Source organism: Flavobacterium calami, from assembly GCF_038290035.1.
Lineage (GTDB): Bacteria > Bacteroidota > Bacteroidia > Flavobacteriales > Flavobacteriaceae > Flavobacterium > Flavobacterium calami.
Genome location: NZ_JBBYHS010000019.1, coordinates 1 through 57,671, shown reverse-complemented (window position 1 = coordinate 57,671; position 57,671 = coordinate 1). Strand labels below are relative to the sequence as shown.

Annotated in this window: 52 protein-coding genes and 2 pseudogenes (1 of these 54 running past the window's edge); 37 read left to right on the top strand and 17 right to left on the bottom strand. The window is 34.0% G+C overall.

What is annotated here, in order from left to right:
* Positions 1–163 carry the 3' portion of a DUF6048 family protein gene (locus tag AAEO57_RS17010; protein ID WP_423972153.1) on the top strand. 638 nt of this gene lie to the left of the window's left edge, so only the last 163 of its 801 coding nucleotides appear in the window; the start codon falls outside the window, past its left edge; its stop codon occupies positions 161–163.
* A 75-nt stretch (positions 164–238) separates the two neighbouring features.
* Here the strand turns inward: AAEO57_RS17010 and AAEO57_RS17005 are convergent, their stop codons facing one another.
* Positions 239–478: a hypothetical protein gene (locus AAEO57_RS17005; RefSeq protein ID WP_341694231.1), complete on the bottom strand. Its 240-nt coding sequence runs from the start codon at positions 476–478 to the stop codon at positions 239–241.
* A 149-nt stretch (positions 479–627) separates the two neighbouring features.
* Positions 628–1,785 carry a THUMP domain-containing class I SAM-dependent RNA methyltransferase gene (locus tag AAEO57_RS17000; protein WP_341694230.1) on the bottom strand — a complete coding sequence of 386 codons (1,158 nt, stop codon included), beginning with the start codon at positions 1,783–1,785 and terminating at the stop codon, positions 628–630.
* A 158-nt stretch (positions 1,786–1,943) separates the two neighbouring features.
* On the opposite strand from AAEO57_RS17000, the gene AAEO57_RS16995 reads away from it, so the two are divergent.
* The 3 genes from AAEO57_RS16995 to AAEO57_RS16985 all read left to right on the top strand — a co-directional run bounded on the left by AAEO57_RS16995 (position 1,944) and on the right by AAEO57_RS16985 (position 3,973).
* Positions 1,944–2,708 carry a class I SAM-dependent methyltransferase gene (locus AAEO57_RS16995; protein WP_341694229.1) on the top strand — a complete coding sequence of 255 codons (765 nt, stop codon included), beginning with the start codon at positions 1,944–1,946 and terminating at the stop codon, positions 2,706–2,708.
* A gap of 95 nt (positions 2,709–2,803) precedes the next feature.
* Positions 2,804–3,472: a ZIP family metal transporter gene (locus AAEO57_RS16990; protein WP_341694228.1), complete on the top strand. Its 669-nt coding sequence runs from the start codon at positions 2,804–2,806 to the stop codon at positions 3,470–3,472.
* Between the two features lie 87 nt (positions 3,473–3,559).
* Positions 3,560–3,973 carry a hypothetical protein gene (locus tag AAEO57_RS16985; protein ID WP_341694227.1) on the top strand — a complete coding sequence of 138 codons (414 nt, stop codon included), beginning with the start codon at positions 3,560–3,562 and terminating at the stop codon, positions 3,971–3,973.
* A gap of 190 nt (positions 3,974–4,163) precedes the next feature.
* On the opposite strand, the gene AAEO57_RS16980 is transcribed toward AAEO57_RS16985, so the two are convergent.
* Both AAEO57_RS16980 and AAEO57_RS16975 read right to left on the bottom strand, forming a co-directional pair.
* On the bottom strand, positions 4,164–6,551 hold the full coding sequence (locus AAEO57_RS16980) for a TonB-dependent receptor domain-containing protein (protein WP_341694226.1): 2,388 nt from the start codon (positions 6,549–6,551) through the stop codon (positions 4,164–4,166).
* Positions 6,552–6,706: 155 nt separating this feature from the next.
* Positions 6,707–7,855, bottom strand: a complete 1,149-nt coding sequence (locus tag AAEO57_RS16975; RefSeq protein ID WP_341694225.1) for a helix-turn-helix domain-containing protein — start codon at positions 7,853–7,855, stop codon at positions 6,707–6,709.
* A 178-nt stretch (positions 7,856–8,033) separates the two neighbouring features.
* Between AAEO57_RS16975 and murQ the strand changes: the two genes are divergently transcribed.
* The 10 genes from murQ (at position 8,034) to AAEO57_RS16925 (ending at position 18,115) form a co-directional block, all read left to right on the top strand.
* Positions 8,034–8,846, top strand: a complete 813-nt coding sequence (murQ, locus tag AAEO57_RS16970; protein ID WP_341694224.1) for an N-acetylmuramic acid 6-phosphate etherase — start codon at positions 8,034–8,036, stop codon at positions 8,844–8,846.
* Between the two features lie 239 nt (positions 8,847–9,085).
* Positions 9,086–9,307, top strand: coding sequence for a DUF6095 family protein (locus AAEO57_RS16965; protein ID WP_341694223.1), 222 nt, complete (start codon positions 9,086–9,088; stop codon positions 9,305–9,307).
* A gap of 55 nt (positions 9,308–9,362) precedes the next feature.
* Positions 9,363–9,935: a pentapeptide repeat-containing protein gene (locus tag AAEO57_RS16960; protein ID WP_341694222.1), complete on the top strand. Its 573-nt coding sequence runs from the start codon at positions 9,363–9,365 to the stop codon at positions 9,933–9,935.
* A gap of 2 nt (positions 9,936–9,937) precedes the next feature.
* Complete coding sequence (locus AAEO57_RS16955; RefSeq protein WP_341694221.1) at positions 9,938–10,513, top strand: DUF1572 family protein; 576 nt, start codon at positions 9,938–9,940, stop codon at positions 10,511–10,513.
* A 208-nt stretch (positions 10,514–10,721) separates the two neighbouring features.
* Positions 10,722–11,093: a DNA topoisomerase IV gene (locus tag AAEO57_RS16950; protein WP_341694220.1), complete on the top strand. Its 372-nt coding sequence runs from the start codon at positions 10,722–10,724 to the stop codon at positions 11,091–11,093.
* Positions 11,094–11,126: 33 nt separating this feature from the next.
* Positions 11,127–11,900: a TerC family protein gene (locus AAEO57_RS16945; RefSeq protein WP_341694219.1), complete on the top strand. Its 774-nt coding sequence runs from the start codon at positions 11,127–11,129 to the stop codon at positions 11,898–11,900.
* Positions 11,901–12,047: 147 nt separating this feature from the next.
* A complete protein-coding gene (locus AAEO57_RS16940) occupies positions 12,048–13,961 on the top strand; it encodes a DUF294 nucleotidyltransferase-like domain-containing protein (protein WP_341694218.1) in 1,914 nt (637 codons plus the stop codon).
* A 2-nt stretch (positions 13,962–13,963) separates the two neighbouring features.
* The gene (locus tag AAEO57_RS16935) at positions 13,964–14,593 is read left to right on the top strand and encodes a 3'-5' exonuclease (RefSeq protein WP_341694217.1); all 630 of its coding nucleotides are present in this window, start codon (positions 13,964–13,966) and stop codon (positions 14,591–14,593) included.
* Between the two features lie 161 nt (positions 14,594–14,754).
* Positions 14,755–16,230, top strand: a complete 1,476-nt coding sequence (locus AAEO57_RS16930) for a PhoX family protein (protein WP_341694216.1) — start codon at positions 14,755–14,757, stop codon at positions 16,228–16,230.
* A gap of 73 nt (positions 16,231–16,303) precedes the next feature.
* The gene (locus AAEO57_RS16925) at positions 16,304–18,115 is read left to right on the top strand and encodes a cytochrome-c peroxidase (protein ID WP_341694215.1); all 1,812 of its coding nucleotides are present in this window, start codon (positions 16,304–16,306) and stop codon (positions 18,113–18,115) included.
* Between the two features lie 47 nt (positions 18,116–18,162).
* Here AAEO57_RS16925 and AAEO57_RS16920 read toward each other — a convergent pair whose 3' ends face one another.
* The 5 genes from AAEO57_RS16920 to ychF form a co-directional block, all read right to left on the bottom strand.
* Positions 18,163–19,077 carry a YihY/virulence factor BrkB family protein gene (locus AAEO57_RS16920; RefSeq protein WP_341694214.1) on the bottom strand — a complete coding sequence of 305 codons (915 nt, stop codon included), beginning with the start codon at positions 19,075–19,077 and terminating at the stop codon, positions 18,163–18,165.
* 94 nt (positions 19,078–19,171) lie between these two features.
* Entirely contained in the window at positions 19,172–19,474 is a 303-nt protein-coding gene (locus AAEO57_RS16915) for a hypothetical protein (RefSeq protein WP_341694213.1), read from the bottom strand.
* Entirely contained in the window at positions 19,461–19,682 is a 222-nt protein-coding gene (locus AAEO57_RS16910) for a hypothetical protein (RefSeq protein ID WP_341694212.1), read from the bottom strand. The genes AAEO57_RS16915 and AAEO57_RS16910 overlap by 14 nt, the downstream gene beginning before the upstream one ends.
* Before the next feature lie 7 nt (positions 19,683–19,689).
* Positions 19,690–20,367: a TIGR02117 family protein gene (locus tag AAEO57_RS16905; protein ID WP_341694211.1), complete on the bottom strand. Its 678-nt coding sequence runs from the start codon at positions 20,365–20,367 to the stop codon at positions 19,690–19,692.
* A gap of 337 nt (positions 20,368–20,704) precedes the next feature.
* Complete coding sequence (gene ychF / locus AAEO57_RS16900) at positions 20,705–21,799, bottom strand: redox-regulated ATPase YchF (RefSeq protein ID WP_341694210.1); 1,095 nt, start codon at positions 21,797–21,799, stop codon at positions 20,705–20,707.
* Positions 21,800–22,092: 293 nt separating this feature from the next.
* Between ychF and AAEO57_RS16895 the strand changes: the two genes are divergently transcribed.
* On the top strand, positions 22,093–24,795 hold the full coding sequence (locus AAEO57_RS16895; RefSeq protein WP_341694209.1) for a TonB-dependent receptor: 2,703 nt from the start codon (positions 22,093–22,095) through the stop codon (positions 24,793–24,795).
* 75 nt (positions 24,796–24,870) lie between these two features.
* On the opposite strand, the gene AAEO57_RS16890 is transcribed toward AAEO57_RS16895, so the two are convergent.
* Positions 24,871–26,034, bottom strand: a complete 1,164-nt coding sequence (locus AAEO57_RS16890) for a peptidase associated/transthyretin-like domain-containing protein (RefSeq protein ID WP_341694208.1) — start codon at positions 26,032–26,034, stop codon at positions 24,871–24,873.
* Between the two features lie 171 nt (positions 26,035–26,205).
* Complete coding sequence (locus AAEO57_RS16885) at positions 26,206–26,556, bottom strand: 4Fe-4S dicluster domain-containing protein (protein WP_320566847.1); 351 nt, start codon at positions 26,554–26,556, stop codon at positions 26,206–26,208.
* Between the two features lie 127 nt (positions 26,557–26,683).
* On the opposite strand from AAEO57_RS16885, the gene AAEO57_RS16880 reads away from it, so the two are divergent.
* The 7 genes from AAEO57_RS16880 (at position 26,684) to AAEO57_RS16850 (ending at position 34,776) form a co-directional block, all read left to right on the top strand.
* A complete protein-coding gene (locus AAEO57_RS16880; protein WP_341694207.1) occupies positions 26,684–27,754 on the top strand; it encodes an acyl-CoA reductase in 1,071 nt (356 codons plus the stop codon).
* Between the two features lie 95 nt (positions 27,755–27,849).
* The gene (gene serC, locus AAEO57_RS16875; RefSeq protein ID WP_341694206.1) at positions 27,850–28,920 is read left to right on the top strand and encodes a 3-phosphoserine/phosphohydroxythreonine transaminase; all 1,071 of its coding nucleotides are present in this window, start codon (positions 27,850–27,852) and stop codon (positions 28,918–28,920) included.
* Positions 28,921–29,041: 121 nt separating this feature from the next.
* On the top strand, positions 29,042–29,992 hold the full coding sequence (locus tag AAEO57_RS16870) for a D-2-hydroxyacid dehydrogenase (RefSeq protein WP_223681553.1): 951 nt from the start codon (positions 29,042–29,044) through the stop codon (positions 29,990–29,992).
* Between the two features lie 105 nt (positions 29,993–30,097).
* The gene (locus AAEO57_RS16865; protein ID WP_341694205.1) at positions 30,098–30,655 is read left to right on the top strand and encodes a hypothetical protein; all 558 of its coding nucleotides are present in this window, start codon (positions 30,098–30,100) and stop codon (positions 30,653–30,655) included.
* 183 nt (positions 30,656–30,838) lie between these two features.
* Positions 30,839–31,276, top strand: a complete 438-nt coding sequence (locus tag AAEO57_RS16860) for a DUF6146 family protein (protein ID WP_341694204.1) — start codon at positions 30,839–30,841, stop codon at positions 31,274–31,276.
* Between the two features lie 34 nt (positions 31,277–31,310).
* Entirely contained in the window at positions 31,311–31,613 is a 303-nt protein-coding gene (locus AAEO57_RS16855) for a DUF6787 family protein (protein WP_341694203.1), read from the top strand.
* Between the two features lie 346 nt (positions 31,614–31,959).
* Entirely contained in the window at positions 31,960–34,776 is a 2,817-nt protein-coding gene (locus AAEO57_RS16850; protein WP_341694202.1) for a T9SS type A sorting domain-containing protein, read from the top strand.
* 62 nt (positions 34,777–34,838) lie between these two features.
* Here the strand turns inward: AAEO57_RS16850 and AAEO57_RS16845 are convergent, their stop codons facing one another.
* On the bottom strand, positions 34,839–35,129 hold the full coding sequence (locus AAEO57_RS16845; protein WP_341694201.1) for a hypothetical protein: 291 nt from the start codon (positions 35,127–35,129) through the stop codon (positions 34,839–34,841).
* Positions 35,130–35,316: 187 nt separating this feature from the next.
* On the opposite strand from AAEO57_RS16845, the gene AAEO57_RS16840 reads away from it, so the two are divergent.
* The 7 genes and pseudogenes from AAEO57_RS16840 (at position 35,317) to AAEO57_RS16810 (ending at position 45,323) form a co-directional block, all read left to right on the top strand.
* Positions 35,317–35,982 (top strand): ABC transporter ATP-binding protein, encoded by a 666-nt coding sequence (locus AAEO57_RS16840; protein WP_341694200.1) that lies wholly within the window; start codon positions 35,317–35,319, stop codon positions 35,980–35,982.
* Positions 35,983–36,090: 108 nt separating this feature from the next.
* Positions 36,091–36,855, top strand: coding sequence for a TIGR02757 family protein (locus AAEO57_RS16835; RefSeq protein ID WP_341694199.1), 765 nt, complete (start codon positions 36,091–36,093; stop codon positions 36,853–36,855).
* Between the two features lie 748 nt (positions 36,856–37,603).
* Positions 37,604–39,862 carry a sulfatase-like hydrolase/transferase gene (locus tag AAEO57_RS16830; RefSeq protein ID WP_341694198.1) on the top strand — a complete coding sequence of 753 codons (2,259 nt, stop codon included), beginning with the start codon at positions 37,604–37,606 and terminating at the stop codon, positions 39,860–39,862.
* Positions 39,862–41,154, top strand: coding sequence for a YaiO family outer membrane beta-barrel protein (locus AAEO57_RS16825; protein ID WP_341694197.1), 1,293 nt, complete (start codon positions 39,862–39,864; stop codon positions 41,152–41,154). Before AAEO57_RS16830 ends, AAEO57_RS16825 begins: the two co-directional genes overlap by 1 nt.
* A 187-nt stretch (positions 41,155–41,341) precedes the next feature.
* Positions 41,342–43,501 carry a DUF4838 domain-containing protein gene (locus tag AAEO57_RS16820; RefSeq protein WP_341694196.1) on the top strand — a complete coding sequence of 720 codons (2,160 nt, stop codon included), beginning with the start codon at positions 41,342–41,344 and terminating at the stop codon, positions 43,499–43,501.
* 31 nt (positions 43,502–43,532) lie between these two features.
* Positions 43,533–43,697, top strand: a pseudogene (locus tag AAEO57_RS16815) (response regulator); the annotation flags it as partial.
* A gap of 279 nt (positions 43,698–43,976) precedes the next feature.
* Positions 43,977–45,323, top strand: a complete 1,347-nt coding sequence (locus AAEO57_RS16810; RefSeq protein ID WP_341694195.1) for a DEAD/DEAH box helicase — start codon at positions 43,977–43,979, stop codon at positions 45,321–45,323.
* A gap of 94 nt (positions 45,324–45,417) precedes the next feature.
* On the opposite strand, the gene AAEO57_RS16805 is transcribed toward AAEO57_RS16810, so the two are convergent.
* Positions 45,418–46,530 (bottom strand): lactonase family protein, encoded by a 1,113-nt coding sequence (locus tag AAEO57_RS16805; protein WP_341694194.1) that lies wholly within the window; start codon positions 46,528–46,530, stop codon positions 45,418–45,420.
* 249 nt (positions 46,531–46,779) lie between these two features.
* Here AAEO57_RS16805 and AAEO57_RS16800 point away from each other — a divergent pair, with 249 nt between their 5' ends.
* From AAEO57_RS16800 to AAEO57_RS16785, 4 genes are all read left to right on the top strand, one after another.
* Positions 46,780–48,708: a BatA domain-containing protein gene (locus AAEO57_RS16800; RefSeq protein ID WP_341694193.1), complete on the top strand. Its 1,929-nt coding sequence runs from the start codon at positions 46,780–46,782 to the stop codon at positions 48,706–48,708.
* A 69-nt stretch (positions 48,709–48,777) separates the two neighbouring features.
* On the top strand, positions 48,778–50,028 hold the full coding sequence (locus AAEO57_RS16795; protein WP_341694192.1) for a dihydroorotase: 1,251 nt from the start codon (positions 48,778–48,780) through the stop codon (positions 50,026–50,028).
* Between the two features lie 4 nt (positions 50,029–50,032).
* Complete coding sequence (locus AAEO57_RS16790) at positions 50,033–50,359, top strand: hypothetical protein (RefSeq protein ID WP_341694191.1); 327 nt, start codon at positions 50,033–50,035, stop codon at positions 50,357–50,359.
* 106 nt (positions 50,360–50,465) lie between these two features.
* Positions 50,466–51,110: an alpha/beta hydrolase gene (locus AAEO57_RS16785; RefSeq protein WP_341694190.1), complete on the top strand. Its 645-nt coding sequence runs from the start codon at positions 50,466–50,468 to the stop codon at positions 51,108–51,110.
* Between the two features lie 69 nt (positions 51,111–51,179).
* On the opposite strand, the gene AAEO57_RS16780 is transcribed toward AAEO57_RS16785, so the two are convergent.
* From AAEO57_RS16780 to AAEO57_RS16770, 3 genes are read right to left on the bottom strand one after another with little or no spacing between them, the layout of a single operon-like run.
* Positions 51,180–51,614 carry a hypothetical protein gene (locus tag AAEO57_RS16780; RefSeq protein WP_341694189.1) on the bottom strand — a complete coding sequence of 145 codons (435 nt, stop codon included), beginning with the start codon at positions 51,612–51,614 and terminating at the stop codon, positions 51,180–51,182.
* A 45-nt stretch (positions 51,615–51,659) separates the two neighbouring features.
* Positions 51,660–52,163, bottom strand: coding sequence for a hypothetical protein (locus AAEO57_RS16775; RefSeq protein WP_341694188.1), 504 nt, complete (start codon positions 52,161–52,163; stop codon positions 51,660–51,662).
* A 13-nt stretch (positions 52,164–52,176) separates the two neighbouring features.
* Positions 52,177–52,941: an MBL fold metallo-hydrolase gene (locus AAEO57_RS16770; protein WP_341694187.1), complete on the bottom strand. Its 765-nt coding sequence runs from the start codon at positions 52,939–52,941 to the stop codon at positions 52,177–52,179.
* Positions 52,942–53,032: 91 nt separating this feature from the next.
* On the opposite strand from AAEO57_RS16770, the gene AAEO57_RS16765 reads away from it, so the two are divergent.
* From AAEO57_RS16765 to pncB, 4 genes are all read left to right on the top strand, one after another.
* Positions 53,033–54,490 (top strand): TonB-dependent receptor, encoded by a 1,458-nt coding sequence (locus AAEO57_RS16765; protein WP_341694186.1) that lies wholly within the window; start codon positions 53,033–53,035, stop codon positions 54,488–54,490.
* A gap of 142 nt (positions 54,491–54,632) precedes the next feature.
* Positions 54,633–55,160, top strand: coding sequence for an NADPH-dependent FMN reductase (locus tag AAEO57_RS16760; protein WP_341694185.1), 528 nt, complete (start codon positions 54,633–54,635; stop codon positions 55,158–55,160).
* Complete coding sequence (locus tag AAEO57_RS16755; RefSeq protein WP_341694184.1) at positions 55,160–56,137, top strand: transglutaminase domain-containing protein; 978 nt, start codon at positions 55,160–55,162, stop codon at positions 56,135–56,137. The genes AAEO57_RS16760 and AAEO57_RS16755 overlap by 1 nt, the downstream gene beginning before the upstream one ends.
* A 90-nt stretch (positions 56,138–56,227) precedes the next feature.
* Positions 56,228–57,403 carry a nicotinate phosphoribosyltransferase gene (gene pncB, locus AAEO57_RS16750; RefSeq protein ID WP_341694183.1) on the top strand — a complete coding sequence of 392 codons (1,176 nt, stop codon included), beginning with the start codon at positions 56,228–56,230 and terminating at the stop codon, positions 57,401–57,403.
* 61 nt (positions 57,404–57,464) lie between these two features.
* On the opposite strand, the pseudogene AAEO57_RS16745 reads toward pncB, so the two are convergent.
* Positions 57,465–57,671: pseudogene (locus AAEO57_RS16745) on the bottom strand (hypothetical protein); the annotation flags it as partial.

Below are 57,671 nucleotides of genomic sequence, written 5' to 3'. Positions count from 1 at the left end.
AGCGAAGAAAGATCCTGATAACTTTGAAAGTCTTTATATCCCGGGATTCAACAGAACTTACGATGGAAGTTTCGGAATCGGATTTAATTATACCGTTTCGTATTTTATTCCGCTTTATAAAAAAACCGTAATTCCGGAAACTAAAAAAGAAACTAAAAAGTAGCTATATAAAAATAAAACCACGAATTCAGAACATTAAACTCTGAATTCGTGGTTTTTTATTAAAGCTGAATATTTACTACTTCCCTATTTCTTTAACTTCTTTCATAAAAATCCATTTCATAAAAAGCTTTTCGCCATCTTTGGTTTTCAAAGCTTTAAACTGAGGAGCCACCAGCGTTGCAACTATAAAAGCCGTCAATGGAATCCAGATTCCGGTTATTCCTGTATATTCTGCAATTACAAATCTCCCAAGAATAAATAAAATAGCGAAACATCCTAATTGATACAAAAACGCTCTTACTTGTAATTTTGTCATTTTTTTTGGAGTTGTTAAGATTCTGAAGCACTAAGATGTTAAGTTAAAATTAGTAGCATAACCAGAATCTTATAATTAATTTTAATCTTTTTTTGTTGTTTTTATTAATTCTTAGCTCCTTAGATGCTTAGAATCTTAGGAGCTTAATTTTATACCTGAAACTTAGTTCTCTTACTTCCTTCATACATTTCATATTTAACCAAACGGGCTTCAAGGCTTCCATTAAAAAGTTTTATTTTTCTTGAAGGTTTTAATCCAACAAATTTCAGAGCCTCCAGATTTGCAGTGATAAACCATGCATTTGTCCCCGGATAATTTTTCTTTAAAGTATCACCTATATTAGCATAAAATCTCTCCATGTGAATATCCAGACGCTCATCATAAGGCGGATTAAAAACAATGTGAAGCTTGCCCTCTGTTTCTTTTTCAGTATCAAAAAAGTTATCTTCAGAAATCGTTACATAATCTTCAAGATTTGCATTTCTGATGTTGTCTTTGGCTTTGCTAACAGCACTTGCCGCTTTATCAAATCCCTTTATGGTATAATGAAATTCTCTCGTTTTTTTCATCAGGCTGTCAACTATTGTGTCAAACAAATCATTGTCCCAGTCTTTCCATTTTTCAAAAGCAAATTCTTTTCTGTTAATGTTTGCCGGAATATTGCACGCAATCATAGCTGCTTCCGCCAAAAAAGTTCCTGAACCGCACATTGGATCTAAAAAGTGACTTTGCCCATCCCAGCCTGACAATAAAAGAATTCCGGCTGCCAAAACTTCGTTAATTGGTGCAATATTAGTTGCAGTTCTGTAACCACGCTGGTGTAGTGAATTTCCGGAAGTATCCAAAGCAACAGAAACCTGGTCTTTATCAATATGAACATTGATTCTTAAGTCCGGAAATGCTTTATCGATACTTGGTCTTTGCCCGGTTCTTTCTCTAAACTGATCTACAATAGCATCTTTACATTTTTGAGAAACAAATTCAGAATGGTTAAAATAAGTAGAATGAACCGTTGCATCAATCACAAAAGTCTGATTAGCATTTAGCAATTTCGACCAGTTTACACCTGAAATCCCCTTGTATAACGCCTGCTCATTATTGGCTCTGAATGAATAAATTGGTTTTAGAACCTTAAGCGCTGTTCTAAGTGACAGATTGGCTTTGTACATAAAACCTTTATCGCCCTTAAAACTTACCATTCGTACCCCTTTTTCGACATCCTGTGCGCCCAAAGCTTTCAGTTCGGCTTCTAAGATCTCTTCAAAACCAAAAAAACATTTGGCAATCATTCTAAAATTTTCTTCCATCGTTATAATTGAATTAAAACAGACTTTCAGTCAAATCAAATCTGCATTAAAAACATTCCAAATAACGCAACAATGTTTCATGTATCATTGCGAAATAGTTATTTTTAGGCAAAAATACACTAAATTTGCCGGACTTTGAATTAATTGAAATAGAATAAATGTCTGAAGCACCCAACCCGTCAACACCTAATCAGGATCGTAACACCGAAAACTGGTTTACATCATGGTTTGATACTCCGTATTATCATATTTTATATAAAGATAGAAATTACAGAGAAGCTCAGGTTTTCATGGACAACCTTACACATTATCTAAATTTGCCTGAAAAAGCAAAAGTATTGGATTTAGCATGTGGCAAAGGCCGCCATTCTATTTATTTAAATCAGTTAGGTTATAACGTTTTGGGAGCCGATTTGTCTGAAAACAGTATCGCCGAAGCCAGTAAAAACAGTAACGAAACTCTCCACTTTAAGGTACATGACATGCGTGAACCTTTTGAAGAAAAATTTGACGCAATCTTCAATTTGTTTACCAGTTTTGGTTATTTCGAAAATGACGATGACAATCTGACCACCTTAAAAGCAATCAAAGAAAGCTTATCAGAATATGGTTTTGCCGTAATTGATTTCATGAATGTAAATCAGGTTATCGAAACCCTGGTTCCCGAAGAAGTAAAAACCGTTGACGGAATTGATTTTCACATCAAAAGATACGTTGAAGACGGACATATTTTCAAAGAAATAGATTTTGAAGATCAGGGCAGAAAATACCACTTTACAGAAAAAGTAAAAGCCTTAACCTTAAAAGATTTTCAGGATTTAATGGATGAAGCCGGAATTTATCTCTTAGATATTTTTGGCGATTACAAACTCAAAAAATTCCATAAAACCGAAAGCGAACGATTAATCATGATTTTTAAATAGATTGGTATGTTTAATCGGCAATTTGTTTAACCGTTTATCGAATAAACAAATCGACGGTTGAACGATTAAACAATTAAACGATTCAACTAAATTAAATGAATTATCTATTACCCTTATTTTCTGTACTTGTAGGATATATTGTGGCTTTGTTTTTAAAACCAAAAAGCAAAACCAATCTAAAATTACTGCTGGCATTCAGCGGTTCTTTTTTATTGTCGCTAACCGTAATGCATCTTTTACCTGAAGTTTACGAAGCACACAATCATAATATAGGTATTTTTATAATGATCGGAATCTTATTCCAGATCATTCTTGAGTTTTTCTCAAAAGGCGCAGAACACGGACACGTGCATGGGCATGCAAAAATGTCTCAGATCCCATGGCTCCTTTTCATAAGCCTTTGCATTCATGCCTTTTTAGAAGGATTTCCTGTAAGTCATCATCATGGACTGGCTATCGGAATTGCGATTCACCATTTGCCAATTGCTGTAATCCTAACGACTTTTTTTATCAATGCAAGTCTAAACAAAAAAGCCATTTTTGCTTTTATGCTAACCTTTGCAATTATGACACCTCTGGGCACTGTCGCATCTGACTTTTTACCCATTTTAAACGAATATTACACTGAAATAACCGCCATCGTAATCGGAATTTTATTCCACATTTCATCGACCATTATTTTCGAAAGCAGCGAAGGACATAAGTTCAATGTTGCCAAAGTTTCGATGATTGTTTTAGGTATACTACTTGCTTTTTTATTATAAGCCTAGCTTTTCATAAAACTGTATTATAAACCTAAGACATTTGATGTATTGCAATCATATTTAAACACAACCTAATCTTTATACACCTTGTATCTACTGAAAAATGTTTTAAAAGTAATTATTTTAGTATTCTTTTTTCAATCATGTTCAAATGAATCTAACCAAAATAATGATTTTATAGTTGGTAAATGGAAAGCCATTAAACGTTATAAATCGGATGTTGAAATTGATTTCGGCGTTTGTGACCCGTACATGTTGTATGAGTTTAATCAGGATAATTCATCAAGATTATTTAATGAAAGTAAAAAACAACCACCTAATACCTTTTGTGGCGAAACGATGTTAGGATGGAATACTTGGAAAAATATTGGTAATGGAAATTATGAATTACATGACAAATCCGAACAGATCGTTTCAACTTTTTATATCGATAACTCAAATTTAATTCAACAATATGTTAATAGTGATGAAAAAGTTGTTTACAAACGAGTTAGTAAATAATTTTTTTTAGGAGTTCCAAAACATTATCTAATTGACAAATTTTCTAATTATACACAATGTTTGTGTGAGGGATAGTAGCAAACTACCGAAGTAGTGCGAATAGCCCGACCGCATTTACAAAAGGCGCAGGTAAGCGGTTTGTTAAATGGCGCCTTTTGTAAATGCGGTCACACCCAAAAATTATCTAATTCTAATTCCCCGTTCTTTTCTTTTCTTCTTCATTTCCAAAATTCCGCTCTTTTATATTGATCTTTTTGTTTCCAAAATTGTAAACTACAGATAAACGGGCAAATCTGTTGCTTTCATGTTGACTATAAACTTGTCTTACACCATTTACAACTGAAACATCGTCTTTTAAATATGATGTATTAAAAATATCATTTACTAAAAAGGAAATCTGCATTGCTTTGTTTAATAGATCTTGCTTAAAACCAATATTTAAACTTGAGGTATATCCTGTTTCATATAAACCGCTTTTATAGGGTGCAGCATAGTTAAAATCTATTTGCAATTTGGTTGTTTTACCCAACGAAAAGGTATTATTCGTTGAAAAATCAAACTGAAGGCCATTTACCGGTGTTGCATTGATATCTTTTATAAATTTAATATCTGAGCCTAAAAAATATACTGAGTTTTCACTCTGCCACCAATCTGTAAAACTGGCTGAATAAATTTCTCCTATTCCATAAGTAATGCCTTTAAAATAATTTTCTCTCGTTATAACTTGTGTTAATGTTTCCGGATTTGCAGTAAATATTACGCCATAACCATCTGTAATCGAATTTAAAAAAACACTTGTTTTCAATATTTTTTTATACGAATGTGCAAATTCAAAATTATCGCTAAAAGAAGGCTTCAAAAATGGATTCCCTTCTGAATAACTATTACTGCTGATATAAACACGAAACGGATTTAATAGTGAAAAGCCAGGTCTTCGTATTCTTTTACCATAATTTAAACTAAAACTGTTATTTTCATCTTTTTGATAAGAAGCATAAACGGTTGGAAATAATTTAAAATAATTATTTACAGTTTCCTGATTTAGCGTTTTTGAAAAACCATTTGTTTGTGTATTCTCTAATCGTAATCCAAATTGAAAATTCCATTTTTCATTAATTTTTTTGTCTCCGCTAATATAGACCGCCTGATTATTTTCGGTGTATTTAAACTGGTTAGATTGGTTAGTATCTAATTCCGGAGTTCCGGTAATCGTATTAAAAAAAACAACATCACTGTTACTTGTGGTAAAACTTACTTTCGCTCCATACGATAAGTTTAACAATTGAAGCGGATGCTCCATATCTGCCTTTAAGCTTACATTATCAATATTCTGATTCGAAATATTTCGGCCTGACTGATTTACATCTACAAAGGTTCCGTCTGACGCATAATTATTCGCTATAAAATCCCTGTCGAATTTTGAATTATAATTAAAGTAATCCGCATCAAATGATAATTTTCGGTTTAGGGAGTCTAATTTGGTAATCAAATGCAGATTATAAGTATTATTTCCTGATTTCCGGTCTAAAAAACTCTCATTAATTATATAACTCTCTAATTCATTTTGAGCATTATATTTATCAATTCTAATATCAGAGTCAAAATCAGGATTGCTTTTATCTCTTAAAAATTGAAAACCGATGGTTGTATTTTCTGAAAAATCATAATCAAAAGCTATTTTCCCGGACAGGTTATCTTCGTTTAATTTTGTCGTTACATCCATTTTTGTAGTTCCTTCAGCGAAATACATATCCAGATTTTCATTTATATTTTTATAACCCGTTTTTCCATTGACACTGGCCGAAAATCGAAATGTATTCTTATTGTAAAAGAAATTATCCCTCAGCGCAAAAATTCCATATTTACTTTGATCATAAGAAGCTGTGGTTGTATTTTTCCAGGAATTACGAGCCCCTTTTTTCATTACAATATTGATTAATCCGCCATTTCCTTCCGCTTCATATTTTGACGAAGGATTACTAATAATTTCGATATTTTTAATATCACTTGCGGAAATCGATTTTAGGAAATTATTCAGTTTTTCACCTGTTAATTCAATCATTCTTCCATCAATCATAACACGAGAAGTTCCTTTTCCTAATATATTGATAGCATTATTTTGTACCACAACGCCCGGTGCTGTATTTATTGCGCTCAAGGCATCACCTCCAACTATGTTAACATTATTTTCTGGATTATAAACCAAACGATCTGTTTTTTGTTCAATCGTACTTTTTCTCGACTGAACGACAACTTCTCCCAAATTTGTTGCACTTTCAATTAAAGTAATTATCCCTAAATCGGTATCTTTTTCAATAGCAATTTCACTTTTGTAATCAGTAAATCCTAAAAGACTTACTTTTATTTTATAAGAGCCTTTTTTAATATTAATTTCAAAAGTACCTTCTTGTGTGCTTGTTGTTCCGCCAATTATTTTTCCTTCTGAACTGGTTACTGAAATATCTGCCCATTCAAGTGAAGTTGTTTCGCTGGATATTTTCCCTTTTAATTTTACTGTTGATTGTGCTAAACAAAATAATGGTAATACTAAAAAGATAAAGAGGTTTGCTTTTTTCATGATTTCTAATTTTTAGACTTGCTCGATTAATTTGAAGCAAAGTTGCCTTAGAAATTTTCCAGAATCGACCGACAAAAAAAAGTCGAACCAATTTCTGCATAAGAAATCAGTTCGACTTTATTAATCTGGAAGTACGACTTTTTACAATACCTTAATTATGAAGCGTTTCTATAAGACGTAGGCGTTTGATTCGTATATTTTTTGAAGGAAGTATTAAACGAAGATTTTGAATTAAAACCTACTTCGTATAGAATTTCTAAAACGGTCAAATCTCTTTTTAAAGGATCCTTCAGAATACTCATTGCTTTTTGAATACGATATTCGTTTACAAAATAAAAAAAATGCTGATCCATATGATGATTTATCAGAATAGATAAATCACGAACCGGAATATCAATTTGATTAGACAGTTCCTGAATCGTAAGTGATGGATCGAGAAAAGGTTCGTTTTCTGCCATATAATTTTTCAATGCTAAAATCTGCCTTGTAATAACTTCGCTTTGATTGTTTCTTGCTTCAGTAATATCTTTATTTTCTTTAGGAAGAATATCTCTTGCTAATAACAATTTAGAATCAATACCTCTGAAAAGCTCAGGATAATTTAAGGCTTTTAAAACAAACCAGCACGTAACTGACAAAACCAAAAATTGCAATATTGTATTTGACCAGATCCACAAAAAATCAATATTAGCATATCTTACAACATTCTTAGCTATCGACAGGTAATACAAAACAAAAAGTACCATAGCCATTTGAAACAGCCACTTAAAAATAGATGCTCTCGGGTTAGTATAATTTTCCTCATATATTTCTTTGTACTTTTTTAAAACTAAAAATACTCCAATACTATAAAATATGGTTTGCAGACCTAAAACAAGGAACAAATAAAACATCTCAGACGATTGATCCCGATCCTCATAAAACAGTATTTTTTCTATATCCCTTAAAAGGTAGAGTCTGAATAAAAAAACCGCATTTGTAATGATAAATGGAATTATGTGCAGCAGGTGTTTTAACTTTAATCGAAAATCTGCAAAACAAACTGACAATACATATAAGTAAAAAGCGGGAAGTATCAGAGCACAAATAGTCCATCTGAAAAATTCTAAACTAAAATGAGTTCTAATAAAGTTTTCATCAATAAAAATACCGCTGTTATCAATGGCAAAAAAGATCAGATAACTGGCAAACAGTCGATTTGCCAGTTTGTTTTTTGTCTGTACCGTGAGCAAAAAAAAGGCCAGCAATAAGGAAACAAAAACTGACAATCCCGCCATACCCGTTAAAAAACTTACTATATTCATTCCTTTTTGATTATTTAAACAAATATAATATTTTAGTTCTTTTAATAAGTCTTCTAAAGTTGATTCCGCCAAAAAGAAAACACCAAAAAAGAGTTAAAATCTTTATAAGTTTGACTTGTAGTTTTCTCTCATTTCCTTAAAAAAGTTTAATTTTGGAGGATAACTATTTCAACAAAAAATGACGTTTACAAAAACAACCGAACAATCTTCAAAATACGAGCATTTAGAAAAAATGTCAGTTCAGGAACTGCTGACTAATATTAATAACGAAGACAAAACCGTCCCTTATGCTGTCGAAAAAGCGTTACCGCAAATCGAAGCTTTAGTTGCACAAACTGTTGTAAACTTAAAATTAGGCGGACGTATTTTTTACATCGGTGCCGGAACATCCGGACGTTTAGGCGTTGTAGATGCTTCTGAATGCCCTCCCACTTTTGGAGTTCCTTTTGATTTGGTAAACGGAATCATTGCGGGCGGTGACACAGCAATCCGTCGTGCCGTAGAAAATGCCGAAGACAATGCTACACAAGCCTGGATTGATTTACAGGCACATAACATTAACCAGAACGATATCGTGATAGGAATTGCGGCTTCGGGCACTACTCCTTATGTTATTGGCGGTCTGGAAACCTGTAACCAAAATAATATTGCAACAGGCTGTATTACCTGCAATGCGGGAAGTCCTTTGGCACTTACAGCCAAATTCCCCGTAGAAGTAGTTGTCGGACCTGAATTTGTAACCGGAAGTTCAAGAATGAAAGCCGGAACTGCTCAAAAACTGGTTTTGAATATGATTTCGACCGCATCAATGATTCAGCTTGGAAAAGTAAAAGGAAACAAAATGGTCGATATGCAACTCAGCAACATCAAACTGGTCGACCGTGGTGTAAAAATGATTATGGGAGAAATTCCGGTTTCGTATGAAGAAGCTTCCGAATTATTGAAAAAATACGGGAGTGTGAGAAATGCTGTTGACAATTATTTGAAATAAGAGGTTTCTGTGAAATGTGAAATGGCTTTTTATATCATAAAGTTTGTCATTTCGACGTGAGGAGAAATCACACTAGTAGCTCCACAGAGAGAGAGTGCAATCTTTATTGAATCCCGCGTGTGATTTCTCGTCCCTCGAAATGACAAGATTGCGACAAAACTGAAACTAAAAAACCTGAAACTTGAAACCTTAAACCTGACCCGAGGCTGAAAGCCGAACAGACGAAGTAAACAAAAAAAATGGCAACAAATAAACAATTATTAGGAAAAGGGATTAAATATTTAACCGGTGCACTACCACTGATGTTTATTGGCCCTACACTCATCTACAATGCATTCATGAACCAGCATACCGCCTGGCATTATCTGGTTTTGGGAATTGGAATTGTAGCCTGCCTTAGTGCCATGTTTCTAATTTTTTACGGATTGAAAATTATTATCAAAGGTTTGTTCAATGACTAATATTTAGCTGTCAAACAAATTTCTAATAACACTTTTAATATCTTATTCAATCATAATGGAAAGCCTAATTCACATTCAGAAAACCTTCGAAAAAGTCATTTATATTGATAAAAAAATAAACAACCGTGAATTTGAGGATTGCGTTTTTAAAAACTGTGATTTTTCCAACAGTAATTTCGCTTACAATACTTTTTTAGACTGCGAATTTATCGACTGTAATTTGTCGATGACCAGTCTGGCTGGAACGAGTTTAAAAAATGTGACATTCAAAAACTGCAAGCTTTTAGGAATTGCCTTTAACGAATGTGATGACTTTTTATTTCAGGTTTATTTTGAAGAAAGCACTTTGGATTATGCTATTTTTTCGAATAAGAAAATGCCCAAAACCAGGTTTATCAATTGTTCCGTAAGAGAAGTTACTTTTATCGGAACCAATTTAACCAGTTCATTTTTTGACAATTGTGATCTGGATGGTGCTATTTTTAATGATACGCAACTGGCCGCAGTTGATTTTAGAACGGCTTACAATTATAAAATCGATCCTGAATTTAACCCGATGAAAAAAGCGCAATTTTCAAATCAGGGAATCGTGGGACTTTTAGATAAATACGACATTAAAATTGTATAAGTATGGAAACGAACGATTCTTATCTGGAAAGCATCAAAAAGCAGTTTTTGTATTATAAAATGCTGGGCGAAAAAGCCATCGATCAAATAGAACCCGAACAGCTTTTTATTACTTTAAACGAAGACACCAACAGCATTGCGACCATAATCAAACATATTTCGGGAAATATGCTGTCGCGATGGACAGACTTCCTAACTTCTGACGGCGAAAAAGAATGGCGCAATCGCGATGCCGAATTCGAAAATGATTTGCAGTCGAAAGATGAAGTTCTGGAAATCTGGAATAAAGGCTGGAATGTGTTTTTTGACGCTTTAAACAATTTACAACCGGAGCAGCTTTCGGATATTATTTATATTCGAAATGAAGGACATACTGTTATTGAAGCCATTAATCGTCAATTGGCACATTATCCGTATCATATCGGACAAATTGTTTTTTATGCCAAACAGCTGAAAAACAGCTCCTGGAACAGCTTATCGATTCCGAAAAACAAATCCGGGAATTACAACGCCGAAAAGTTTGCCAAAGAAAAAGAAATAAAGAACTTTACGGATGATGAATTAAACAGATTGAAATAACATATTATCAGGCTGAGTTCGTTCGGCTTCGCTCAGGATAACTTAGTCGAAGCCCTCATCAAAACAAAACCCTTCGACTCCGCTCAGGGTGACATATGAACGACTGCCCTAGCCCTGATTGAAGCGGAAATCCTTTTTATTTTTCCTTTAAAAATAAAAAGATTGCAGTGGAAAGCAGGAATCAGCTCCTAAAAACAACTTATTTAAAATGAAAAAAATTATATTCTTATTCCCAATACTTGCTTTAGTATCATGTTATAACGCAGAACACAACTGCAAAGACTTTAAAAACGGAAAATTCAAATTTGAGTTTGAAGTAAACGGCGTAAAAAAAACAACCATTTTTGAACGCAAAGACAGTATTGAAATTGAAACTTTTGAAGGAAAAACCGACACCTCAACAATACGCTGGGTAAGTGACTGTGAATATGTTTTGCAGAAAAAACACCCCAAAAACATGGCAGAGGAAAAAGCAATCAGCATGAAAATAGTAACGACTTCGAAGGATTCTTATACTTTTGAATTTGGCATGGTAGGCTCTGAAGAAAAACAGCACGGAAAAGTTTTTAAAATCGAATAAAAAGTAGTAATTTGAATGTAAATAAAGATTTACATGGAAGTATTTTTAAACCCTGATGCCTGGATTGCATTACTGACCCTGACGTTTCTGGAAATTGTTCTGGGAATTGACAATATCATTTTTATCTCGATTGTTACAGGAAAACTACCAGAACAAGACCGTAAAAAAGCTACCCGGATTGGTTTGTTTCTGGCCATGTTTATGCGAATTGCTCTGTTGTTGGGAATCTCGTATTTAATTGCCATGAAAGCAACAGTATTCAGTATTCACTGGGGCTGGCTGGAAGCTGATTTTACCGGACAGGCAATTATTTTGTTGTTAGGAGGTTTGTTTCTGATTTACAAAAGCACCAAAGAAATCAGTGAAAAAGTGGATCATAAAGGTGAAGAAGAAAAAAGCATTGAGACAGCTGCGAAGAAATCTTTTTCGAATGTTATTTTACAAATTCTGTTAATCGATTTAATTTTCTCTGTTGACTCCATTTTAACCGCTGTGGGTATGACGAATGGCGTTTCTGGAGCACTAACTATCATGATTACAGCAGTTGTTATTTCTGTTGTTGTTATGATGCTTTTTGCTGTTCCGGTTGGAAATTTCGTTAATAAAAATCCATCCATTCAAATATTGGGTCTGTCGTTTCTAATCCTGATCGGATTTATGCTGATTACCGAAAGTATGCATTTGTCTAATGCCACCCTGATTGGCGAACACATTGGAGCCATTCCGAAAGGGTATCTTTATTTTGCCATTTCGTTTTCTCTGGCTGTGGAATTTATCAATATGCGAATCCGAAAGAAAAAATCATAAGCTTAAAATTATTTAAAAGTTCCTTCACGGAACTTTTTTGTTTCAAAAATAAATCTGATTTTTTTTGAAAATATAGTTTGAATAGCAGCTGAAATTTATTTCTTTTACAATACTGTTTTCTATTCTAAATTCAGAACTTAATTCAATATGAAAAATACTATTTCACACAGAGTTGCCGATTTTTTGAAGAACTTCCCTCCTTTTAATCTTTTGAATCAAAAAGATCTCGAAAAATTATCTGAACAGATTTCTATCATTTATAAAGAAAAAGACTCGATAATTTTTTCTGAGAATGAAAAGACACATGATTCTTTTTATGTTGTTCACAAAGGCGCGGTTGCTCTTAAGAAGAATCAAAAAACCCTTGACATGTGTGACGAAGGGGATATTTTTGGATTAAGACCTCTTCTGGCACAGGAAAATTATGTTATGGAAGCCAGTACGTATGAAGAAAGTATTTTGTATGCGATTCCGATTGCGGTTTTTAAACCTTATGCCTTAGAGAATAAAGACATTGGTAATTTCCTTATCGAAAGTTATGCTTCGAATACTAAAAACCCTTATTCTGAGGTTCATAAAAACAATTTGTATGGCGAAGTTGTTGCTCAGCACCAGCAGAATAATGACAAAGAATTTTTTGATTTACAACCCGTAAAATATTCCAAAAAGATTGTTACCTGCGGTCCTTCAACCACAGCAAAAGAAATCGCTAAAATCCTGACCAAGAAAAAAGTCGGAGCTATTTTGATTGTTGATGAAATGCTCCCAATCGGAATTATTACGGATAAAGATTTGCGTAACAAAATCGTTTCAGGCGACTACCCTATTACAACACCTGCCGAAACTATTATGACATCGCCCGTTATTACCTATTCAAAAAAAATGACGGTTACCGAAGCTCAAATGGCAATGATCAAAAGTAATATCAGTTATTTATGTCTTACCAAAGATGGAACAGTAAATACAAAGGCTGTTGGTATTTTGTCCAAACACGACCTTATGGTTTCGCTGGGCAATAATCCGGCCGTTTTGATTAAAGCTTTAAAAAGAACTACAAAAGTTAAAGAAATCAAGCCGATTCGCGCACAGATTATGCAATTACTGCAGGGATATCTGGACCAGAATATCCCGATGACGCTAATTACAAAAATCATAACCGAATTAAATGATGCCTGCGTAACCCGTGTTATTGATATTTCGCTGGAAAAAATGCATACGCCACCTCCTGTTAAGTTTACCTGGCTGGCGCTGGGAAGCCAGGGTCGTGACGAACAGATGCTTCATACCGATCAGGATAATGCGATTGTCTATGAAAATGTATCTGAAGTTTTTAAGGATGAAACTAAAGCCTATTTCCTAAAATTAGCTACTCACATCAATAAAGGGCTTTTTACTATTGGTTATGAATATTGCCCTGCCGAAATGATGGCGTCCAACCCAAAATGGTGTATGAGCCTTGACGAATGGAAAGATCAGGTGGCTTACTGGATTAAAAATCCTGGTAAAAATGAGGTCTTGCTATCATTTATCTTTTTTGATTATAGTGTAAAATACGGAAACCGTGAAATTGTTGACCAATTATCAGATTCGATTTTTGAAAATGTAAAAGCCAATCCTATTTTTTATGTCCATTTGGTGAGTGGTGCTTTGCAAAGTCCCTCGCCGACTGGTTTTTTCAGGCAATTTTTAGTGGAGCAGGATGGCGCCAACAAAGATCAGTTCGATATTAAAAGAAGAGCCTTAATGCCGCTGACAGATGCTGCAAGGGTTTTAATTTTATCGCATTCTGTAAAATCGATCAGCAACACAGCGGAACGTTTTGAAAAACTGGCAGAACTTGAACCTCAAAATAGTGAACTTTATTTATCCTGTTCGTATTCGTTTAAAGCCTTATTGAAATTCAGAACCAAACAAGGGCTTTTACACCATGATTCGGGTCAGTTTATCGCTTTGGAATCCCTTTCGAAAATGGAGAAAATAAAACTGAAAAGAACTTTTAAAACTATCAAAGAACTTCAGGAATTAATTTCGGTACGTTTTAATGTTTCTAATATTGTATAAAAATGAGTTTATTTAATTTTTGGCAAAAAGAAGAAGAAAAGTTTTTCGATGAAAACATTACCATCGAAGAAACACGTTTTGTAGTGCTGGATACCGAAACCACAGGTTTTGATTTTACAAACGATCGCATTTTATGTATTGGAGCACTCGTTTTGCAAAACGGCACAATTTCGGTTCAGGATAGTTTTGAGGTTTATATAGAACAGGATCATTATGACGAGTCAACTGCCCAGATTCATGGTATTCTGAAAGATTTTGTTGTAAAACGTCCTTCAGAATCAGAAGCTTTAAAACAGTTTTTAGATTATTTGGGAGATTCTGTTATTATCGCACATCATGCCTATTTTGATATTACTATGATTAATCGCGCTCTGGAAAGAAACGGTTTACCTGAGTTAAAGAACAAATCACTGGATACAGGGGTTTTGTATAAAAAAACATTAATAAAATCGCATCTCTTCGAAAGAAAGGATCATTATTCTCTGGATGATCTTGCGGATAAATTTGATATTTCAAAAAAAGACAGACATACTGCTTTAGGAGACGCTTACATTACAGCCATCGCTTTTTTGAAAATTGTAAAAAAACTAAGAGAGAAAAAAGAAGTTTCTTTAAACCAACTATTTAAATAATTATGAAAAAATTATGAGGGTTAAATTTACATATATCATATAATTTTACCATTTCATAATATATTCCTTATTATTTATTAGCAATAACAAAAAATTGACATAACATCCATTTTGTTTTTCAGCGATAGCTTTGCTACAATCAAAAAAACAAAAAAACAGTTATGAAATTTAATTTTTTAAAATCTATTGCATTACTTGGAATTACAGGACTTTCTGTAATCAGCTGTCAAAATGATGATGAGGGCGATAAAACAAACAAAGACATTGATTTTACCACAAAATCAAAAGTTCCTGCATTTGTTTACGCTCAGCCAGGTTTCGAAAATCTGCAAATTTCAACTTTAATCTCTACCACTGATGTATTGCCGGAAAGTCCTTCTTTCATTTATGCTGGTCAGCCGGATGGTGCCGGATTTATGAAAAATCCAAATGGTGAGGGTTATGTAATGATTACGAACCACGAAATCATACAATCAGTTTCAAGAGTTTATTTTGATAAAACTTTAAAACCTGTAAAAGGAGATTATATCGTTGATGCTGTAGGAGGTCAGACAAGACTTTGTTCTGCTACATTGGCAACACCTGAAATTCATGGTTTTGGACCGATATTTTTAACTGCAGGAGAAAGCGGTCAGGAAAGTATGGTTCACGGTATCAACCCACTTGCACCAGCAACTGATAAAAACAGAAAAGACAGGGTTTTACCTGCTTTAGGGAAAGCAAGTATGGAAAATGCTGTTCCGTTAACAAAAGAAGCTTACCCTGGCAAAAGTGTTATTATCATGGGAGAAGATCAATCTTATGCAGCTTCGCATGCAAGTGCCGGTCAGGTAATTATGTATGTTTCTACAGTTGGAGATCTAAATAACGGAAAATTATATGCTTTAAAAAGAAATGACAACGTTCAGGTAGAAACTACAATGACTGTTGGAAATTCTTTCGATGTATCATTTGTTGAAATTCCGAATGCCAAAAATATAACGGGAGCTGAAATCAATACCACTGTAAACGACTTAAAAGCAATCCGTTTTTCAAGAGTGGAGGATGTCGATTACAGAAAAGGATCTGCAAAAAATAACAGAGAAGTTTATTTTACAGCTACCGGACAATCTTCAAACGGCACTACTCCTGTAGAAGGTTATACTATGTGGGGAAGAGTATATAAATTAGTTCTGGATGAAAAAGATCCTTTAAAAGGAAAACTTGAATTAGTGGTTGAAGGCGATTCTACACCAGGTACTGGCGTGATCAATCCTGATAACCTTTGTGTAACTGACAATTATGTTTACATTCAGGAAGATGGCGATAGTTATTATGCTAATGCTAAACATGACTCATACATCTGGCAATATAATATTGCTTCCAAAACAAATAAACCGTGGTTAACCATGAACCATAAACGTACAGATGCAGCCTGGAATACTTTATACAACCAATCTGGCGAAATGAGGTTTGGAAGCTGGGAATATGGCGCCATGGAAGATATCTCAGATGTTATTGGTGTTCCAAATACTTTTACGTTGAATATCCACCCTCATACCTGGCAAAACGATACGTTCAAAAATGCTGATGGTTCAGGAGTGACTACAAGTAAAGAAGGCGGTCAAACTGTAATTATTCGTAACGTACAAAGATAATTTTACAAAAATTCAAACAAAAACAATCCAATTTTCATTGGGTTGTTTTTGCTATTTATAAAGTAATTCTAAAATGAAAATTGATTTAATCAAAAAAATATTTTTTTCTATTCTCTTCTCTATTTTAATTTTATTTACCAACTGTACAAAAGAAAAAACAGAAACTTCTGTAAAGCAGGATCTTCTAATTGACCTGGAAAAACTTGAAAATAAAATAACCCATTTCAAAAAGATTGCTGAAAGCGAAAAGGATTCCAAAAAAATTCAGGAAAGTTTTAAAGCTACAAGGGCTTTATATAAAAAAACAGAATGGGCAGTAGAATATTTTGTACCTGAAACGGCGAGATTTATTAATGGCCCCGCTTTGGATGAACTTGAGGTTGAAGAAAATAAGTTTTTGCCTCCAAATGGTTTTCAGGTTATTGAAGAGCTCATTTTTCCTGAATATGACACAAACAACAAAACAGATTTGATTCGGGAAATAGCGATTATGCACGCCAATATCGTACAGGTAAAACAACATTTGGATGCAATAACTATTGAAGAAAAACATATTATTGATGCCGCCCGATTTGAGGTTTACCGAATTTTAGCATTAGGAATCACCGGTTTTGATTCACCTGTAGCACAGGAATCCATTAACGAAGTTGCCCCTGCTTTGGTTTCGGTTGAAAATATTGTTTTGAAAACCTTTAAAAATAATTCTAAGGAATCCATCGATTTAAAGTCACAATTAAAAAAGACAGTTTCAAACAGCATTTCATATTGTTCCAAAAACAAAGTCTTTAATACTTTTGACAGAGCTACATTCATTAAAGATTATCTGAATGTGATTTCGAAAACAATTTTTGAATTACAAAAGCAAAACAACATTGTAAATGTCAATAAAAACAGTGCTATCAATCCAAATACTGCTACTCTTTTTGAAAAAAATGCTTTCAATGTTAATGCTTTTATTCCCTCTACAGAATATGCTTATTCGGAGGATAAAGTAGCTTTAGGTAATCAATTATTTTACGATACATCAATCTCAAAAGATCAGAAAAGAAGCTGCGCAACTTGTCATATTCCTGAAAAAGCTTTTACAGACGGGCGAAAAACAAATCTTTCTCTTGACGGTTTCGATTTACCGAGAAATACGCCAACCCTCACTTATGCGGGTTTACAAAATGCCTTGTTTTGGGATTTAAGACAAATTGATTTAGAAAAACAAAGCGTAGATGTTGTACAAAATGAACAGGAAATGCATGGTTCATTCAGCCAGATTATTCCTTTAATCAATAAAGATAAGAAGTACAAGGCTTTATTTGAAAAGGCTTTTCCTAAAAACAATAAAATCGAAGAATGGCAATTACAAAACGCTATTGCCTCTTACATTCGTTCATTGAATGATTTTGATTCTAAATTTGATTTATACATGCGAGGTGAATCAAATGAATTTAGTGAAGAGGAAAAACTCGGATTTAATCTTTTTGCCGGAAAAGCAAAATGTGCTACCTGTCATTTTATTCCTTTATTTAACGGAACCGTCCCTCCAAATTACAGTAAAACAGAACAGGAGGTAATTGGAACTCCAAAAGATAAAACCGCAAAAGAAATAAGTCCGGATTTAGGAAAATATAATCAATTTAAAATGGATCAGCTTAAAAATGCCTTTAAGACACCTTCTATCCGAAACGTTGCCAAAACAGCTCCTTACATGCATAATGGTGTGTTTACCACATTAGAAGAAGTCGTTGATTTCTATAATAAAGGAGGCGGAAAAGGTTTAGGTTACGCAGTAGACAATCAAACCCTTCCTTTTGACCAGCTTAAACTAAGCAAAAAAGAAGAATCTGCCTTGGTAGCGTTTATGAAAACCCTAACTGATAAAAGATACCAATAAATTTATAATGAATATATACTGGGTGTCAAAAAATGCACCCAGTTTTTTTATTGAGGAATTTCAAAAATCTCCTTTTTAATTTCGACAGAATAATCATTTGGAGAAATATTTCCTCCTAAAATTTTTGCATAGACTTTGGTAAACTCAGCTCCGAAATATAAAATAATTGCCGAATAATAGACCCATACCAATATGATGATAACAGATCCTGCTGCACCATAAACTGTTGCAATAGTTGAACTTCCCAAATAGAACCCGATAGCAAACTTGCCAATCATAAACAGGACAGATGTAAATCCGGCACCAATAAAAGCGTCTTTCCATTTTATATTTCCATCAGGTAGTGTTCTGAAAATAATAGCAAAAAGAAGCGCAATACTTCCTAAAACGATTAAGATATTAATGACATAAAACAGATATACTGTGCTTTCCGGAAAGTAAATCTTTAATCTGGCATTCAAAACATCCAAAGTAGCATTAAGCATTAAACTAACCAGCATTAGAAACCCCACTGAAACTATCATCGAAAACGACATGAGTCTGTTTTGCACAAATTTCTTAAGGCCTTTATTCGGTTTTGCACGCAATCCCCAGATATAATTGATTGAGCTCTGTATTTCTGCAAAAACCCCGGAGGCCCCTACAAGCAACATAATAATACCAAAAACGGTAACAAAAACATTACTGTCTGAAAGCTGAACATTTTTGATTGCTTCCTGAATTTGTTTGGCGGCATCGTTTCCTACCAACTCATTTATCTGACCATACAATTGGCCCGTTACGGCTTCTTCACCAAAAAAGAAACCGCAAATAGTGATAATAATAATCAATAATGGCGGTAATGCGAAAATAGTGTAATACGATAAAGCAGCACTCAATTTTATAGCGTCATCTTCTATAAATTCTAAAAAAGTTCTTTTTAGCAAATACCATGATTTAGAAAGAATACTATGATTTTTCATTTGCTCTTTTTTTGATGTTCTCTCAAATTTAAGCAATATAAAAAATCCCTAATTCCTGATTTTTAATCGAATTTTACATTTTTACCATGTGAACTTATTTTGAAACCTTTGTATATTCCTGATCAAATCCTAATTTTTTAATTTTTAAAATCTTTTTGAATTCGCCTCTTGTTGGTTTAATTAAATATGAAATTGAGTCTAATCGTTTACCTTTAATTACGGTTACTGAGTCAAGTTTAGTTAAGTCGTCTCGCAAATAGACATCTTTTATTTTTAGAATATTATTATCTAATGATACTACTTCCATTTTCCAAAAAACAGAGTCTCGAGTACTTAAAACTAATTGTCCATCAATGCGTTTTGCTTTATGATTATATGATAATCTAAATTCTATCATCATCAATTCTTAAAAAAGTAGAATCTGAAGTCATATATAATCCTTTAAATTTAGGAGGAAATCTTCTTAATTCAGAATCGTTAACGGGTTGAGGATTTTCAAAGTAAAAAGTTACACATCCATCACAAAGTTCTGTTGCCGCTGCATCTGCTTTTTTGCAAGCACTTAATACCATAATAAAAGCAATAATTAAAATTACCTTTTTCATCGCTTAATCATTTATAATGACAAAATATCCCTTTATCATAAACTGTCCACAAACTTGCTTTTTGGTTGGCGGCTTTCAAAGCGTTATTTGCCCAGGTATTGCAGGTATAAAAAAGACTGTAACTGCCTTTTGCTTCGTAAAAAGCATCTTTTTTTCCGTAGCTGTGACCTTCAATCCATTGTGGATGAACAGGATCACTGAAACTGTCTGAAATATAAGTCACCAGATTTTGATAATTTTCTTTTGAAATCAGGATTCGTTTGCAGTCATCGCCTTCTTTTAATTGTTTAAAAAATGTGGTATGCATGGCTGATGAACTTACACCAAATGCGGCTTTTAAGGCCGTACTTGCTTTTAAATCTGACCATTCCGGTGTATCCAGATAAAAGCCTTTGTCTCCCCATCCAAAAGCAATATAATTCATCAAAGAATCTTTTGATTGTGTCTGACTGAACCGGATTTCGTTTCGCCAGTCTTTGATTTCGTTCTTAACGGGAACCACAATATCTGTGTGAACACCGTTTGAAAGAATATAAATCGGAACAGCATTTTGTTCTTCTTCCTGAGCAATATCAGAATTTACAGTGATTTTTGAAATTAGAAAAACTGATGAAATGTATAACGCAAGGAAAGCGAAAATTCCGAAAAGGGTCCAGCCTAGAAATTTGAAAGATTTTTTTAGCATTTTGATTGGTTTTTAGATTTAGTTATTGGTTGATTTTTCTGTAACCAATTTTTGAGCCAAAGTTTTGCTCGTTTTTAATTTGTTTGCGAAATAGTAAGCGGATTTTACAGATTCGCTATTGCCAAAACGCGGATTTACACAGAATTTTTTTAGATTGTCAGGCTGAGCACAGTCGAAGCCCATCCACAGATTGGTAATACTTTATGGAGCTTCTTTCGGAGCTTCGACTCCGCTCAGCCTGACATTGAATGCGTTTAATTTTAGACATAAAAAAACTGCTGAATTTCTCCAGCAGTTATCTATTCTCTTTGTTCTTTCTTCTATTTTCCAGAAAAAATTATACGTTAAAACGGAAGTGCATCACATCCCCATCTTTCACCACATATTCTTTTCCTTCTACCCTGAATTTTCCAGCTTCTTTAGCTTTTGCTTCTGAACCATACTGAACGTAATCGTCATAAGAAATTACCTCTGCACGGATAAATCCTTTTTCGAAGTCAGTGTGGATAACTCCTGCCGCCTGTGGCGCTGTTGCTCCAATATTAATAGTCCAGGCACGAACTTCTTTTACACCGGCTGTAAAATAAGTCTGCTGTTTTAATAATTTGTAAGCTGCACGAATTAAAACGGAAGCTCCCGGCTCTTCTAATCCCATATCTTCAAGGAAAACCTGACGCTCTTCATAGCTTTCTAATTCTGTAATATCAGCTTCTGCTCCTACTGAAAGTACAATAACTTCAGCCTCTTCATCTTTTACCAATTCACGAACCTGATCTACATATTTGTTACCGCTTACTGCTGAACTTTCATCAACATTACAAACATATAAAACCGGTTTTGCAGTAATTAATTGGAAAGCCTCCATCAAAACTTCCTCATCATTGTTTTGAGGAACAATTGTTCTGGCAGATTTTGCCTGTAATAAAGCTTCTCTGATTCTGTTCAATAAAGCTTCTTCAGTCTGCGCTTCTTTATTTCCGGTTTTTGCAGCACGTTTTACTTTTTCTAAACGTTTTTCGACTGTTTCCAAATCTTTTAACTGCAACTCAATATCGATCGTTTCTTTGTCACGAATTGGGTTTACATTTCCGTCAACGTGTACAATATTATCATTGTCAAAACAACGTAAAACGTGAATGATAGCATTACACTCTCTAATGTTTCCTAAAAACTGGTTTCCAAGACCTTCACCTTTACTTGCCCCTTTTACCAAACCTGCAATATCAACGATATCTACAGTTGCCATTTGAACACGCTCTGGTTTTACCAATTCCTCCAATTTGTTGATTCTCGGATCCGGAACGTTTACAACACCAATATTAGGTTCGATTGTACAAAACGGAAAGTTCGCACTTTGCGCTTTTGCATTAGATAAACAATTAAATAATGTTGATTTTCCAACATTTGGTAATCCTACAATTCCTGCTTTCATCTGTTTGTTTCTGTATTATTTTACTCGGCCTTTTCTGTTTAGGCTTAACATTAATCCTTGTAATTTATTCTTTATGAATTACTTGTTTCTTCTAATTTATGCCAAACTGATATTTTTGGCTTTAAAATTTTGCAAATATAAGATTTAATAACTCGGGAGTGAAGTAAAAATGAGTATTAATCTATTTTTAGAAGTATTCTTTAAAATTTTTAAACTTTTTACCAACCTTTTGTTAAAAAACAGTATTTTTATAACAAACAAAGAACCAAAACAAACCAAAAAATTACACAACCATGAAAAAGATTGCATTATTTTTATTTCTGATAAATTCAGCTTTTCTTTTTGCCCAAAAGGAAGTCTCGGGCACCGTTAAAGACAAATCAGGCGCTCCTCTGCCTGGTGTAAATGTTGTCGAAAAAGGAACAACAAACGGAGTTTCTACCGATTTTGAAGGTAGCTTCAGTATTAAAGTAAAAGAAGGAGCCACTTTAATTTTTACTTATGTCGGATATGCAGCTGTAGAAAAGCCCGCTTCAGGCAGTAAAATAGAGGTTGTTCTCGACGAAAGCGGCGGTCAGGTATTGAGCGATGTTGTAGTCGTGGGTTCGAGAAGTGCTAAAAGAACTGTAGTAAATTCGGCTGTTCCTATTGATGTTATTAATGTAAAAGAGGTTACCACGCAAAGCGGAAAACTGGAAATTAATGAATTATTACAATATGTTGCTCCATCATTCAACGCCAATAAACAATCCGGTTCTGATGGTGCCGATCACGTTGATCCTGCTTCTTTGAGAGGGATGGGACCAGATCAGACTTTGGTTTTAATTAACGGAAAAAGAAGGCATCAATCGTCTTTAATTAATTTATTTGGAACACGCGGACGTGGAAATACCGGAACCGATTTAAATGCAATTCCGGCTGCTTCTATCAAAAGGATTGAAATTCTGAGAGACGGAGCCGCTGCCCAATATGGTTCTGATGCCATTGCCGGAGTTATCAATATTGTAACCAATGATAATGTAAAAGAATTTACCGGCGCAATAACGTACGGAGCATTTAATACCGACGCAAAAGGTGATTTCCCTGAAGGAACTGCCAATACAAAAGGATATAGATTAGACCAAAACGGAAATGGAAATTCTTTTGGTAAAGATCAGGATTTTGATGGCGGCTCTGTAAAAGTATCTGCTAATTATGGCGTTCCAATTGGCACAAAAGGTGGTTACGTAAATGTTACAGGAGAATTTTTAAACAAAAACAAAACTTTACGTCCTGGATTTGATTTTCGAAAAGGTTTTGGCGAAGCTTCTATTCAGGGTGTAAACTTATTTGTAAATTTTGCTATTCCAATTTCTGATAAAACTCAATTTTATGCTTTTGGAGGAAGCAACTTTAGGGATACTGACGCTTATGCTTTTACCCGAAATGATGGAGAAAGAGTTGTAGAGGAAATTTATCCTGGAGGCTATACCCCAAGGATTACCTCAAAAATCAATGACAACTCCATCGCTGCCGGAATCAAAACCGAAACTTCCGGAGGCTGGAAATGGGATTTTAGCAATACTTTAGGGAAAAATAAATTTCATTACGACATAAAAGGAACTCTAAATGCTTCACTCGAAGAAAATTCTCCTACAGAATTTGATGCAGGAGGCCATAGTTTGCTTCAAAACACTACCAATATTGATCTTTCTAAAAATTATGGAGACATTCTTGGAGGTTTAAATTTAGCTTTTGGAGCCGAATTCAGAGTGGAACAATTTGAAATTTTTGCCGGGGAAGAAGGTTCTTATGCGACCTACGATACAAACGGCAATCCGATTACTGATCCAACTACACAAAGTGCTCCGATTGACCCAATTTCCGGAGAACCACGTCCCGGAGGTTCTCAGGGATTCCCGGGATATAGTCCGGCAAACGAAGTAAATGAAAACCGTACTAACTTCTCCTTATACACCGATGCCGAATTAGATGTTAGTAAAGCTTTTATGGTAAGTGGCGCCATCCGTTACGAGAATTACAGCGATTTTGGAAGCACCGTAAACGGAAAACTGGCCTCAAGACTTAAAATCACAGATAAAATTAACTTAAGAGGTTCTGTCAGCACTGGTTTCCGTGCGCCTTCTCTAGCACAGATTTATTATAATTTACGTTTTACCAATTTTAGTTCTGCAGGTGCAACAGAAGTTTTATTAGCTCCAAATGACAGTGAAATTACAAGAGCTTTTGGAATCCAGAAATTAAATGAAGAAAAAGCATTTAACGCATCATTAGGATTTACGGCTAATTATGGAGATTTTACTGCAACTGTTGATGGTTATCTTATCAATGTAGATGACCGAATTGTATTAACAGGCTACTTTGATGCATCTCATTTGGGAACAAATGTTGATAAAGCACAATTTTTCGTAAATGGCGTAGATACAAAAACAACAGGCCTTGATGTGGTTTTGGCCTGGAAAAAAACAATTAATGAAAATCGATTTGGAGCCACTTTGGTTGGAAACATCAATGATATGAAAATCGATAAAGTAAAAAATGGCAATTTAGATGAAAAAACTTTTTTTGGAGAGCGTGACAAAGCTTTTTTACTTGCTTCTGCTCCACCAAATAAATTTGGTCTGAACCTAAATTACGGTAGAAAATGGTTTGATGCAGGACTGGCATTTACCAGATTCAGCGAAGTAAAATTATTAGATTATCAAATGGATGAAGATCCTGAGGATTACAGAACTGATCCGTCTGAAACTGATGAGCAGGTATTTGCAAACCAAAAGAGAGCTGCGACAGATACTTATGGCGCAAAAATAGTAACAGATTTGACTTTAGGTTTTAAACTCTCTAAATCAACCAAATTAAGTATTGGTGCCAATAACTTACTAAATGTTTATCCTGACCAACAAGATGACTGGGTTGAAGCAGGAGGTTATTGGGATGCTGTACAAATGGGATTCAGCGGAGCTTATTACTATGCAAGGCTTGGATTTAATTTTTAATCCTAAAAATATAAAGCAAAAAACCTGAGCAACAACTCAGGTTTTTTTTATTTCAATCTGTTATTTGTTAAAAAACTATAACTTAAATTCTAATGAATCAATAATTCCTTTTTCTTCATCTGTAGCTGTAAATCCGGAAATATCCCAATATTTAGTCAGGACTTTGTTCTTTTTATTAAAAAGTGATTTCTCTTTAAAAACATCACTTTCTTTATAAGTAAAATTTTGCCTGTTGAAATTGGTTGTTATAAAACTATTACGAACCTGAATGTTTTTTATCTCCTCTTTTAAAACCAGGTCATAACCTATTTCCTCATTTGCATTTAAAACATAATAATCCTGACCGTCAACTCTGTAAGTAACTTTTACAATGGATCTTGTAACATTTTTTGATCCCACTTTTTCATTTTCCGCTATTTCTGCCAAATTTTTTGGCTCAATAATAACGCTAAATTCTATAATCAGCTTTTTTTCGGGATCATAAAGTATTTCATAAGTATCTAATGCCGTTTTTGCATTTTCTAAGGGCACTACAGACATTATATAGTAGTTTTTATTGTTCGGATGTCCTTTGGTAGTAAAGTTGTATTCTTTTTTAGTTTTTGAATCCAAGAGTGGCTCAAAATAGCTTAAATTTGAATAATTCTCCATAATTCTATTCAAATTGTATCCCATCAAATCGGCACTGATATCTGTTTCCAGCAAACCGTAGGATCTGTTTTGTTCCACCAGTAATGTGGTAGTTGCTTTTTTCTGATTGACAGAAAACTGAAAATTCACAAGGCCGTCATTATAATAAGAGTATTTGTTATCCAACAAAAAAAACTCCCGGACGTATACCTTTAACCGATAAGACGCAGCTAATTTTTGCCTAGAATTAGATACAATTTTTTGAAGGATTTTTTGAGGATTTTCATTTGAAACAACTACTTCATCTAATTTATTATGGCTGTTTTTAAGATAAACTACAAATTGATCTTCTTTTAAAGCTGCCCACCGAAGTGTTAGTTTTTCATAATTTGTTTCAGACACCTGAACATTTGAAGCGCCATTTAATACAAAAGTTACTTTACCCTCTTTATTAGTAATCAAGGTCTGTTTAGTTTTCATTATAAAAACTGTTGCATTCTCTATAGGCTGCAAAGTTTCTATATCTTTTACAAATACAGAATATACTGCTTCCTGCGCAAAAAGACTTAAATTAAAAAAAATAACCAATAAAAGTATCAGTTTCTTCATAAGTGTTATTAAATTTTCAACTAAAGTATTAAATTTCCGTCAATAAATTAATATTCATTAAAAAAATAAAACATTAAAAATCAAAGAAATAACTTCTATCATATTAAAAATCAAGAGAAAAAAAAATCCTGAATTTGAAAATCAGGATTTTTATATCGTTAAAATAAAATATTATTCTCCATGCAAAAATGCCTGTCTGTTCAACAGGGTTTCTTCATCCTCTACGTGGTTATCATCTGGTACACAACAATCTACAGGACATACAGCAGCACACTGAGGTTCATCATGAAAACCTTTACATTCTGTACATTTTCCCGGAACAATATAGTATATTTCGTCAGAAATTGGTGTCTGGGCATCATCTGCGTCAACTTCTGTTCCGTCAGGTAAAACTACTTTTCCTGAAAGGCTTGTTCCGTCTTTATATCGCCAGTCATCAGCTCCTTCATAAATTGCTGTATTTGGGCACTCTGGTTCACAAGCCCCACAATTGATGCATTCGTCGGTTATAATTATTGCCATTTTATTCTTGGTTACGAGTTAAAAATTATAAGATCTCACAAACATTTTATTCTGCTTTGCCTTATAACTTAATATAGCTTATTTTTGTGCAAAATTACAATCAAAACCTTTCATAAACAAATTACTTATGTTACAAAACGAAAAAAAACAATCTTTTATAGCACTTGGTCGGTTTTTGAGTCAGTTTTCAGAAGAAAAAAACACTCAAAACGAATCTGTTTCAGGTAATGATTTGTTTTTTGATGATTTTATAAAACTCATTCAGCTTTCTCAATCCCATAACGGATGGTATACGCCTGAACAAGTATATTTCGCAATAAAATCATGGGCTGATGCTTTGACTGAAGAAAATATTGACAGATGGCTTTCAAAGTACGAATCTGAATTTTCTCAAAACAATAAAAAAGAAAAAACAGTAGCTTTAATCTTAGCCGGAAATATTCCACTAGTTGGATTTCATGATTTTTTATCGGTTTTAATTACCGGAAATAAAGCTTTGATAAAAACATCTTCAAATGACCAGCATTTGTTACCCTTTTTAGCCAGGTACTTAATTTTTACTGACGAAAGTCTAAAAGACAAAATCACTTTCGCAGAAGGCAAATTAGAGAATTTTGATGTCGTAATCGCTACGGGAAGCAATAATACTGCCCGTTATTTTGAGTATTATTTTAAAGACAAGCCATCCATTATTCGCAAAAACAGAAATTCTGTTGCGGTATTGAACGGCAAAGAAACAAAAGAAGATCTGGAAGCTTTAGGCGAAGATATTTTTCGCTATTTCGGTTTGGGATGCCGTAATGTATCCAAACTTTTTGTTCCGAAAGAGTATGAGTTTGATGCTTTTTTTGAAGCTATTTTCAAATATCAGGATGTGATTCATTACGAAAAATATGCTAATAATTATGACTATAATAAAGCTGTCTTTTTAATGAGTAATTTCAAATTACTGGACAATGGCTTTTTAACCATAAAAGAAGATTCTAGTTACGCTTCTCCTATTTCAAGCGTTTTTTATGAGTTTTACGAAAATATAGAAGATCTCGAAAAACGTCTTGAAGCAGAATCTGAACAAATTCAGTGCATTGTAAGCAATAACCTGATTAAAAACAGCATATCATTCGGAAAAACACAGACTCCGCAATTATGGGATTATGCAGACAACGTCGATACTATATCGTTTTTGTTAATAACATAGGGTAAAAATTTATAATTATTGCGAATAATTTAACGGTTTTTCGGCTTGTATTCCCGAAATTTGCGTTTTTAAAAATTTGGACTATTAACTATACCATGAAAAAACACAACTACAGCGCAGGACCAAGTATTTTACCTCAGGAAGTTTTTGAAAAAGCATCAAAAGCCGTATTAGATTTTAATAATTCAGGATTATCAATTCTTGAAATTTCGCACCGAAGCAAAGATTTCGTTGCTGTTATGGATGAAGCCCGTGCATTGGCTTTAGAATTATTAGGTTTGACAGGCAAAGGATACCAGGCCTTATTTTTACAAGGTGGAGCAAGTACAGCATTTTTAATGGCTCCTTACAACCTGATGAAAGAAAATGGAAAAGCAGCTTATTTAGATTCGGGAACATGGGCGACAGCAGCCATCAAAGAAGCTAAACTTTTTGGAGAAACCGTTATCGTAGGTTCTTCAAAAGACGATAATTACACTTATGTTCCAAAAGGTTATGAAATACCGGCTGATGCAGATTATTTTCACTGTACGAGCAACAATACCATTTTTGGAACCCAAATGAAAGAATTCCCAACAACAAATATTCCTGTTGTATGTGATATGAGTTCTGATATTTTTTCACGTGAATTGGATTTCTCTAAATTCGACTTAATCTATGCAGGAGCTCAAAAAAACATGGGACCTGCAGGAACAACTTTAGTTGTTGTTAAAGAAGAAATCTTAGGCAAAAACGGAAGAACAATTCCTAGTATGTTAGATTACAGTAAACATATCAAAGCAGAAAGTATGTACAATACCCCTTCTGTATTTGCAGTATATGTTTCACTATTAACATTACAATGGATTAAAGAAAAAGGCGGTGTATCTGCTGTTGAAAAATTAAACAACGCAAAAGCAGAATTGCTTTATAATGAAATTGACAGAAACCCATTATTCAAAGGTGCTGCAAATGTGGAAGACCGTTCTAATATGAATGTAACTTTCTTACTTAACAATGCTGACCACACTGAAACATTTGATAAGTTATGGAAAGAAGCCGGGATTTCAGGATTACCTGGACACCGTTCTGTAGGCGGTTACAGAGCTTCAATTTACAACGCTATGCCTATTGAAAGCGTACAGGTTTTAGTAGATGTAATGAAAGCTTTGGAAACCAAAATTTAAAAAAATTAAAAGATTGAATGATTAAAAGATTATCTGACTTAATCATTCTGTTTCACTATTCAAACAATTCAGATTGAACATTTTAATTATTAAATTTTTCAATCTTTAAATATTAAAAAAAATGAAAGTATTAGCCAATGACGGAATTTCTAAAAGCGGAATTCTAGCTCTAGAAAAAGGTGGATTTGAAGTTATCACTACAAAAGTAGCTCAGGAACAAGTTGCTAACTTTATCAATGAAAACAATGTTGACGTAATTTTAGTGCGTAGTGCAACTAAAGTACGTAAAGATATTATCGATGCCTGTCCTGGTATCAAAATCATCGGACGTGGTGGTGTTGGTATGGATAATATCGATGTGGATTATGCTAAAAGCAAAGGAATTCATGTAATTAACACTCCTGCTTCTTCTTCAGAATCAGTTGCTGAATTAGTATTTGGACACTTACTTTCTGGTGTTCGTTTTTTACACGATTCTAACAGAAATATGCCTTTGGAAGGTGATTCAAATTTTGACGGTTTGAAAAAAGCTTATGCAAATGGTACTGAATTAAGAGGAAAAACATTAGGTATTGTTGGAATTGGGCGTATTGGTCAGGCAACTGCAAAAATGGCTCTTGGTTTAGGCATGAAAGTGATTGCTGCTGATGGATTTATTCCGTCTGTAGATGTAAAAGTGGAGTTTTTTGATGGTCAGTCTATCACAACTACAATCGTTCCTCAATCATTGGAATCATTATTAAAAGAATCAGACTTCATTACATTACACGTTCCTGCTCAGGACGGTTACATCATTGGTGAGAAAGAATTCGAAATCATGAAAGATGGTGTTGGAATCGTAAACTGCGCACGTGGTGGCGTTATTGATGAAGTAGCTCTTGTAAAAGCCTTAGATTCAGGAAAAGTGGCATTTGCAGGATTAGACGTTTTCGAAAACGAGCCAAAACCTGAAATGGCCATTTTAATGCATTCGAAAATCTCTTTGACTCCTCACATCGGAGCTGCAACAGGAGAAGCACAAGACAGAATTGGTACAGAATTAGCTTCACAAATCATTACTTTGTTAAGCTAAAATTATAATTAAATATTTTTGAGGGGATTTATTAACGCTGTTTAATAAATCCCCTTTCTTTTTTTAATTAAATTTGAGTTGTAAATCTAACCTAATTTTAAAATCATGCTTGAACAATTAACCCAGTTAGTACAGCAATTCGGAGGAGATGCTGTCGTAAAAAACAGCGCCATTCCAAATGACCAAAACGAAAATGTTATGAACGAAACAAGCAGTTCTATTTTTTCAGGACTCCAAAAAATCGCTTCAGAAGGTGGCGGAGAACAATTAGCAGCCTTGTTTAAGGGTAATTCGATTGATAATTCGAATCCTGTTGTACAACAGCTGAGCCAGCAATTATCTGGTAATTTAGGCGAGAAATTTGGATTAAGCAGCGAGACATCTTCAGGTGTTGCAGGAAGTATGATTCCTCAGATTTTAAATTCACTGGTAAACAAAGCCAAAGATCCTAATGATGGAAGTTTTCAGATTTCAGACATTATAAATGCAGTCACAGGAAACAGCGGCCAGGCTTCGGGTATTATGGATACGATTTCAAAATACGGAATGCAATTCGGGCTTGACCAAAATGCAGATGGCAAAGTTGATGTCGCAGATGCCGTCGCTATTGCTTCAAAAAAAGGAGGATTTGGAAGTCTGCTTGGCAAGTTATTTGGAAAGTAATCTTAAAACATTAATCTTAAAATTATAAAGCTGTTTTTAAAAATACTAAAAACAGCTTTTTTTATTCTTTTGGTTCAGAAAATAGATTTTAGAGATTCCGTAGACTTTTATCTTCCATACAAATTGTTAAATACCCAAACTCCTTCTTCAATTATTTGTAAATTTGAGTTCAAACTTCAGGTTATGAAAAAAAGTGTTTACATATTACTAATTATTTTGACAGGAGTAGCATGTTCTACTGCCTCAAAAAAAAACATTGCTTCTTCAGACAATACATCAAAAACACCTTTAAGCGACACTATACGCATTGCAAATGACTCTCTTGAATACGAAGTTATCATTATTGACAATGGCTTCAACTTTTGGCTGGCTTCACAGGCTTATCCCAGAAATTATTATTCCCAGTCTTATCTCGAAATCAAAAACCAGCTGTATGTCACAGAATGGAACAACAGGGTTTTACAACCTCAGCGTTACAATCCTAATTTATACGAAATGAGAATAGATTATGATCCTAATATAAACTATGGATACGAGGTAAACTACCTGATTTACAATTATATGATTTATTTTCAAAATACTTACAAACAAAAGCTGGCAGGCTACGTCCCTTCCAGATAATGTTATTATATTTGTAATCATTCCATACAAAAAAATGAATCGATTAAAGCAGCGCTGGGGTGTAACCTCTAATTTTCAACTTGTCATTATATTTATTGTTTTTGCCATCACCGGATCGGCATCTGCATGGTTGTCCAGACCTTTTTGCGAATGGCTTAACATCACCAAAGAAGATTTTGGCGGATGGTTTACTCTTATTCGCTTAATAATTATCTTCCCTATTTATCAGGTTCTTTTGGTTGCAATAGGAACTCTTTTTGGACAATTTAACTTTTTTTGGAATTTCGAAAAGAAAATGCTTAAAAGCTTAGGCTTAGGATTTTTGTTTAAAAAATAGACTTTTCTTCACTTTTATCATCACCCTTAGCGAATTATACCTTTCTAAAAAACAAAACACCTTCACACAAAAAAACTGTTTTCAGTTATTTTTTTAATATTATTCTTTCAATCACACAGAACGGTTGTATTGTCAAATGAGGAAATATTCTTAAAAGTACATTTTGCAAAACACTTGAAAACATAAGCATTTTTTAAGAATAAATATACGAAATACAAAAAAATACCCTCCTTATATTACCATAAACACAACCATAACAGGACAGGACAGGACAGTTTTTTTCTAATGATTAACAATCTTTACAATTATAAGATTACATCTTTACTAACTAACCAAACCTATCAAAATGTTTAACAATACAATAAAGTTTGTAATGGCAGTGGCGTGCCTTGCATTGTCAACGACAAAAATCTTTGCCCAAAATCCGATAGTCAAAATTGATTTTGATCAAATAGGAAGACAATCTCCCGAAGTAAGTGATCCTGATTATACTTCATGGTTTTTAAGAGCACCTAATAGTCAAGACCCCTCGCCCAATCTTACCGAATCAAAAACAATTAATGGAATAACATTTACGGTATCAAAACTAGGAAAGTATGGAGAGACTTTAAGTTCCAATTGGTACAAAGCAGGTATACTGTCTCCGTATTATGCCAGATTAGTCTGCGATGGACTTACTGTAAAAGATATTTCTTCAATTCCTGTAAATCCTGCAAATAAAGGTGCTAAAATAGAATTAAAAATTACCGGTCTGCCTGCGGGAAATCATACTTTATTAGTTTACTTAAATGCCGTTGACAGTCCAACAATAAGCTTTAGCCCTATTGATATCACTTTGAATGGCAACTTAGTTTTTGATAATTTAATTCCCAGTGTCAGAGCTACAAAAACTTCAGATGCTACATCTGCATATCTAAAATTTCAGTCTAATGCAACCAGTGATGTGATTGTTATAACATTTGAAGCCGAAACATCTGGAAATGAAACTCAAAAAAACATAGTGATTAACGGTATTGAGTTAAATACTTCGAATATTGCACTTAAAGCAACAAATCCTGCTCCCTGGCAAAACGATGAGCATGTTGAGCTTACTTCTGGCAACAAAACCTTATCATGGACTGCATCTGCCGGTACAGTTTCTCAAAATGTATATTTTGGAACGGATGTAGTTTCGGTACAGTCCGCATCGACAGCATCACCACAATTCAAAGGAAATCAAACCAAAGAAAACTCCACATATCAGGCAAATGGATTATATACAGGAACTACATATTATTGGCGTGTAGATGAAGTTTTAGCAAATAACGATGTAGTTAAAGGTGACGTATGGCGTTTTCGCCCTGCCCAGCTTGCCTTTCCAGGTGCAGAAGGATATGGCCGCTTTGCCCGTGGCGGAAGAGGCGGAAAAGTAGTAGCGGTGACCAACCTAAATGACAGTGGTCCGGGAAGCTTACGTGAAGCGATTACCAATGATATAGGTCCAAGAACCATTGTTTTTAACACATCTGGAATCATTCAGCTTGAATCCCGTTTAGTATCAAATCAGCCTTACGTCACAATTGCAGGGCAAACTGCTCCCGGAAAAGGAATCTGCATTCGTAAAGCTCCTCTGGGAATTACAGGAAATGATGCTATCGTTCAAAACATAAGAGTGAGATTAGGAGGCGGACAAACTTTTGATGGTATGGGACTAACTGGTGCCGATAATAGTATAATTGACCATTGTTCTATCAGCTGGACAATCGACGAAGCTTTTAGTTCACGTGGAGGAAAAAACATTACATTACAAAAAACATTAATATCTGAAGCATTGAATGCGGCAGGGCATCAAAATTACCCTGCCGGAACCGAGCACGGTTATGCTGCGACAATTGGTGGTGATATTGGAAGTTTTCACCACAACCTTTTAGCACACTGCTATGGTCGTAACTGGAGTTTAGGAGGAGGATTAGATGGTAGTGGTTTTTATTCTGGCAGAATGGATATTACCAATAATGTAGTTTACAATTGGGGGTCCAGAACAACAGATGGGGGAACTAAAGAAGTGAATTTTGTAAATAATTATTACAAACCTGGTGCGGGATCTAAAATTTTTGTTGCATTTAGTGCAGATAACGAAAATGTTGGAACAGGAATGCAACGATGCTATTTTAATGGAAATGTAATGCCGGGCTATTTTGACGAAAGCAATCAAACTATTGGAAGAAGATCTACGTATAAAAATGGAGCTACTAATACTTACGATAATTTTGTCAGCACATCATTCTTTCCTTCATACGTAACTACACAATCTGCTAAAACGGCCTATAAAATTGTCCTATCTGATGTTGGATGTATTCAGCCTGAATTTGATGAGCATGACGAGAGAATCATTACAGAAACTTTAAACGGAACGTATACTTACAGAGGAAGCGTAACCAATAAACCAGGATTTCCTGACAATGAATCTGATGTTGGCGGATACGAAACCTACCCTGAAATTGTCAGAGATGCAAATTGGGATACAGATCAGGACGGATTACCAAACTGGTGGGAAACCATTCATGGAACAAATGTAAATTCGGGGACTGGAGATTTTTCAGATTCTAATGCTGATGCAGACTTAGACGGATATACTAATTTAGACAAATACTTACAATGGATGTCCCTGCCTCATTATGATTCTCCTACCGGAAATAAAATAGATATTGATATTCAGAAACTTTCGAGGGGTTTTACAAGTGGAGTCAATTATTCGCTGTCAAATGTTGTAAACGGAAATGCAACACTTAATGGAAACATTGCAGCATTTACACCAAACGCAACAGGTTTATGCTCTTTCGATTTTACTGTTACAGATAATGAAGGAGCTAGTATGACACGTAAAGTAAATATTGTAAGTGGATACAGTTCTACTCTTTCAATAGAAAAGCCGGTTCAGGAAAAGACCTCTTTTAGTGTCTGGCCTGTACCAAACAACGGTTCTTTTTCAGTTTTAATGGAAAACGACAGTGATGCAGAGCTTAAAATCTTTGATATTTTGGGTAAAGAAGTAGTGAAAAGAAACATTACCGGAAAAACTCAGGAGAACATTAATTTAAAATCAAAAGGTGTTTTTATTTTAAAGTTTACCGACCCAAAGACAAAAGAAGTATTGCATATCAAAAAAATTATTGTTCACTAAGTTTAGTTTTTTTATAGTTTTTTTTACATAAATGGCAACCTTATAAGTTGCCATTTATTATTTTACTCTTTTCCTTTCTGAAAAAAATACGTATAGATCCAGGTAATTGTAAATGATGGAATCAGATCCGTAAATGGCAGTGCTTCTTCTATAAAAGTCAAAATACTTGCCACCCGCCCCACTCTGCCTCGATACATTCTGGACATGATAAAGGCTGCTACCGGAGCCCAGATCACATCCGAGAACTCTCCTAAAAATGGAATACTGAATGAAATCATCCCAATTCCGTCTAACAGCAATCCTATCAATAGTTTCGAAATTCTATTATCCTCTGCAACATTTAGGTTCTGCATGATACTCTTGATTTAGTTATACTCAAAATTAAAAATAATTCGTACAGTGAAATTATTTTATTATTTGAATTAATTTCTGAATTCCCATATCAATAAACATACCGCTTAAAAATTTAGATTCTTAAAATTCTGTTACACCTTTTTAATATCCATAGAATCTTTGTTTCTTTGTAAAAACAGTTTCCAGATGATACACGCAAAAAATATACATAAATTCTATGATAAACTTGAAGTTTTAAAAGGCGTTGATTTGCATATTCAAAAAGGAGAAATTGTTTCAATTGTGGGTGCTTCAGGTGCAGGAAAAACTACTTTGTTACATATTTTAGGCACTTTAGACAAACCCGAAAGAAAAGGAACCGAAACCTCTCTTGTCATCAACGGAGAAAACATTTTAGGACTGAATGACAAAGCTTTATCCAAATTCAGAAACCTCAATTTAGGTTTTATTTTTCAGTTTCATCAGCTTTTACCTGAGTTTACAGCTCTCGAAAACGTGTGTATTCCTGCCTATATTGCCGGCAAAAAGCCATCTGAAACCGAAGCTGAAGCTAAAAAATTACTCGAATATTTAGGATTATCACATCGTATTAATCATAAGCCAAACGAACTCTCAGGTGGAGAACAGCAGCGAGTTGCTGTAGCGAGAGCGTTAATCAATAAACCAGATGTTATTTTTGCCGATGAACCTTCAGGAAATTTAGATACCCATTCTGCAGAAAATTTACATCAATTGTTTTTTCAGCTTCGTGATGAGTTCGGGCAAACATTTGTAATCGTAACACACAATGAAGAACTGGCTAATATGGCCGACAGAAAATTGGTTATGGTTGATGGTCAGATTAGTAATTAGGAGCAATTTCCAGCTGTCCGTTATATCTTTTATGGCAAACCCTGCCATAAAAGGATGCCACTCCCATCCGGGCTAGGCCATACTAATAATAAGAACATTCATTTTTTTATGAACCAAAAAGAACTCAAAGAATTCCTTGACGAAAAAGTCATTCAATATAATAACCTTGATTTTATAGAAAGCGATCCTGTGCAGATTCCGCATCTTTTTACACAAAAAGAAGATATTGAAATTGCCGGTTTTTTAAGTGCTTCAATTGCCTGGGGAAATCGTAAAATGATTATTAAAAATTCGCATAAAATGATGGAATTAATGGGCAACACGCCATACGATTTTGTCATGTCACATTCTGAAGAAAATTTAGCCGGACTGGAAACTTTTGTACACCGTACTTTTAACGGACAGGATTTTGCCGGTTTTATAAAAGGGCTTCAGCATATTTATAAAAATCATAAAGGCTTAGAAGCTGTTTTTGCAAAACACCAGCAACAGGAAAGTCTGCAGAAGAGTATCCATGAATTCAAAAAAATATTTTTTGAAATTAATCACCTTCCCAGAACCAAAAAACACATTTCTGACCCCATGAACGGTTCTGCTGCAAAACGTATTAACATGATGCTCAGATGGTTTTGCCGTCAGGATACAAAAGGAGTTGATTTAGGTATCTGGCAAACTATCTCGCCATCTGCCCTCTCCTGCCCACTCGACGTGCATTCCGGAAACGTTGCCCGCAAATTAGGCCTGCTTTCGCGCAAGCAAAATGACGGAAAAGCACTTGCTGAGTTAGACTCAAAACTACGTGAATTAGACCCAACTGATCCCGTAAAATATGATTTTGCCTTATTCGGTTTAGGAGTTTTTGAAGGATTTTAAAAAAATCACACTCCTCAATTTTAACTTTTGCAACACTATCTTCGATTAGTTTCTTCCTTCCTTCTACTTAATGTTAATTACTGATAAAGAGTAACTTTCACTATTTTATGCTTTTAAAATATTAGTTATCTTTATGTAATCTTTAATAAAAAGAGCCGATTATTCGTAAGTTTTACAATACCAGCAAAAGATTTTTCACTAATGGGAGTATTTCAATTTGATCTGTTTCGGTATACCCAAAAATTTAAAAAAAACAGTCGTTTTTATTTAAAATGTATTGAGGTTATTACAACTGGAATCTTTAGGCTATAAAAAAGGCAGACATTACATTACTCCTTTATTATTTTACATGAAGAGTATATTAATTTCTTTTACCTGACGTTAACTATTTATTTCTTTTACATTATCGTAACTTTTATGTCCATCTTGCCGGATGATGTTATTTATAAAAATTATGTCAATGCCAAAGAAATCATTATTTTAGTACTGATGCCAATTATTGAGTCCTTTTGCTACCACCCAATTTGTGTTTACGCTTCGCTAAAAGAATATTATATTTTTTTAGTATAAAAGAGAAAAGTTGGAAAATATGCATCGACAGGGTTTTGACACTCCTGAAACGATTGAAGAAAAGGAAAATTTTTTACAATATAAAATAAAACAAATGCATACTCACCATTTAAAATACTTGTATCTCACTGTATCTTTAATACTTATCTTTTGGTTATCAAGTTTTTCCGAGATAGGTTTGAAAATAGCAAATGGTATTACAATCCCAAATATTGGTCTGGAGGTTTGTTATAAATTAGCTAATGATTTTGTATCAGCCACAGTGGTAAGCTTGGTACTTTTACCTTTATTTATAGCCATTAGCTATATACATAAAACGCTTGCCATACGATTTATGACCGTATTTTTTACGCTTGTTGCTCTTATACAGTTTGCATTGGTAAAATATAGTTCTACGACACTTGTTAACCTTGGAGCAGATTTGCTGGGCTATTCTTTTTCAGACCTGTATACAACTGTCACAGCATCTGAATCGCTTTCGTTTATGTTCTTTTTGCCATTCTTTATAATTCCTCTATTGTATTTGGGAATCCATTTTGCATTTATAAAATTGGGCAAAGGAAAAATAGTTTTGGTAACAACACTTGTATTATTTAGTATTACCTGCAGTATAAAACTATTCGTTTCGGACCTGTCTGACTCCAGATACGAAAACAAACTGGCGTTTTTAACCAAAGATATTATCCGGTCTGAAAGAGATAAAAGCATAGCCCAAAACGTGCAAAACATCAAATTCAAAACGGAATATCCGATGCTGAAACCTTTCAAAGAAACTCCGGACGTTTTAGCGCCTTATTTTAATATTACAAATGAAAAACCAAATATTGTCGTTATTGTGGTTGAGGGTTTGGGGGCCGAATTTATTGGCAAAAATGAATATGCAGGATTTACACCTTATTTAGATTCAATGATTCCAAAATCATTGTATTGGGAGAATTTTTTAAGTAATGGTGGAAGAACATTTGCTGTACTTTCTTCATTATTGGGCTCCTTAACCTATGGCGAAAAAGGTTTTTTGGAATTAAATCCGTCTCCAAGACATCTTTCCCTTATAAATGTGCTAAAAGCTAATGGGTACACTACATCTTTCTATTCCGGTGATAACGCTAATTTTGATAGAAAAATCAACTTTTTGGATCAAAATGGCATTGACAATACAATAGACAAAAATAATTATGGTCCTGAATATACGCAGACAAAAGCTAATTCAGGAGGTTTTTCCTGGGGGTATCCTGATGCTGAAATTTTCAGGAAAGCACTAATCGAAACCAACAAAATGAAACTTCCGCGACTGGATATCATACAAACCCTTACCAATCATGAACCTTTTGATTTTCCTGAAAAAAATGAGTATTTGAAAAAAATAGACGGAATTATTAATTCCCATGAAAATCTAAAAGATCAAAAAAGTAACATTAGCTCTTATAAAGATATTTTTGCCTGTTTGAATTACACTGATAATTCCATCAAAAATTACATGGAAGCCTACGCAAAAAGACCTGATTACAAAAATACTATCTTCATAATTACAGGTGACCACCGTTTGATTCCTATTGCACAAAAAGACAAATTATGCCGCTTTCATGTACCTTTGTATATTTTTAGTCCAATGCTAAAAAAAACCGAATCGTTTAAATCCGTTTCTTCGCACTGGGATGTGACGCCAAGTTTGGTTTCCTTTTTGTTCAACAATTACAAATTCAACAGACTGGATCAAACTGCATGGATGGGAAAAGGTCTTGATACTCTAAAAGAATTCAGGAACACTCAGGGCATTCCTTTGACGCGTAACAAAGGAACAATTGATGATTATGTGTATAAAGAATACTTTTATTCGAGTGGTGAATTGTACAAAATAAAAGACAATTTTGATGTAGAAAGAATAAGTGACGATGAAGTTTTTGATAAGATTACCAGCGAATTTAATACTTTTAAACAGCTGAATGCGTATTTGACACAGAAAGATAAAATCATTCCAAAATCATTGAATTTAAACAAAGAGCAGGGAGTTCATTTTACTAAGGAAGAACAAATCGAGATCGACAAATTAACCAATGGATTAAATCCTGAGCAGATTTTTTTAGCAGCCAGGGAGCTAGCCTTCAATAAAAAGCACAAAACAGCGATTTTGCTCTGCGATTTTATATTAAATGAATTACCCAATTATTCAGATGCACGAACCTTAAAAGGCCGAATACTGGGATGGGACGGTGAATATAAAAAAGCAGAACACGAGTTGCTGATTGTAATCAAAAGAATGCCTTTGTATGATGATGCGTATTTGGCTCTTATGGATACATATTGGTGGTCTGAACAGAATAAAAAAGTTATAGCAACGGGGAAATTAGCACTTACAAACGGCATAAAAAATCCGGAAATCAAAATAAAGATCGAAAGATCTCAAAAATCAATCAACAATTCAAAACAAAATAAGTAATGGGTACACTTATAAAAAAAGGACATAAAAATTTTCAAAAAATCTATATTTTCCTCATTATAACTTTATTCTCGGTTTCGTTTCAAATGAGTGGACAGGAAAAAGTATATAGTGGAGACCCTGACGTTTCATTTGCAAAGGCTCGTGATCTGGCTTTTAATAATAACAGAAAGCAGGCTCAGGATACTTTATTGCACATCCTGACTAAATATCCTAACTATCATGATGTTCGTGAATTTTTAGCTTCAACCTATGCCTGGGACGGAGATTATAAAAAAGCCAGAACCGAATTTCAAAAAATATTAGGAAAAGACCAGCACAGGCAAACCACATGGGTAGCAGCCATTAAAAATGAAATGTGGGCAGACTTTCCTTTTCTTGCTTTGAAATTATCTAAGAAAGCGTTAAAAAAATTTCCAAATGATACTGAAATATTAGACTTACAGAAAAGAGCACAGGAAAGTACCATGATTCCAACTGCCACTGCCGGTGCGGTACAAACAATATCCAGCGATATCCCGAATGATTCTATATCCAAAGAATCTGAGGAGGCTTTGAGAAAAAAAGTACTAAACAATACGATTGGTGTCACTTCTGAAGTTAATATTTACTCTGATGTCTTTGACCCTATGTTTTACAATGCGGTAAAGTATGCACGCCAAACCAAATACGGAAGTATTATCGGGAGAGTAAACATTGACAGAAGACTCGGTGAGTACGGTACTCAGTATGAGGTCGATTTATATCCTAAAATTGCCAAAGGAACGTATGCCTATTTAAACTTTGGGGTTTCAGGTTCTTCTTTATTCCCTGATTACAGATACGGTGCAGAAATCTTTAAATCGCTGCCCAGAAGTTTTGAAATTTCGGCAGGACTCAGAGCATTGCAATACGACACAACAACCATGATTTATACCGGTTCTGTAACCTGGTACAACGGAAATAACTACTGGTCTTTCCGTCCCTATTTTACTCCGGGAGACAATGGATTAAGTTCCTCAGGTACTTTAACCTACCGAAAATACAGAAGCGATGCTGATAATTATTTTGGTATTAATATTGGAGCAGGAATTTCGCCGGAACTCAATCAGAATTATTTCTTTGAAAATGATGACAGAATTGTAAATCTGCAATCACAAAAACTGAATGTGGCTTATTATTTTTCTACCCATAATAAAAGAAATGCCTGGGGTGCACAACTCGGAATCATTCATCAGGAAATTCCTTTTGATCAGGGCAATTATTTCTGGATTTCAACCCTTGCATTGTCCTGGGAAATCCGTTTTAGATAATAATATCTTAAAAAAGTAAAAGAAAATCAAACTCTGTTTCAAACCGTTTTGAAGTCAGTTTTGTGATAAGAAAAAAATGTAGTTAGGGCTAATTTGAGGTTTCAATATCAATTCTAAAAAAATGCAAATTAAACAACGTACTATTTTATACATTGTTGTTTTCTTATCTTTTCTAAACTGCAAAATTATGGCTCAAAACTCCTTATATTTAGCAAATACGAAAGGACAGGAAGTTGCTATTGTTTCTTCTGATGAAGACACAAAAAAAGCGTCCGTTCTTTTAAAAACCTACTTAGATCAGGCTTTTGATAATCCGTTTTTAATTCAGAATAACAACTCCGAAAATACTGAGAGTTCAAAAATTATTCTTGAAGTTACTAACGAAAATATCAGTAAAAAAGATTCATTTATCATCAAAAGCGATGAGAAAAATATTTATCTAGTTGGTTCGAATGAAAAAACGTTACGATATGCGATTTATACTTTACTGGAAACATGGGGTTTTAGAAAATACACTGCAAAAGACCATTTTATTCCAAAGCTGAAAGAAATAACTTTTCCAAAAAACTTCAATAAAACGTACACCCCTTCTTTTGAATATCGGGCTTTGTTTTATCCGGATTGCTACGATGAAAATTTTAGGGACTGGCACAAACTGGATTGGCACATTGATGATTTTGGTATTTGGGGACATTCATTTTACAAATTATTAAGTGCCAAAGAGTATTTTAAAAAAAATCCAACATTTTTTGCTTTATATGAAGGTAAACGAAATTCAGAATCGTTATGCATGACCAACGATAATGTGGTTAAAATTGTTTTACGAAAAATGAGTGACATTATTAGCCAAAACCCTAATGCCCGTTTCTTTTCAATAAGCCAAAACGATGATGTTGTGTATTGTGAATGTGATAAATGTAACGCTTTAAATGAAAAACATGGAGGCCCTCAGGGATCGTTGTATTATTTCCTAAATAAAATTGCGGTACAATTCCCAAAAACTAAAATAACAACTTTAGCCTATCTTCACACGTATAAGGCACCCAAAAACATAAAAATTAAGCCTAATATCTATACCATTTTTTGCCCCATAGAAATGAATCGTGGTAAAGCTATTGAAGAAATACCAGACAATAACAGTTTTGTGGATATTCTCAACACATGGAATACCGCTACAGAACATTTGTATTTATGGGACTACACTGTTGAGTTTACCAATTATCTTTCTCCTTTTCCAAATTTCGATACTTTTTCGAAAAACTATAAATTATACGAACACAATAAAGTCAAAGGTCTTTTTGTACAGGGTTATGGTGATATTGCTGGTGATTTATATGAATTGCGACAATATCTTTTAGCAAAAATAATTTGGGATACCAATGCGGATATCGAAACTGTAACCAATGATTTCCTCAAAGGTTTTTATGGCAATGCTTCTCCATTTGTCAAACAATACATTGATTTACTTATTCAAAATCAGAAAAAAAGTGACCGCTATCTGAATATTTACACTAGTCCGATAGAAAGCAGAAACACATTTCTCTCTCCTGAAGCAATGGATCAATATGATAAGCTAATAAGTCAGGCCGAAATGGTTTCCAAAAACGATCCTGTAATCGCAAAAAGAGTTTTAAAACTGAGAGTAGCATTAGAATACGTCTATTTTGAACAGGCAAAATTTTATGGAAAAGAGCCACACGGCATGTTTCAAAAAAACGGAGATTCGTTTTCTGTGAAGGATCATCTGGAAAAGAGGGTTCAGAATTTTGTACAAAATTGTAAGGAATTTGGAATTTACGAACTCAGCGAAGACGGTTTAAGCCCTGAAGAATATGGTACTCAATGGAATTACATTGCTCAACACAATGTGGTCGATCATGTAGGTGAAAGTCTGAAATATGAATTTAAAACAAAACCCGAACCTGAATTTAACCTAAAAAAAGAAAAAGGACTACAAGACGGAATAAAAGGTTACAAAGATTTTAATCTGAACTGGACAGGCTGGTACGGGCAAAATGCCGAAATAATCATTTCCGGCAATAATACAGATTTTATCTCGTTAGAATTTCAATGTCTGGAAGATCAGCGTCACTGGATTTTTCTGCCTTCAAAAATCATTATAAAAGGATTCAAAAATCAGAAGTGGAAGACTTTAAACGAGGAAAAAGAACCTTATTTAACTGAAAATTATAGCTTAAACATAAAAAAATACAGCTTTAAAAACATAAGTTTCGGTAATTTTGATAAAATAAAAATCATTTTAACACCACAACAAAAACTACCTGCTTGGCGCGAAAGAAAAAACAAAATGCCAATGCTGATGATAGACGAAATAGTAGTAAAATAATACCTAAAAACCAGCCTCATGCCAAAAAAGGATATTTATTATTGAAGATGATACTATCATCCAAATATTAAAATTCATATTTTCAAAAGAAGGGTATGACATTATAATTTCAAAAGATGGATTAGATGCTATTGAACAAATTTCGAAAGAAACTCTAAATTTACTGATAACAGACATTATCTTAACCATGAAATCCTGTCTTGAAATCATAAAATATATGAAAGATAATTATGCGAATATACACGTAATCGTTTTGCCCCCATTGGAGAAGAAGAAACTACAGTACTGGATGCTTTTAAATTAAGTGCTGACGATTTCATAGCCAAACCTTTTAGTCTCAATAAATTATTATTACACATAAAAGAAACACTTAAAATAGCATTTTACCATAAAACGCACTATTGATTCACTATGTTTTTCGTATTTCTCTCTTACAAAGAGGATTTAATGCTATCTTTGCAAAAAATTAATGCAAATGAGCACTTTCGAAAAATTCAATCTTCCAAAATCTTTACAAAAAGCCGTTGACGAATTAGGGTTTGTTACACCTACTCCTATTCAGGAAAAATCTTTTTCTGTAATTATGTCCGGCCGTGATATGATGGGAATTGCACAAACCGGAACTGGTAAAACATTTGCTTATTTACTGCCTCTTTTAAAATTATACAAATTTACCAATACCAATACTCCCAAAATCGTGATTCTGGTTCCAACCCGAGAATTAGTAGTTCAGGTTGTAGAAGAAGTAGAGAAATTAACCACTTATATGTCCGTTAAAACTTTGGGAATTTATGGAGGTGTAAACATTAATACACAAAAAAAAGCAGTTTACGAAGGTGTTGACATTTTAGTAGGAACACCAGGCCGTACCATGGATTTAGCTCTTGATGCAGTTGTTCGTTTTGATGAAACCCAAAAACTGGTGATTGACGAATTTGACGAAATGCTGAATTTAGGTTTCAGACCACAACTGACTTCACTTTTTGCCATGATGAAAACCAAACGTCAAAACATTCTGTTCTCCGCAACGATGACAGATGAAGTAGATGATATCTTAAATGATTATTTTGATTTCCCTGAAGAAGTTACCCTGGCTCCATCAGGAACTCCGCTTGAAAAAATTACGCAGATTACCTATAACGTTCCGAATTTCAATACCAAAGTAAATCTGCTCAAACATTTACTGGAAAATGACGAAAGCATGAGTCGCATTTTGGTTTTCGTAAATAATAAAAAAATTTCAGATATGCTTTTCAATCGCATTGATGAGCTTTTTGAAGGACAATTTGGTGTCATTCACTCTAACAAATCTCAGAATTACCGTTTGAGTACCATGGCCGAATTTCAGGAAGGAAATCTTCGTGGTTTAATCACAACCGACGTTATGGCAAGAGGTCTGGATATTTCTAACATCACACACGTAATTAACTTTGAACTTCCGGAAGAACCTGAATTGTATATGCACAGAATTGGCCGTACAGGTCGTGCAGACGCAACGGGAACTGCTATCAGTTTTGTGACACCAAGAGAAGAAGAATACAAAATAGAAACGGAACTTTTAATGGATCAGGAACTTGAAGTTGCTGATTTTCCTGAAGAAGTTGAAATTTCAGAAAAATTAATAGAACCTGAAAAAGACAGATTGCCAAGAAAATTTTTAATGAAAAAACCAAAACTGGATGGTGATGGTGCTTTTCATGAAAAATCTAAAAAGAACCAAAAAATCAATCTTGGGGGACCTTCAAAAACTAAAAAGAAAACTCACGGTTCTGTCAACAGAAATATGTTGAAGACAAGAAATGAGAAGAAGAAGAAAAAATAACAACAGGTAGTAAATTCCAATAAAAAAAATTCCAAATTCCAATTTTAGAAGTTAATTGGAATTTGGAATTTTCATTTTTTGAGATTTGATAAAACTATATTTTAGTAAAAACCAGTCCCACCGGCGAGCATAATTCTATTTTCTTACCTGTACTGATAAGCTTTCCGGTCGTTTTATCTCTTTTAAAAATTATAATCTCATTGGTGTATTGATGCCCCACTAAAAGGAAATTCCCTGAAGGATCAATTGCGAAATCTCTTGGACCTTTTCCCTGAGTACTTACCTGTTCTACTTTAGTGATGCTTCCGTCTTTTAAAATAGTATAAACCGTAATCGAATTTACATCTCCGCGATCTGAAACATACAAAAATTTTCCGTCAGGCGAAATTTTGATAGCAGCTGAACTATTTGCTCCTTTAAAATCTTTCGGAATAATATTGGTTTGTTTTAAAAGTTTTAAACTTCCGCTTTTATCATAAGAAAATGTAGTCAGGGTTCCGTCTAATTCCTGCAACAGATATACAAACTTTCCGTCTTTACTGAAAGCTAAATGTCTTGGTCCGCTGCCTGCTTTTACATCAACACTGCTTTTAAAAGTCAGGATTTCATGCGCTGCACCCGGATTGTATTTGTAAATAAAAACTTTATCCGTTCCTAAATCATTAGCTAATACAAACTTTTTATCCGGAGAAAAAGCAACCATGTGTACGTGTGCTTTTTCCTGGCGTGCTTCGTTTGGTCCTTTACCTTCATGCTGAATTAATTGCTGCCCTTCTGTAATACTTCCGTCAGCATTCTTCTTAAAAACTGCGATATTTCCACCTGAATAATTCGCTACAATTACATTTTTATCATCGTTTATTAAATGACAGGGATCTGCACCCAGAGAAACATTTGTGTTGATTAGTTTAAGTTTACCGGTTGGAGAATCATAAGTAAAAGCACTAACAGCACTTTGCGGTCCGTTTTCGTTTACGGCATAAATGAATTTATTATTTGCTGATACCGATAAATAACTCGGGCTCACAACATTCTCCGAAGAATTCTTCAATTTAAAATCACCTGAATTTGAATCAAATTCGTACACATAAATTCCGTTGCTTTTACAGGTATTAGTATAGGTCCCCACTAATAAATTGTATTTATTCTGAGCTTTTGCCGTGGTCATTGCTAAAGCTGAAAATAATACTACATACATTTTTTTCATAGTTTAGTTTTTTTTAAAGAGCTAAAATACACATTAATATCATTTTCATTGTTACAAATAAAATTCGAAAAGTTACATTTTTTTTGATGCCGTTTCTTAACATTCATAATATATAAGATCAGTTTAATTATTCATTGTTTTTTACTTATAATCTCTCGCACGAACATATATGGTTTAATAATTTTAATTTGTATTTTTGAACCTGCATCTTCGCAAAAACAAAACGTAGCGAAGTAAATCGAAGCCAGAATGCATTTTAAACATCCCGAAATTCTATACTTTCTGTTTTTGTTGATTGTTCCAGTTTTGGTTCATTTATTTCAATTACGACGTTTTAAAACCTCATATTTTACCAATGTCCGCTTTTTAAAAGAACTTGCTATACAGACCCGCAAAAGTTCGAAAATCAAAAAACGTTTATTGCTGGCAACCCGTTTATTGCTCCTAAGCTGTGCAATTATTGCTTTCGCGCAGCCTTTTTTTGAAGCAAAAGACAGTAAAAATGCCTCAAACGAAATGTATATCGTTCTTGATAATTCATTCAGTATGCAGGCAAAAGGAAAAAAAGGCGAGCTCCTAAAACGCACCGTTCAGGAATTACTGGAAAACACGCCAGAAACTGCTCAATTTTCGCTTTTGACCAATACAGAAAACTTGTGGAATACCGATATTAAATCTTCGAGAAGTGCGTTGCAAAACTTAAAATACAGTGCCACTCCATTTGAACTTTCATCCATTTTAGCAAAAATAAAAGCTCACAAATCAGCCAATAAAAAAGATATTGTCATTATTACAGATGCCGTTGGTTTAGCTGAAAATGATGTAAAAAACATTGATTTTGAAGAGAAACCTTACTTCATCGTTCCCGAAGCCGAACAAAAAAACAATATTTCGATTGACAGCGTTTACATCAATCAGTCTTTAGAAAACTTTTATGAAATCGGCATCAATTTATCGGCTTACGGAGAAGATTTCAAACCAGTTTCCACCGCTTTATACAATCAAAACAAACTGATTGCCAAAACGATTATCAATTTCGATACAAAGAAAAAGAAAATCAATTTCACCATCCCAAAAGAAGCTTTTCATGGATATGTGACAATTGAAGATAATGGTTTAAGCTACGATAATAAATTGTTCTTCAGTATTTCTAAAAACAAAAAGACAAACGTCATCAGCATTGGTGAGTCCGAAAAAAGCAATTTCTTATCGAGAATTTATACTCGCGGAGAATTCAACTATCACAATTACCCAATCAGCGCTTTAGATTATAATAGTTTAGAAAAACAAAATACTATCATTCTAAACGAATTAACTGATATCCCGCAGGCGTTACAGACGACTCTAAAAACTTTTGTTTCCAAAGGCGGCAATCTGGTTGTAATTCCGTCTGAGAAAAGTTCAATTTCTAATTTGAATACATTTTTGAGTAATTTCGGAAAAATTCAATTCAAAAACTTAGAAACCAATAGCAAATTAATCACTAAAATTAATTTCGATCATCCTTTGTTTTCAGGGGTTTTTGAAAATAAAATAACGAATTTCCAGTATCCTAAAGTAAACAGTTCGTTTACTGTTTCGAGTCCGTATCCGGCGGTACTTTCATTTGAAGACCAGACAGCTTTTGTAACTTCTGTTCAAAATCAGGTTTCCGGAACTACGTTTTTTACAGCTCCTGTAAACAGTTCCAATTCTAATTTCCAACAATCCCCTTTAATTGTTCCGTTATTTTATAAAATTGCACAAAACAATCAGAAAACGGGAGTTAATGCATTGACAATTGGCAATAATCAGCCCTATTTTGTAGATGTTTTATTGACAAAAGACGCTATTTTAGAAGTTAAAGGAATAGAAGATCAATTTATTCCAATTCAGCAGATTTTAAACAATAAAGTAAAATTAACTTTTAATGATTATCCTGAAACAGCTGAAAACTATGGTGTTTTTGACAAAAAAGAATGGGTTGAAAACATTAGTTTTAATTACAAAAGAACCGAAAGCGATTTAAGTCAGGTAAACACAAATATCGTTTCTGATTTTAAAACTGCTGATACAATTTCGACCATTTTTAACACCTTACAAACGGAGCGCACAGACAGTCAAATTTGGAAATGGTTTGTTATCTTTGCACTGTTATTTTTAGCATTAGAAATGGCAATCATCAAATTTGTAAAATAGACTTGCGTTGATTCCTGAAATCATCTGACATTTTACAAGAATCATTTTACGACAATAAAATATCTACATATGAAAATAATCATCAAAAGCGCCAAAATTATCGACTCAAAAAGTCCGTTTCACAATCAGACTGTTGATCTTTTAATTGCAGATGGTTTAATAGAAAAAATAGGCGTTTCACTCCCAGACGATGATGCAGAAATACTAAGATTTAACAATCTTCATGTTTCTCAGGGCTGGTTTGACAGCAGTGTTTCTCTTGGAGAACCTGGTTACGAAGACAGAGAAACCATTGCAAATGGCCTAAACGTTGCAGCCAAAAGCGGTTTTACAGCCATTGGCTTGCAGCCTAACTCCTTCCCAATTATCGACAATCAGTCTCAGGTAAATTTTGTAAAAAATAAAGCAAACGGCTCTGCTACAGAAATTTTTCCAATTGGAGCCTTGACAAAAGCCAGTGAAGGAAAAGATATGGCTGAACTTTTTGATATGAAAAAAGCCGGAGCTATTGCTTTTGGAGATTACAACAAAAGTCTCGACAACGCCAATATCCTAAAAATTGCTTTACAATACGTACAGGATTTCGACGGATTGGTAATTGCTTATTCACAGGATCCGAATATTAAAGGAAACGGAGTTGCCAATGAAGGAATTGTTTCGACAAGATTAGGGTTAAAAGGAATTCCAAATTTAGCCGAAGAACTGCAAATATCAAGAAACTTATTTTTGCTGGAATATACAGGCGGAAAACTACATATTCCAACTATTTCAACAGCAAAATCAGTTCAATTGATTCGGGAAGCGAAAGCAAAAGGCTTAAACATAACCGCAAGTGCATCTGTACACCATTTGGTTTTAACCGATGAAAAACTGGACGAATTTGATACACGTTTTAAAGTTACTCCACCATTAAGAACTGAAGTTGACAGACAAGCTTTACTTAATGGAATCGCAGACGGAACAATCGACTTGATTACTTCTGACCACAACCCTATTGATATCGAATTTAAAAAAATGGAATTTGATACAGCTAAAAACGGGACTATTGGTTTAGAAAGTGCTTTTGGAGCTTTATTAACGGTTTTACCAGTAGAAACTGTAGTTGCAAAACTAACTGCTGCAAGAACCCTTTTCGGATTAGAAAATACGACTATCGAAGAAGGTGCAAAGGCAAATCTTACCTTATTTACTCCTGAAGGAAAATCAACTTTTACAAAAGAAAACATCCTTTCAAAATCTAAAAATTCTGCTTTTTTAGGAATCGAAATTAAAGGTTCTGTTTACGGAATTTTCAATCAAAATCAATTAGTTACAAAATAATACAATGAACAATACAGTCGAAGAAGGAAAATCAATTGCCATTACCAGTTATATTTTGATTATTGGAGTTTTAATCGCTATGTCAATGAACGCTGAAAACAAAAACAGTTTTGCTTCTTTTCATATCCGTCAGTCCTTAGGATTATCCTTAACCTTTATTTCTTTCGGAGCAATTATCAGTAATTTCGACAGCTTTTTTATCACTTTCCCTATGTGGATTTGTATTTCAATTCTTTGGACTTTTGGTATTTTTAATGCCATTCAAGGACAGACGAAACCAATTCCTTTGGTTGGCGAATTATTTCAAAAATGGTTTAAATCAATTGGATAAATTTTTAAAATCCCAATTTTTAAGTACCAAATTCCAAACTAAAAAACGTCAAAACTTTGACAAAGCGAAAAATTCATAATTCACAACTTACAATTCATAATTAAAAATGAATCTATCTTTAGAATATAAAATACAAGAACCAAAAGTAATTTTAGATAAAAATCCATTATTGCTTTTATTACACGGATACGGAAGCAACGAGGCCGATTTATTTTCTTTTGCTACAGAACTTCCGGATAATTATTATGTTATTTCTGCAAGAGCACCTTATGATTTACAATACGGTGCTTATGCATGGTATGCGATTAATTTTGATGCAGATCAGAATAAATTTTCAGATAACGAACAAGCCAAAATTTCAAGAGATAGAATTGCTTCTTTTATTGATGAATTAGTGGCGAATTACCCAATTGATGCTAACAATGTTGCTTTAATCGGATTCAGTCAGGGATCTATTTTGAGTTATGCAACGGCACTTTCTTATCCTGAAAAAATTCAACGGGTTGTCGCAATGAGTGGCTATTTCAATGAAGAAATTATCAAAGAAGGCTTTGAAAATAATGATTTCAAAAAACTAAAAATATTCGCTTCCCACGGAACTGTAGATCAGGTTATTCCGATTGAATGGGCAAGAAAAACACCTTCAATTTTAGAAAAGCTAAATATTCCGGTTACTTACAAAGAATATCCTGTAGGTCACGGAGTTGCACCGCAAAATTTCTTTGATTTTAAGAACTGGCTTTTGATGTAAAAAATAAAATGTGAAATGTATTTTGGTTGGGTTCAATCATTTTACATTTTACATTTTACATTTCACATTTCACTTCCCGGTATAAATAATCTTCCCGTTTTTTTTCAGTACATATCCTTTCCATGGAATTAACTGCCAATCGCCGTTGATCCACGAATCACCTTCAGATTTTCTCTCTAAAATGATCGATTCTTTTTGAGTGTCTAAGAAAAGTTCTGCTTTATTCCCATCAAAAATCACGTATGCCGCGGTAGTATATTCTTTTCCTTCATCGTAATGAGACAATTTTGTTCCTTCAAAAATTCGGATACATTCCTTTTTAAGGACTGACCAAACATAACCTGCAGAAGCTTTACAGCCATGTGCATCAGAGTCGGCTCCAACTACAGGTTCTTTTTTAGTTTCCTCTGTTTGTTCTTGAAAATCTTTTTTTTCTGACGAAACTTTTTTTTCGCAAGAAAATGAAGAGACAACAACAAATGCAATCAAAATAATCTTTTTCATAATCCTAAATATTTTAAGTGAGAAAAAAAATAGGATTAAAAAACCCTATTTCTGATATAACCAGCTTTGATTTACTTCAAAAGTAATATTTTCTTTATCGTCCACAAAATATTTCAACAGCACTTCTCCCCATAATTCACCATTGCTGTAATCGGCAATAATCCATCTGTGGTTTAGGACTTTTATTTTATTAATGATGAATTTTTTACCGTCAATTATATCCTGACCTGTGTAAGGATTTCCGTTTGGATTTTCATTTAAATCTAATAGCTTCTCAGTTACCGCCGGAATCAGTTTTTCATATAAAATTACTTTTCCTCCCGAAGCAGTATTATCAAAATAATTTTGTGCATTTTCATTATGCTCCAGCGAAAAATAATCTGCCTCTGCCAGTTTTCCGGACACCAAATTAATACTGTCTCTCAACCTTTTAGTCGTTTTATCATATCGCTCCTTTTCAAATTTCACTTCCCTGCTGTAAAACATATAAGTAAAAATGTTCATTAAAATTGCTAATAAAAAAAGATAAAGCATTAAAGATTTCTTCATTTTGTAGATATAATTAAATTGTAATTTCTAAATTGTCATAAGCCAGAAAAACATTTTCAGGAAGTTGTTTTTGTACTTCTTCATGAAAACCTAACACGTGACTGATATGTGTGAGATAAGCTTTTTCAGGTTTTACTAAGTTGATAAAATCAAGCGCTTCCTGCAAATTAAAATGAGTATCATGAGGCTCAACGCGAAGGGCATTTACAACCAAAACTTTCAGGTTTTTTAATTTTTCTGTTTCAGCTTTTTCTATGGTTTTTACATCCGTCAGGTAAGCAAAATCATCAATACGGTACCCAAAAACCTGCAAATCGCCGTGCATTACGTTTATCGGAACAGCCATTTTATCTCCAATTGCAAAAGGTCTGTTATTAATCACTTCTATAGTTTTTACACTCGGCGCACCCGGATATTTATTTACCGTTTCAAAAACATAATCAAAACGTTTTCTAAGGTTATCAATTACACGCTGATGCGCATAAACAGGGATTTCTCCCTGCCTGAAATTAAACGGACGAATATCATCCAGACCTGCTGTATGGTCTGCATGTTCGTGGGTAAATAATATTGCGTCTAGTTTACGGCATCCGCAGGAAAGCATTTGCTGCCTAAAATCAGGACCGCAATCTATAACATACGAATACTCGTTCCATGTGATCCAGACAGATACACGAAGCCTTTTATCTTTCGCATCTAAACTTTTGCAAACAGGATGGTCAATCCCAATAATGGGAATGCCCTGAGAAGTACCGGTACCTAAAAAATAAATCTTCAACTGAACTTGATTTTTTTACAAAAATAGGGATTATTTCTCTTTCATTAGAGCGCTAATTTACTAACTTTGTAACAAATCTATTTAAAATAAAATGGGCACAGAAATAAAACTCAAAGGTGACAAGGTCATCGCTCAGATTCCTTCTATAAAAGACAAAGCACTACGCATTAATTTAAACGAAAATATTTACGGAACTTTTGCCGAAATTGGCGCCGGACAGGAAACTGTAAGACATTTTTTCAGATCTGGAGGTTCATCAGGAACAATTGCAAAAGCAATGTCTGCGTATGACAAAGATTTTAGTGATGCTGTTTATGGAGTAGAAAGCGATGGGCGATATGTAACCGAAAACCGCCTCAAAAAAATGCTAACATTTGAAGGTGAATTGATTGAAGAGCGTCTGAGCCGTGAAAAACACCCAAATAAACTCTTTTTTAGTTACGCCAATACTGTTGCCACTATAGATTTTGCCAAACAATTTAAAGGTCACGGCTGGGTTGGAATCAGATACCAGATTGAACCTGACGAAGCTTATAACGAAATTATTCTTCACATACGTTTTAAAGAAACTGATGCCCGATTACAGCAGGAAACACTGGGAATTTTAGGGGTTAACCTTATCTACGGTGCTTTCTACAAATATAATGACCCTAAACGATTACTTCGTTATTTATACGATCACTTAGACAAAGACCAGCTTGAAATCGATACAATTAACTTCTCGGGGCCCCGTTTCGCAGATGTTGACAATCGTTTGATGAGTTTACAGCTTGTTAAAAATGGTATGACTGATGCCGTAATGTTTAATCCTGAAGGAAAAAACGTTTTGCCAGCTGCTGTTTTATACAAAAAAAATCTTCTTGCCTTCAGAGGAAGTTTTCGCCCGGTTACCAATGTGAATCTTGATATGTATGAGAAATCATTAAAAATGTTTCTCGAAGAAAACAAAGTTGAAAAAGATAACACTTTGGTAGTTTTTGAAATTACGCTGTCAAATTTACGCTCAGACGGAGAAATTGATGAACGTGATTTTATGGACAGAGCTGAATTGCTTTGCGCATTAGGCCAAACCGTTATGATTTCTAACTTTCAGGAATATTACAAAGTAGTTGAATATTTTTCTAATTATACCAAAGCCCGTATGGGACTTGCAATGGGGGTAAATAACTTAGTTGATATTTTTGATGAGAAATATTACCGTCATTTAAGCGGAGGTATCCTTGAAGCCTTTGGAAAATTATTCTACCGCGATATGAAAGTGTTTTTATATCCAATGCTGGGTGAAGATGGCGAAATTATCACTTCTGATAATCTAAAAGTACATCCTAGAATGAAAGAATTGTATAAATTCTTCAAATTCAATGGGAAAGTAGTTGACATTGTAGATTACAATCCTAATATACTAAACGTGTTCTCCCGTGAAGTATTAAAAATGATTGGTCAGGGAAAACCTGGCTGGGAGCCAATGCTTCCGTCGGGGATTGCCGAAATGATAAAAGAACATCATCTTTTTGGCTACCATCCGGTAAAAGAATTAAATCAGGGTTAATCCAAATTCAATTTATTTAAAAGCATAAAAGTCCAAGAAAGATCTGTCTTTTTTGGACTTTTCTTTTCAGTAAAATTTATTTCGTTTTACTGCGTTTTTTATTGTAATTTAATTTTTAGTACTTTTAATAAAAAATAAAATCATGAAAATTATAGCCTTTGCAGGAAGCAATAGTCAACACTCCATCAACAAACATTTGGCAACATATGCTGCAAATCAATTTGACAATGCGCAAATAGAAGTTTTAGATTTAAATGATTTTGCGATGCCCTTATTCAGTGTCGATCTGGAAAAAGAAATCGGACAGCATGAAATCGCAAAATCATTTCTGAATAAATTAGAAAACGCAGATATCCTGGTTGTTTCTCTGGCTGAAAATAACGGAAATTATTCAGCTGCTTTTAAAAACGTATTTGACTGGAGTTCCAGAATCCTTAAAGATGTTTTTCAGCAAAAACCTATGCTATTGATGGCAACTTCTCCGGGAGCAAGAGGCGGTGCTTCGGTTTTAGAAATTGCAAAAACTGCTTTTCCTAGATATGGTGCCCAAATAAAAGGACTTTTTTCATTACCTTCTTTCAATACAAATTTTGATTTAGAAAAAAATGAAATTTCAAATCCGGAATTTGACAATGAATTAAAAACAATCATAAAAAACAGTTTTAATTAATGAGAGTAAAACAAACCTTTTTTGTATTTATTCTTTTTAGTTTTCTTTTCTTTCAGACCTCCTACTCTCAAAAATACAATGCAGTTGACAAAACTGTATCAAAATATCCGGATTTTGGAAGTACTGAAGAATTAGCAGAAAAAATTCAAAAAGACTTTACATCAGAATACGATAAAGCCAGAGCAATTTACAGTTGGATTGCTCTAAATATTGATTACGATTTCAAGGCATTTCTAAATCCTGCACAGCCAAAAAGTTTCAGCTATAGAACAGAAGCAGAAAAACAGAAAAAAATAAAGCAATTTAACGATGAAATTCTGCAAACCACTTTTAAATCAAGAAAAGGAGTTTGCGAAGGTTTTACTTTATTATTTAGCCATTTAGCCTCATTAACCGGCTTAAAATCACAAATTATTAAAGGAGATTCAAAAAACAGCCTCAGTGATATTGGCCGAAAAAAATCTATGACCAATCACGCATGGAATATGGTTTTGATAGCCGGAAAATGGCGATTAATAGATGCTACCTGGGGACAAGGGTATTACAGCCAAAACAAAGGCAGAATGATAAAAGATTTTAGCTCTGTATATTTTGACACACCGCCAAACTATTTCTTTGCCAAACATTTTCCTGAATCAGGAACTTTTCTGAATACTAAATTAGATAAAAATGCTTTTCTAAACGGACCTCTAATCTATAACGAATTAATCGAAAAAGATACTGAAGTCCTATTGCCTGATTCTGGCTTATTAGAAGTCAAAAATGGTCAAAAAGTCACTTTTAGATTTAAGAATATTTCAAAATCAGATCAGCTTTATTATCTGAATAAAAGGAACCAACCCGTAAAAATCGAAAATCCAAAAGAAAAAAAAGGCGGATTGGAATTTCAGGTCACTTTCGACAAAAATATTGGGCAGTTTATTACTTTTTATTTAAACACCAACAGTCTCGTTTCGTTTAAAGTTGTTCAGAAATAACCATTCCCCCATTATATAATTTCCTTATTTTATTGAATTGGCGTATCTTTACTAATTCAGAATTTAGTAAATCTAGACAGTGAACTGGCAATGGAAACAATTTTTCTAAAATCGATTTTAGATAACGACTTTTACAAATTTACGATGCAGCATGCCGTAATCAAGCTTTTTCCAAAAGCAAAAGTTCGTTATGGTTTTATCAATCGTGGGAAACATATTTTTCCGGCAGGATTTGCAGATTTGCTTCGCCATGCCGTAGATACCATGGCAGACCTTCGTTTAACAAAGGAAGAAAAAAATTATCTGGCGCATTATTGTCATTACCTCGACCCGACATATTTAGACTTTCTACAGGGTTATAGTTTTGATCCGTCTGAAGTACATATCAGTCAGGAAGGTTCTGAAATTACAGTTGTTGTTGAAGGCTTTTGGTACAGAACTATTTTATGGGAAGTTCCCCTGATGGCTCTAATTTCAGAACTATTTTATAAATCGAATCATTTAATCCGACTGAATAATGAAGCCATAAAAAACCTTACCAAAGAGAAAATAGACAACTACAATAAATTAGGCGTTTCAATATTGGAATTTGGCACAAGAAGACGTCATTCTTATGAAGTACATGAATTGGTAAATGAAACCCTGAAAACCTATGGCGGACAAAGCTTCATTGGTACAAGTAATGTACATTTTGCAATGGCCAATAACAGAAGGCCTTTGGGCACACATGCACACGAATGGTTTATGTTTCATGCTGCACAATATGGTTTTAAAATGGCTAATTCTATAAGTCTCGAACACTGGACTCAGGTTTATGGCGGAGACCTCGGAATTGCATTAACTGATACTTACACTACCGATATATTTTTCAATCAGTTTGATAAAAAATACTCCAAACTATTTGATGGTGTACGACATGACAGCGGTGACCCAGTCGAATTTGCTCAAAAGGTGATTTCGCATTACATCAAAATGGGAATCGATCCAAAATCGAAAGCGATTGTTTTTTCGGATTCGCTCAATTATAATAAAGTAAAAACAATTGCAGCTTTCTGTCATGACAAAATAAAAATGTCTTTCGGAATCGGAACAAATTTCACCAATGATGTAGGACTCCCGGCGATGAATATGGTAATAAAATTAACCGACACAAAACCGGATAATTTACACTGGCAGGGCGTTGTAAAACTTTCTGACGAAAAAAACAAAAATACAGGAACTCCTGAAATGATTGCTTTGGCAAAAGAAGTACTCCGAATCAAATAGTATTTCTTTGTTGGAATACTGATTTTTTATATTTTTAGTGTTTGTATTCACTAGTGTCCGCTTAAAATAAGTTAAAAACCAGCTGGTTAGTATTATGTTCATTGATATTATTGTAATCTGATTTCATAAGTAGTTCATTTATAGGTGTTTTATCGAGTAATGATGCGGATAAAATTTGTAGAATTTCGTAGGTTGAGCGATTGATTTTTAAATCTTTTGCTATTATAGAGACCAAGCAGTAAGTCACAATTGCTACATTAATTTGAAT

Coding starts and splice junctions, on each gene's coding strand:
- murQ (WP_341694224.1), top strand. CDS start 8,034: ATGACGTTTACAAAAACAACCGAACAATCTTCAAAATACGAGCATTTA.
- AAEO57_RS16850 (WP_341694202.1), top strand. CDS start 31,960: ATGTTTAACAATACAATAAAGTTTGTAATGGCAGTGGCGTGCCTTGCA.
- AAEO57_RS16920 (WP_341694214.1), bottom strand. CDS start 19,077: ATGAAAAATCATAGTATTCTTTCTAAATCATGGTATTTGCTAAAAAGA.
- AAEO57_RS17005 (WP_341694231.1), bottom strand. CDS start 478: ATGACAAAATTACAAGTAAGAGCGTTTTTGTATCAATTAGGATGTTTC.
- AAEO57_RS16885 (WP_320566847.1), bottom strand. CDS start 26,556: ATGGCAATAATTATAACCGACGAATGCATCAATTGTGGGGCTTGTGAA.
- AAEO57_RS16840 (WP_341694200.1), top strand. CDS start 35,317: ATGATACACGCAAAAAATATACATAAATTCTATGATAAACTTGAAGTT.
- AAEO57_RS16865 (WP_341694205.1), top strand. CDS start 30,098: ATGCTTGAACAATTAACCCAGTTAGTACAGCAATTCGGAGGAGATGCT.
- AAEO57_RS16800 (WP_341694193.1), top strand. CDS start 46,780: ATGCATTTTAAACATCCCGAAATTCTATACTTTCTGTTTTTGTTGATT.
- AAEO57_RS16890 (WP_341694208.1), bottom strand. CDS start 26,034: ATGAAGAAACTGATACTTTTATTGGTTATTTTTTTTAATTTAAGTCTT.
- AAEO57_RS16960 (WP_341694222.1), top strand. CDS start 9,363: ATGGAAAGCCTAATTCACATTCAGAAAACCTTCGAAAAAGTCATTTAT.
- AAEO57_RS16945 (WP_341694219.1), top strand. CDS start 11,127: ATGGAAGTATTTTTAAACCCTGATGCCTGGATTGCATTACTGACCCTG.
- AAEO57_RS16785 (WP_341694190.1), top strand. CDS start 50,466: ATGAATCTATCTTTAGAATATAAAATACAAGAACCAAAAGTAATTTTA.
- AAEO57_RS16895 (WP_341694209.1), top strand. CDS start 22,093: ATGAAAAAGATTGCATTATTTTTATTTCTGATAAATTCAGCTTTTCTT.
- AAEO57_RS16870 (WP_223681553.1), top strand. CDS start 29,042: ATGAAAGTATTAGCCAATGACGGAATTTCTAAAAGCGGAATTCTAGCT.
- AAEO57_RS16905 (WP_341694211.1), bottom strand. CDS start 20,367: ATGCTAAAAAAATCTTTCAAATTTCTAGGCTGGACCCTTTTCGGAATT.
- ychF (WP_341694210.1), bottom strand. CDS start 21,799: ATGAAAGCAGGAATTGTAGGATTACCAAATGTTGGAAAATCAACATTA.
- AAEO57_RS16855 (WP_341694203.1), top strand. CDS start 31,311: ATGAATCGATTAAAGCAGCGCTGGGGTGTAACCTCTAATTTTCAACTT.
- AAEO57_RS16765 (WP_341694186.1), top strand. CDS start 53,033: ATGGGCACAGAAATAAAACTCAAAGGTGACAAGGTCATCGCTCAGATT.
- AAEO57_RS16810 (WP_341694195.1), top strand. CDS start 43,977: ATGAGCACTTTCGAAAAATTCAATCTTCCAAAATCTTTACAAAAAGCC.
- AAEO57_RS16775 (WP_341694188.1), bottom strand. CDS start 52,163: ATGAAGAAATCTTTAATGCTTTATCTTTTTTTATTAGCAATTTTAATG.
- AAEO57_RS16910 (WP_341694212.1), bottom strand. CDS start 19,682: ATGAAAAAGGTAATTTTAATTATTGCTTTTATTATGGTATTAAGTGCT.
- AAEO57_RS17000 (WP_341694230.1), bottom strand. CDS start 1,785: ATGGAAGAAAATTTTAGAATGATTGCCAAATGTTTTTTTGGTTTTGAA.
- AAEO57_RS16805 (WP_341694194.1), bottom strand. CDS start 46,530: ATGAAAAAAATGTATGTAGTATTATTTTCAGCTTTAGCAATGACCACG.
- AAEO57_RS16825 (WP_341694197.1), top strand. CDS start 39,862: ATGGGTACACTTATAAAAAAAGGACATAAAAATTTTCAAAAAATCTAT.
- pncB (WP_341694183.1), top strand. CDS start 56,228: ATGGAAACAATTTTTCTAAAATCGATTTTAGATAACGACTTTTACAAA.
- AAEO57_RS16965 (WP_341694223.1), top strand. CDS start 9,086: ATGGCAACAAATAAACAATTATTAGGAAAAGGGATTAAATATTTAACC.
- AAEO57_RS16820 (WP_341694196.1), top strand. CDS start 41,342: ATGGCTCAAAACTCCTTATATTTAGCAAATACGAAAGGACAGGAAGTT.
- AAEO57_RS16880 (WP_341694207.1), top strand. CDS start 26,684: ATGTTACAAAACGAAAAAAAACAATCTTTTATAGCACTTGGTCGGTTT.
- AAEO57_RS16955 (WP_341694221.1), top strand. CDS start 9,938: ATGGAAACGAACGATTCTTATCTGGAAAGCATCAAAAAGCAGTTTTTG.
- serC (WP_341694206.1), top strand. CDS start 27,850: ATGAAAAAACACAACTACAGCGCAGGACCAAGTATTTTACCTCAGGAA.
- AAEO57_RS16950 (WP_341694220.1), top strand. CDS start 10,722: ATGAAAAAAATTATATTCTTATTCCCAATACTTGCTTTAGTATCATGT.
- AAEO57_RS16935 (WP_341694217.1), top strand. CDS start 13,964: ATGAGTTTATTTAATTTTTGGCAAAAAGAAGAAGAAAAGTTTTTCGAT.
- AAEO57_RS16925 (WP_341694215.1), top strand. CDS start 16,304: ATGAAAATTGATTTAATCAAAAAAATATTTTTTTCTATTCTCTTCTCT.
- AAEO57_RS16975 (WP_341694225.1), bottom strand. CDS start 7,855: ATGAATATAGTAAGTTTTTTAACGGGTATGGCGGGATTGTCAGTTTTT.
- AAEO57_RS16780 (WP_341694189.1), bottom strand. CDS start 51,614: ATGAAAAAGATTATTTTGATTGCATTTGTTGTTGTCTCTTCATTTTCT.
- AAEO57_RS16760 (WP_341694185.1), top strand. CDS start 54,633: ATGAAAATTATAGCCTTTGCAGGAAGCAATAGTCAACACTCCATCAAC.
- AAEO57_RS16790 (WP_341694191.1), top strand. CDS start 50,033: ATGAACAATACAGTCGAAGAAGGAAAATCAATTGCCATTACCAGTTAT.
- AAEO57_RS16835 (WP_341694199.1), top strand. CDS start 36,091: ATGAACCAAAAAGAACTCAAAGAATTCCTTGACGAAAAAGTCATTCAA.
- AAEO57_RS16995 (WP_341694229.1), top strand. CDS start 1,944: ATGTCTGAAGCACCCAACCCGTCAACACCTAATCAGGATCGTAACACC.
- AAEO57_RS16845 (WP_341694201.1), bottom strand. CDS start 35,129: ATGCAGAACCTAAATGTTGCAGAGGATAATAGAATTTCGAAACTATTG.
- AAEO57_RS16795 (WP_341694192.1), top strand. CDS start 48,778: ATGAAAATAATCATCAAAAGCGCCAAAATTATCGACTCAAAAAGTCCG.
- AAEO57_RS16990 (WP_341694228.1), top strand. CDS start 2,804: ATGAATTATCTATTACCCTTATTTTCTGTACTTGTAGGATATATTGTG.
- AAEO57_RS16940 (WP_341694218.1), top strand. CDS start 12,048: ATGAAAAATACTATTTCACACAGAGTTGCCGATTTTTTGAAGAACTTC.
- AAEO57_RS16755 (WP_341694184.1), top strand. CDS start 55,160: ATGAGAGTAAAACAAACCTTTTTTGTATTTATTCTTTTTAGTTTTCTT.
- AAEO57_RS16860 (WP_341694204.1), top strand. CDS start 30,839: ATGAAAAAAAGTGTTTACATATTACTAATTATTTTGACAGGAGTAGCA.
- AAEO57_RS16930 (WP_341694216.1), top strand. CDS start 14,755: ATGAAATTTAATTTTTTAAAATCTATTGCATTACTTGGAATTACAGGA.
- AAEO57_RS16980 (WP_341694226.1), bottom strand. CDS start 6,551: ATGAAAAAAGCAAACCTCTTTATCTTTTTAGTATTACCATTATTTTGT.
- AAEO57_RS16915 (WP_341694213.1), bottom strand. CDS start 19,474: ATGATAGAATTTAGATTATCATATAATCATAAAGCAAAACGCATTGAT.